This is a genomic window from Candidatus Acidiferrales bacterium (assembly GCA_035515795.1).
GTDB lineage: Bacteria > Bacteroidota > Ignavibacteria > Kryptoniales > JAKASW01 > JAKASW01.
This window is the reverse complement of the sequence record DATJAY010000002.1, coordinates 173014-230684: the sequence shown is the minus strand read 5'-3', so window position 1 is coordinate 230684 and position 57671 is coordinate 173014. Positions and strand designations below refer to the sequence as shown.

General features: G+C 48.0%; 38 protein-coding genes (2 of these 38 only partly in view). 12 read left to right on the top strand and 26 right to left on the bottom strand.

What is annotated here, in order from left to right; genetic code table 11:
* The 15 genes from VLX91_01180 to pgsA form a co-directional block, all read right to left on the bottom strand.
* A protein-coding gene (locus tag VLX91_01180; GenBank protein ID HUI28797.1) for a TIM-barrel domain-containing protein crosses the window boundary here: on the bottom strand, positions 1–2391 show its 5' portion. 219 nt of this gene lie to the left of the window's left edge; 2391 of the gene's 2610 nt are visible here — the first part of the coding sequence; the start codon lies at positions 2389–2391; the stop codon falls past the left edge of the window.
* 18 nt (positions 2392–2409) lie between these two features.
* Positions 2410–3804 carry an alpha-L-fucosidase gene (locus VLX91_01175; protein ID HUI28796.1) on the bottom strand — a complete coding sequence of 465 codons (1395 nt, stop codon included), beginning with the start codon at positions 3802–3804 and terminating at the stop codon, positions 2410–2412.
* A gap of 458 nt (positions 3805–4262) precedes the next feature.
* A complete protein-coding gene (locus tag VLX91_01170; GenBank protein HUI28795.1) occupies positions 4263–5399 on the bottom strand; it encodes a T9SS type A sorting domain-containing protein in 1137 nt (378 codons plus the stop codon).
* Positions 5400–5571: 172 nt separating this feature from the next.
* Positions 5572–7527: a T9SS type A sorting domain-containing protein gene (locus tag VLX91_01165; GenBank protein ID HUI28794.1), complete on the bottom strand. Its 1956-nt coding sequence runs from the start codon at positions 7525–7527 to the stop codon at positions 5572–5574.
* Positions 7528–7575: 48 nt separating this feature from the next.
* Positions 7576–8862 carry an IPT/TIG domain-containing protein gene (locus tag VLX91_01160; GenBank protein ID HUI28793.1) on the bottom strand — a complete coding sequence of 429 codons (1287 nt, stop codon included), beginning with the start codon at positions 8860–8862 and terminating at the stop codon, positions 7576–7578.
* A gap of 15 nt (positions 8863–8877) precedes the next feature.
* Entirely contained in the window at positions 8878–9894 is a 1017-nt protein-coding gene (locus tag VLX91_01155; protein HUI28792.1) for a PorV/PorQ family protein, read from the bottom strand.
* Between the two features lie 11 nt (positions 9895–9905).
* Positions 9906–12560, bottom strand: coding sequence for a hypothetical protein (locus VLX91_01150; protein ID HUI28791.1), 2655 nt, complete (start codon positions 12558–12560; stop codon positions 9906–9908).
* 25 nt (positions 12561–12585) lie between these two features.
* Positions 12586–15897: a TonB-dependent receptor gene (locus tag VLX91_01145; GenBank protein ID HUI28790.1), complete on the bottom strand. Its 3312-nt coding sequence runs from the start codon at positions 15895–15897 to the stop codon at positions 12586–12588.
* 484 nt (positions 15898–16381) lie between these two features.
* Complete coding sequence (locus VLX91_01140) at positions 16382–17458, bottom strand: AI-2E family transporter (protein HUI28789.1); 1077 nt, start codon at positions 17456–17458, stop codon at positions 16382–16384.
* Positions 17442–18170 carry a regulatory protein RecX gene (locus tag VLX91_01135; protein HUI28788.1) on the bottom strand — a complete coding sequence of 243 codons (729 nt, stop codon included), beginning with the start codon at positions 18168–18170 and terminating at the stop codon, positions 17442–17444. The genes VLX91_01140 and VLX91_01135 overlap by 17 nt, the downstream gene beginning before the upstream one ends.
* A gap of 18 nt (positions 18171–18188) precedes the next feature.
* Entirely contained in the window at positions 18189–19301 is a 1113-nt protein-coding gene (gene recA, locus VLX91_01130) for a recombinase RecA (protein HUI28787.1), read from the bottom strand.
* Between the two features lie 183 nt (positions 19302–19484).
* Entirely contained in the window at positions 19485–20126 is a 642-nt protein-coding gene (gene thpR / locus VLX91_01125; protein HUI28786.1) for an RNA 2',3'-cyclic phosphodiesterase, read from the bottom strand.
* On the bottom strand, positions 20126–21373 hold the full coding sequence (locus VLX91_01120; GenBank protein HUI28785.1) for a competence/damage-inducible protein A: 1248 nt from the start codon (positions 21371–21373) through the stop codon (positions 20126–20128). Before VLX91_01120 ends, thpR begins: the two co-directional genes overlap by 1 nt.
* Positions 21370–21897, bottom strand: a complete 528-nt coding sequence (locus tag VLX91_01115; protein HUI28784.1) for a phosphatidylglycerophosphatase A — start codon at positions 21895–21897, stop codon at positions 21370–21372. The genes VLX91_01120 and VLX91_01115 overlap by 4 nt, the downstream gene beginning before the upstream one ends.
* Positions 21890–22489, bottom strand: coding sequence for a CDP-diacylglycerol--glycerol-3-phosphate 3-phosphatidyltransferase (gene pgsA / locus VLX91_01110; GenBank protein HUI28783.1), 600 nt, complete (start codon positions 22487–22489; stop codon positions 21890–21892). The genes VLX91_01115 and pgsA overlap by 8 nt, the downstream gene beginning before the upstream one ends.
* Before the next feature lie 108 nt (positions 22490–22597).
* Between pgsA and VLX91_01105 the strand changes: the two genes are divergently transcribed.
* From VLX91_01105 to VLX91_01060, 10 genes are read left to right on the top strand one after another with little or no spacing between them, the layout of a single operon-like run.
* Positions 22598–23821, top strand: a complete 1224-nt coding sequence (locus tag VLX91_01105) for a M20 family metallopeptidase (protein HUI28782.1) — start codon at positions 22598–22600, stop codon at positions 23819–23821.
* Positions 23805–26666, top strand: coding sequence for a hypothetical protein (locus VLX91_01100; protein ID HUI28781.1), 2862 nt, complete (start codon positions 23805–23807; stop codon positions 26664–26666). Before VLX91_01105 ends, VLX91_01100 begins: the two co-directional genes overlap by 17 nt.
* Positions 26653–28623 (top strand): DUF2723 domain-containing protein, encoded by a 1971-nt coding sequence (locus VLX91_01095; protein ID HUI28780.1) that lies wholly within the window; start codon positions 26653–26655, stop codon positions 28621–28623. Before VLX91_01100 ends, VLX91_01095 begins: the two co-directional genes overlap by 14 nt.
* The gene (locus VLX91_01090) at positions 28620–29738 is read left to right on the top strand and encodes a glycosyltransferase (GenBank protein ID HUI28779.1); all 1119 of its coding nucleotides are present in this window, start codon (positions 28620–28622) and stop codon (positions 29736–29738) included. The genes VLX91_01095 and VLX91_01090 overlap by 4 nt, the downstream gene beginning before the upstream one ends.
* Positions 29739–29791: 53 nt before the next feature.
* Positions 29792–30826: a site-2 protease family protein gene (locus VLX91_01085; protein HUI28778.1), complete on the top strand. Its 1035-nt coding sequence runs from the start codon at positions 29792–29794 to the stop codon at positions 30824–30826.
* 11 nt (positions 30827–30837) lie between these two features.
* Positions 30838–31662 carry a hypothetical protein gene (locus VLX91_01080; GenBank protein ID HUI28777.1) on the top strand — a complete coding sequence of 275 codons (825 nt, stop codon included), beginning with the start codon at positions 30838–30840 and terminating at the stop codon, positions 31660–31662.
* An 11-nt stretch (positions 31663–31673) separates the two neighbouring features.
* Positions 31674–33242: a hypothetical protein gene (locus VLX91_01075; GenBank protein HUI28776.1), complete on the top strand. Its 1569-nt coding sequence runs from the start codon at positions 31674–31676 to the stop codon at positions 33240–33242.
* On the top strand, positions 33239–34171 hold the full coding sequence (locus VLX91_01070) for a hypothetical protein (protein ID HUI28775.1): 933 nt from the start codon (positions 33239–33241) through the stop codon (positions 34169–34171). The genes VLX91_01075 and VLX91_01070 overlap by 4 nt, the downstream gene beginning before the upstream one ends.
* Positions 34172–34174: 3 nt before the next feature.
* A complete protein-coding gene (locus VLX91_01065; GenBank protein ID HUI28774.1) occupies positions 34175–35083 on the top strand; it encodes a PorV/PorQ family protein in 909 nt (302 codons plus the stop codon).
* Position 35084: 1 nt separating this feature from the next.
* On the top strand, positions 35085–36245 hold the full coding sequence (locus VLX91_01060) for a glycosyltransferase (protein ID HUI28773.1): 1161 nt from the start codon (positions 35085–35087) through the stop codon (positions 36243–36245).
* Here VLX91_01060 and VLX91_01055 read toward each other — a convergent pair.
* The 8 genes from VLX91_01055 to VLX91_01020 form a co-directional block, all read right to left on the bottom strand.
* Positions 36237–37601, bottom strand: a complete 1365-nt coding sequence (locus VLX91_01055) for a sigma-54 dependent transcriptional regulator (GenBank protein ID HUI28772.1) — start codon at positions 37599–37601, stop codon at positions 36237–36239. The genes VLX91_01060 and VLX91_01055 overlap by 9 nt on opposite strands.
* A gap of 74 nt (positions 37602–37675) precedes the next feature.
* Positions 37676–38785 carry a histidinol-phosphate transaminase gene (gene hisC / locus VLX91_01050; GenBank protein ID HUI28771.1) on the bottom strand — a complete coding sequence of 370 codons (1110 nt, stop codon included), beginning with the start codon at positions 38783–38785 and terminating at the stop codon, positions 37676–37678.
* Positions 38769–40085: a histidinol dehydrogenase gene (gene hisD, locus VLX91_01045; protein HUI28770.1), complete on the bottom strand. Its 1317-nt coding sequence runs from the start codon at positions 40083–40085 to the stop codon at positions 38769–38771. Before hisD ends, hisC begins: the two co-directional genes overlap by 17 nt.
* 230 nt (positions 40086–40315) lie before the next feature.
* A complete protein-coding gene (locus VLX91_01040; GenBank protein HUI28769.1) occupies positions 40316–42838 on the bottom strand; it encodes a PAS domain S-box protein in 2523 nt (840 codons plus the stop codon).
* Positions 42839–43219: 381 nt separating this feature from the next.
* On the bottom strand, positions 43220–46492 hold the full coding sequence (locus tag VLX91_01035) for a CusA/CzcA family heavy metal efflux RND transporter (GenBank protein ID HUI28768.1): 3273 nt from the start codon (positions 46490–46492) through the stop codon (positions 43220–43222).
* 1 nt (position 46493) lies between these two features.
* Positions 46494–48161, bottom strand: coding sequence for an efflux RND transporter periplasmic adaptor subunit (locus VLX91_01030; GenBank protein ID HUI28767.1), 1668 nt, complete (start codon positions 48159–48161; stop codon positions 46494–46496).
* Positions 48158–49453, bottom strand: coding sequence for a TolC family protein (locus VLX91_01025; protein ID HUI28766.1), 1296 nt, complete (start codon positions 49451–49453; stop codon positions 48158–48160). The genes VLX91_01030 and VLX91_01025 overlap by 4 nt, the downstream gene beginning before the upstream one ends.
* Before the next feature lie 102 nt (positions 49454–49555).
* Positions 49556–49978 carry a hypothetical protein gene (locus tag VLX91_01020; GenBank protein ID HUI28765.1) on the bottom strand — a complete coding sequence of 141 codons (423 nt, stop codon included), beginning with the start codon at positions 49976–49978 and terminating at the stop codon, positions 49556–49558.
* Between the two features lie 232 nt (positions 49979–50210).
* Here VLX91_01020 and VLX91_01015 point away from each other — a divergent pair, with 232 nt between their 5' ends.
* Both VLX91_01015 and bshA read left to right on the top strand, forming a co-directional pair.
* Positions 50211–50954 carry a hypothetical protein gene (locus VLX91_01015; protein ID HUI28764.1) on the top strand — a complete coding sequence of 248 codons (744 nt, stop codon included), beginning with the start codon at positions 50211–50213 and terminating at the stop codon, positions 50952–50954.
* 65 nt (positions 50955–51019) lie between these two features.
* Entirely contained in the window at positions 51020–52162 is a 1143-nt protein-coding gene (bshA, locus tag VLX91_01010) for an N-acetyl-alpha-D-glucosaminyl L-malate synthase BshA (GenBank protein HUI28763.1), read from the top strand.
* A gap of 139 nt (positions 52163–52301) precedes the next feature.
* Here the strand turns inward: bshA and VLX91_01005 are convergent, their stop codons facing one another.
* The 3 genes in view from VLX91_01005 to rfaE1 are tightly spaced (at most 11 nt apart) and all read right to left on the bottom strand, a layout consistent with a single transcriptional unit that may run on beyond the window.
* Positions 52302–56678 (bottom strand): hypothetical protein, encoded by a 4377-nt coding sequence (locus VLX91_01005; GenBank protein HUI28762.1) that lies wholly within the window; start codon positions 56676–56678, stop codon positions 52302–52304.
* A gap of 11 nt (positions 56679–56689) precedes the next feature.
* Positions 56690–57166 carry a D-glycero-beta-D-manno-heptose 1-phosphate adenylyltransferase gene (rfaE2, locus tag VLX91_01000; protein ID HUI28761.1) on the bottom strand — a complete coding sequence of 159 codons (477 nt, stop codon included), beginning with the start codon at positions 57164–57166 and terminating at the stop codon, positions 56690–56692.
* Positions 57163–57671, bottom strand: partial view of a D-glycero-beta-D-manno-heptose-7-phosphate kinase gene (gene rfaE1 / locus VLX91_00995; GenBank protein ID HUI28760.1) — the 3' end only. Its footprint extends 523 nt past the window's final position; only the last 509 of its 1032 coding nucleotides appear in the window; its start codon lies beyond the right edge, outside the window — the gene reads right to left on this strand; its stop codon occupies positions 57163–57165. The genes rfaE2 and rfaE1 overlap by 4 nt, the downstream gene beginning before the upstream one ends.

The window sequence follows — 57671 nt, the reverse complement described above, 5'->3', positions numbered from 1 at the left end:
CTTGATTGTCGTCATTGGATTGAAGGGATTAGGATAGTTTTGTTCAAGAACAAGACCAACGGGGACGCCGTTTTGTCTATCGCTGACGGCGGTTATCGTCTGTGTACCATCATAGTGCACCACCGTATCGATAATGGATGTATAACCGATGCCAGTACCATGATTGCTGCTCACAAATACCACATCAAATATTCTATCCTCTGGCATGCCACTATATGATCCCTGTCTCGTACCGATGACAAGTTGTCCGGTGGCTTCACTATATGAAAATGGGATGAGAGAGTACTGTCCTTGCTCATAGTTGTAATTATCACCCTCATCTTCATATAAAATGAATTTTGCATCGGCTCCTCTATAAACTCTTATTTCAAGAGTGTCAATGGATTGAGTTGCATACTGAATATTGGGACCCATAGGAATTATTGAGCCCGATTTTACAAAAATCGGCATAGTATCTAACGGAGCAGCTGCAACTATGCTTCCTCCCCCGCTTACAATATCTCCCGTCCAGAAATCATACCAATTGCCCGTCGGCAGATATACAGTTCTAGATGTGACGCCTTGCGTACAGACGGGATTGATCATCATGAATGGACCGAACATAAATTGATCGTCGATGGAAGCGACATTGGGATCTGCTCTGTAATCCATTATCAGATGACGCATGACGGTATAATTCTCGCTCGTGACCATCCAGGCAAGTGAATAAATATAAGGCATCAACCTGTACCGCAGCATGTCATAATTCAGAAGGATCCTTCTTGTTGTGGCATCCCAAAAACTTGACAAGAGGGACTTATCGTCCACCCCGTGAATCCGGTATATAGGACAAAAGGTTCCGTACTCAAACCAGCGGGTAAATAATTCACGTTTGTCGGGTGTTCCCCAGTTAGTTTGCACCCAATTGGTTGCGTATCCACCGATATCAGTTGTCCAATATGGAATTCCGCTGAGACAAAAATTTAAGCCCGCAGATAGCTGTAGTTTAAAATCACCCCACGTACAGCTTATGTCGCCCGACCATGAAGCTGCAGCGTTTCGCTGACTTCCAGGAAATGCACATCTGCTCAGAGTAAACAGTCGTTTATCTTTAATATCCTGTCTCCAACCGTCATAAACGCTTGTGGCATGCATGAGCGGGTATGTATTATGGTACAGCACACCTTTGCCTAATGCAGTGTTGGCTGAGTCCCTGTCGTAAGTGTCCGGATATGTATCCGGTTCGTCGGCATCCGCCCACCAGGCATCCCAGCCGTACTTTTCAAACAATTGATCCCTGACCTGCTGCCAATAGATAGTTCTGGCCGTACTGTTATGAGGATCATAGTAATGGCGTGTACCATCGCTCGGATATAAAGCGTTGATCCCCGAAAACTGAGTATAATTTGAATTGCCTTCCGTAAATGTTGCCCATATAGAAATCATCGTATGTATATTGGCATTGTGCAGTGAATCTACCGTCGCCGCGGGATCAGGATAATTGGAAGGATTCATTACGTTAGATCCCCATGAATATGGATTCCAGTAATACCAATCCTGGACAATGCAATCCACCGGGATCCCGTTGTTTCTGTACTCGTTTTTAACGGCGATAAGGTCGGAGCTTGACGAATATCTATTCTTAGACTGGAAAAGACCGTAAGCCCATTTTGGAAATAGCGGTGCGGTCCCAGTTGCCGTTCTATACGCTGAGATTACCGAATCGATTTCGGGTCCGTAAATGAAATAATAGTCCACCATTTCACCACACAGCGAACTGAATCGATATTTGGTTGCCGATGCAACTGTGCCATCAAAGAGCGTCTTCGAGTAATTGTCCCACAAAATCCCGTATCCTTTACTGGAAACTATGATCGGCATTCCTATCTCTTTGTTCGCCTGGTCTAGCAATTGTGTGTGCCCCTTGTAGTCCATGATTCCTTGCTGATGTTGCCCAAGGCCATAGATCGCTTCGTCAGTAGGAGAATTGAAAGTTGAGGAGCAGCTGTCCGTATTCACGCCGTAAACCGTGTCTGGAGAGATCCGTCTGCTGTCCTCCGACAGTATTAGGCTGCCGTCAATTGAATAGAAACTCAGCAATGAGGAAGCCTTGGATACGGCCGCCTTGATTTTGCTCGTAGTAATAATCACGGAAGTATCATCCTCATCCATTGTGAATGAAGGCGCACCCCAGACTTTGTTCACCGTGAGAATGACTTTTGGAGGAAGTGCAGTGTCTGCACAATACGTGATGCGGAAAATATTATCTTGGCATACGTACACTTTCAGAATACCTGTCTGCAATCTGAACAATACCCCGTCCGACTGCCGCTGGAATGAGCCAACCTGCGAGTTCGCCTCCGAGAAAAGCAGATCTAATGACACACACATCAATAAAATTATTTTTTTCATTTCTTATCCGATTCCTGTTTAATGTTTTATTTCGTTTATGCTGCCATCTCGTCCGATTGCAATTTCGGTGATGGCGGCATAACCATCAACAGATGTTAAGGCAATAAGACGTATATAGCGCGCACCGGTCGGCTGGAATGTCACAACTTTCATCCTTACGTCACCGGCCCATTTGCCGTTGGCAATCTTTGTGAAACTGAGATTGTCGTTGCTTTTGTAGATTTCGTAAGACTCTATGCTACCCGATGTGATCGGAGTTGCCACAGTCTTGTATTGTGGCACATATTCCAGCATTGCGATGTCATTGAATTCCTTTCCAAGGTCGATGGTGATCGATTGGGGCAAGGAAGAATCGGACTTCCAAACCGAGTAATAGTATCTGTCATTTATTCCATCGATAGCATAACTCGCGTTGCCGCTTGTTGCAGCGGCCGACACGGGGATCACGGGATATTCCATGAATGGTTCTTGTTTAGGTAATGCAGGTCGGGTTGTATCCGGATTCCATGCCTTTCCAACTTCCTCCAGACGCACCACGATGCTCGAATCTAATTTCCCGTTTTCGTTGGGAGGACAATTCAATACAAATGTGCACCATCTGGGTTCAAGAAATTTGAATTCATCGACAATTTCGTTCACGTCCATCAAGGGCGCAGTCGGAACTCTCGCGTCCCAGAACCAGTCGTCGCCGCTGTTTTTGTTTATCAAGGCACTCTGCAATGCGGGAAGAACGTTGTCGTTCGGAAGCGTCTGTCCGGCTTCATAATGTACCATATCGTTTTCGTACAGACATTGAAGGTGTGTGTTGTCCAGAAGCAAACAGCCCGGTTGAAGTCTTTTCACCAGCGCGCGTATTTCGTCATAAGGCACCGCTACATGTCCCATCTTCCACGACCATCCGTCGATGAAGAGCATCTTGATGGGCCCATAATTAGTCAAAAGCTCGGCAATCTGCCCTTTTATAAACTCCATATCCCGCGCAGTGATTGGTCCATTCCCTACTCCCCTCGTATTATCCCAGATGGAATAATAAAGGCAAGGGAACAGCCCATGCGCCCTGAAGGCATTCACGAACTCTCGGACAACATCGCCGCCGCCATTTTTCCATGGACTATTTGCAACACTGTTTGACGTGTATTTACTGTTCCACAAACAAAAACCATCATGGTGTTTCGTCGTAAGAATTCCGAATTTCATTTTTGCGGCGACTGCCGCCTCTGCCCATTGGTTACAGTCGAGATCTGCCGGGTTGAACTTCGTCACATCTTGGTCCGGTGCAGCCCATTTCGCACCGGTAAATGTCATAATGCCGAAATGTATAAACATACCGAAGCGAAGCTCGGTGAATGCACGCTGGAGATCTTCAGTTGTTTGAGCATGCATTGATTCCAACGATTGGAACAGAATTATCATCGTCAAAAAAAATAATTTCGTGAATTGAGCACGATTCATAGACAAGGTCCTTTTCATTTCCGTTGATTACATAAGACGAGCGAATACCGATAAAGAATACGCCTGCAGCCTTCACGCTCTGCAGGCGTTGTGCGTTTTATCAGAAGAAGTAGCCGGATTGCACTATTTCATTAGAGACATTTTGCTTGTTTGACGTTCGCTCCGGCTAACAGAAAAGCAGATCTCTGATGCGAGCGAGCTGCCCCGGAACCTGGAATCGTACAATTGTTCAGGTTGAGTGCAGGCCCAAAATCCAGACCTTCCCGGCCCTGTCGCATTTTACATTTTCGCGACGAGCATCAACGTCATTCAAATTCCGCAAAAGTGTTACCGCTAACAATGAAATCACAAAATTTTTTGGGACACTCCTGCGGCCACGGCGGCTGCAGGATATGTCCAACCAAAAAATTTTAGACGATTTACTTCAAGAGGACCAATTTCTTAGTAATCTGATTGCTTCCAGCCTGTAACCTATAGGAGTAAACGCCGCTGGCGAATCTGCTGCCATCAAATATTGCAGAGTACGTACCAGGTGCCTTCAAGCCGGAGAACAATGTCGCTACTTCCTGTCCGAGGATGTTGTATACTTTCAGAGTAACGAGACTATTCTGTGGAACGGTGTACTCTATCCGAGTTGTCGGATTGAACGGGTTCGGATAGTTTTGAGACAAGACGAATTGAGTCGGGTGCGTATTGGGCGGAAGATTCACACCTGTCGTTAGCTTTCCTCCGTCATTGTCGGAGACGCCAGCCCAAGACGTGTCGAGGCGAACTTCGGCAAACATCGCCTGCGTCCCGACATTCGAATTGCTGAACTCGAGGTGAACGGCGTTGAAGCCGTGGTGGAGTACGGAATCGTATAACACGGTTCCATGTTTCCAAAAGCTGTAGGTTCCCCGCGCGTCCGCAGACGCTGTGTCGGGTTTTCCTCCACTGGGATCCAGATCATGCCACATATGAAGTACGGCAGAGGTATCTCCGTCCAAGTCCAGTCTCAATACCCACCAGTGTGGTCCTGTGCCCTGACACAAAAGTCCAGGGACTCCTGTGCCGGAAACATTATTTATCATCGCAGTGTCGTTACCCCAGCCATGTGGAGCTCCGAATTCTTCATACGTGCTGTCCCAGAATGAGCAGACGTTCCAGCAATTCGGCGAGCCGTATTCCAGGTCATTGACGAAACTCAACCAGTAGGTAGCCTTCGCCTCGTTGGTCACTGGATGGCTCAAATACCGGGCATATCGTATATAGGTCCAGCCGCTGGGAATTGACCCGCACACCGCGTGACCAGCACGGTTGATAGGATAGGCCAGCGCACTTTCATAATCTGCTATTCCGGTATCGGCCACCGCGAGCATTTTACTGTTGTGATTCGTCGACGAATCCGAGATGTACCAGCTGCCGGCCCAACCGTTGCCGGCAGTGCCCAAAGTATCCAGAACGGATCCCAGTTGATAATCGAAAGACTCAATGACACGCGTGCCGGTTTGGGCCATGGTCACTGAGCTTATAAGGAAAATTAACGCTATGCAGGAAAATATTTTCAGGCCGTTCATTTTTCTTCTCCTTCATGTTTTTAGTTCAGATTTTCTCATTGCACGGCATCCATCGTGAATGATGAGTAACCGACTCTTTTCACGTTGAATACCTTGCACTATCTTACAAAGACTTTTTCCGACTCACTTCTTCGTTCGCCTACCACCTCCTTTAAACAAAGTTATGCTCGTCCTATCTTATCAACATAAGTTTCTTTGTTTCGACAAAATCGCCAGCCTTCATCCGGTAAAAATAGACGCCGCTTGATAAGTTCGAGCCGTCAAAGCGGACAATATGTTCACCAGGCTGCTGTTCTCCATCGACCAACGTCGCTATCTCTCTTCCAAGCACGTCATAAATCTTTAAAGTCACGTGACTAACCGTCATAAGCTGGTAGCTAATGTCGGTCGTCGGATTGAAAGGGTTCGGATAATTTTGACCCAGCTCAAATTTGTAGGGAGTCTGCGAATCCTTGCCGTGGACCGACGAAATATTGCGGCTGCCACTGTCGACCAATACATATTCCACCGAATTCGCTGGTGAAGCAAACTCTATCGTGTCATCGACAGGATATGCCAGAGCCGGAATCTGCTGAAGGCTGTCAAGGGGTCCCCATCTTGTCGCGCTGGGGCCATGACCATTCACAACCACAGACTGCGGCCATGTGCTATTGTCGACTCCTGTGAGGGTATAGACATAAAATCTGTCTCCTACACCGATGCTTTTTGGATTCAGCATCACAGTTTGACTGGTGGAACCGTCATTCACTACAACGACACCAGTGTGTCCCGAAGAGAACCTCGTGGCATAAGCATAGATACCTTTGCCTCCCGGCACAGTCGCGCTTACGACATGGTCTCCGATGACTTGGTTCAGATAATATATGTAATAGAAATCAGGCCGCGGATTCCATTGCGGAATGCTGCCATCGTTCCCATTATAAAACATTCCGTCAGTGTTCCAGTTTGCAATGAGCCACCTTGCAGACATCCCCATGTTGTTCTTTATCATCTCACAAAAGAGCGCCACAGCTTGCATCCCGTTTGCAATTGATGTTTCTGCCGTAGCGGACCCGCTGTTGTTTGCAGAGGAACAGTTCCATTCAGTCAATGCGATCGGCATCGGAGCAGCGCCGAAATTGGAAATGTCCTGCCGAACCGAGGCAATATCGGCGTCAATTTCACTCACACCGTTATCTACCTGACCCTTTATGCTTGTAGCATTGTTGCCGTAATAATCGTGTATCACGTAAAAATCTGCGGTATCGCCGACTTCGTTGAAGAACTGTTGGTTCCAATTCCGGTCGGCGACGATCCAGTCGCTTGCATCATGGTATTGGTTTATTTGACCTCCAACATATATTGTTGCTCCAATTCCGTTCGCCGCCGCTTTCATCGAGTCGACAAATATTTTGAAATGTTTCCCGTAGAGGTCACCACTAATTACTGCGGGCTGATGGTCTTTGTTTTTCGAAGTGTCGATCAGGAAACCGGCTTCCCAGGGTCGGTTATCTTCGTTGCCGATCTCCCAAAATTCAGTGCGACCGTCATCATAGCGCACCCAATCAGCCGCATAATGTGCGGCCTGCGCTACGGGATCGTTGCTTCGCCCGTAGCGGGCGTAAGCATAGTTGATGGTTATGAGTCCCTGCGTGTAAAGCTGGTCACGCATATTATAGTAGCTTTCAGGAGTCGGAAGGAGACTGGGGCCTAACTCCGGTGAGAGCCTTTGCTTAACCGCACCAGTGCCATAATAATTGCTCGCATCGTAAATAGAATCGGGCAGATCGCCAGGATTGCCGCTCCAGAAAAAAACGTCCGACCAGCTTCCTCCCGGATAACGGATGAGAGTAGGCGACAGCAATTGGAGATAACCCAGCAGCGTCGGATTGTTTACGTCCTGTGACACCCATGTCGCTACTGCATTTCCGAAAACATAGTTCGATATCTCGCCGAGCGTGTCGGTACCGTCAATGGTAACGATAACATTAGGGGAGACATTAGTCTTTGTCGTATCTCGATAGAGTGGTATAGCTGCAGTTTTTGGGTAATAATCCTGCAGGAAACAATTTGTCCCACTCTGACCGAAAACCTGACTGACCCCGCCAAGAAGCAACACGGCTGATAGAACTGCCTTGATAGTATTCATAGCATCACATCTCTATACTGGTTAGGAAAGAATCATCCTTTCAAAAAATCATCGTGCTCCGCCATCTTGCCCCATATCAACTTGATATACCATATATTTGTTTGAGCTAGAACCGTCACCGGCAATCATGTACAAATAATTGGATGTGCTGCTCCACGCAATCCCGTTGCAAACTGTCGGGAGAATTCCTTTGTACATATTGTCCACTTTCGTACCATCTGATCCGGCGCCGGGGTCGATGAGAAGTGGATCGGTCGAATAAGTTGCGATATACAGGTCGCCGCTCGAGGAGAATGCGATGCCGGTTATATGATCGGCAGCGAATGCCGTCGTACTCATGTCAAGCACGAGCTCTCGTGTACCCACCGTGCTATCCGATGTAAGATGATTCTTCCAGACCTTTTCATTCCCCGGCGAACCTGAGGGAGCAGATACGACATAGACATCACCATTATAGACTTTCACCGCAAGTATTGTATCGGACGCATATCCTGCTACAGCGGCCGGGGCGCTAAGGGTTCCGGCGGCATAAGGAGGAATAACATAGAGATCGGTCTTGTTCCATCCGGCAAAAAGATATCCAGCCTGGTCGAAGTCCCCAAATTTAGCAAGTTTCGCCAGCTGCACCCATTTCTGCTGCACAGAATCAGTCGATGGATTCACTTTCTCAATCCATCTGGTGGTTGCCGACATCACATATAAATTGTTGTCGGGTCCCACGCAAGCTCCCCATGGCGTCCCATTGGCCGTTCCTATTACTATGTTGTCGGTGGCAGAGGTGATCTCATGTATGCCCATCGGGCTGGACCCGGTGGTCGAGTTTTCCGTAACGAACACATGACCCTGATTGTCGGCCGCGATTCCACCCAAGGGGACGTTTTGCAGAAGACCGCCGTACTGCGAAGTAACATTTGTTATTTGATATGGTCCATGCTTCGCCACGGTGCCATTATGCGGCTCCACTTCTATGGTAATCGAGTCACTCACAAGATTGGGACGACGCACCACTATCGTCGTGGAATCCATCGAAATGACATCAGCCTGAGACAGAGAAAAATTTTTGCCGCCAACACTGCCGACACTGAAATACACTATTGTGGTGTCGGAGGCAAATGTGTCTGTCGCTGCAATGACAAAATTGTGTCCGCGGATTGTAATTGTATTCACGCCTCCGGTAGCCGCTGACGGATCTATAGAAACAATCGTCGCAGCTCCCAGCGCCGCGTAAGGCTTATCCCATGTAGGCGTTGTAACATTGTACTTGCATCCTGAAACAAATGCTAAGGAGGCAAAAATAAACGCAAATGTAAATAATATATAACGATGGAATTTCATGTTTTCTTTCTCCTTTTACCTTGAGAACCGGACAGTGAATCGCTGTATGTTTCCGAAATCACCGAAAGGTGTGTAGGCGTAGTCGATGGAAAGTCCGAACTTCGAGAAACCCACTCCGTATGAAAGTCCATTCCCTTCATCGTTAACAGCGTTTCCGGAAGTGTAACCTGCGCGCAGAGATAACATGTCGAGCAGACAGTAATCTAGCCCGACGTTGACTTCCTCAGGGCGATCAGTATAATGGCTGGCATCTAGGCTCATGAGAAGCGATTGATTGAACGGAAGCGATTTTGCCAAGTCCAAAAGATTCATCGATATTCCGAGAGAGAACGCCAGCGGGGCCTGGAAACCTTCATCGACATATTTCACCTGCTGAGAAAAATTCCTCACTGACATTCCGAACACGAGGCTCTTAACACCGGTTTTGAATTGCGTGCCGAAATCAAACACAATGGGCGATAACTTATTTGAGGCAGTCTGGCTTGTGTCGTTACCGGTGCCGCCAGGCAAAGGAATTGTGCTTGGACCTAGGTCTTGATGTATCAACTTTATCTGGCCTCCAAGGCTGAACTGCTCGGTCAACTGTTTCGCATAACCTAGGCCGGCAGCGTAAGCGGTCAAATGGTAAATGCCGAGATCCTCGTAGCCCTGAGGACCTTGACCCACAATCGTTTCATAAATATCCCCATAATTGACATACTGCAAACTGAAACCGATAACCCCGTACCGGCCGTTGGCCGGATTGACTTCGAGGCTAAAAGTATTATGAGTGATACCGGCTATCCACTTATTCGTGCTGCCAGATAAGTCCACGACGCCGTTCAAGCCTGTCATCCCGGCAGGATTGAAAAATAGTGAGCTCGAACCTAATGGAAGACTCGTCATGGCATCAGCCATGGCAGCACCGTGAGCATCCGAGACCACGCTCAAGAACTGAAATCCGCTCTGCGCTAATTTCTGCTGTGCAAAACCCGGAACCGTGAATGAACTCAGAAGCAGAGCCGCCGCAAGAAAATTTATCTTCTTCTTCATCTAATGTCTCCTTACCTGATAATGACAAATTTGCGAAAGATCTTTGGCCCATTGGGTTCTTCCACTGCCAGTATGTAAATCCCGCTGGCAACGATTTGACCCGCTGAAGTTCGGCAATACCACTTCTCATCACCGGTGCCTTTGTGGTCAATCGTGTATATCAAATCTCCACGCTCCGTGAAGATTTTCAGCTTGCAAACAGCAGGCAGGCCAAAGAAACTGATTTTATCTTGCACTTCAGGCTGGGAGCCGTACTGATAGGACCGTGCGCGGCTGTCATATGGATTTGGAACAACACGGACGAGATCCAATCCCAAACCGGCAGAAATTTGAAACGGTGTAAAGTAATTTAACCCATTCTCGAGTACAGCGTCATAAGCCTTATATCCGGCTCCACTTACCCATGTTTTTCCTGTCACGTTGACTTTTCTCCAAATCGTATCGGCAGCGGCAGGATTCGTAGAGTCCGCGCTCGTCAATGAATCTCCAACACCCGATGAATTCACATGAACAAAAACATAATCTACATTGTTATATTTCACCCAGTCCGACACATCAAGGGAATCATTTCTGCCGTACTTCATTCCCGTAGTCCATGTTCCTTGGCTATTCATTGCTATCCATTTCATGGTGGAGAATGTAAAAGGCAGCGGTCCAGCTGGAATCGGCGGGCGCTGCAATGAAGCCGGCAGAACTGTTATCGTCCACTCAAGGCTGCTGTAAAGCACTCCAACCGGATTCCCATTGATATCCCTCTGTGTACCATCATCCTTCGTCTGTAAATAATAGTAGTAATCAAATCCTCTTCCCGGCGGGTTAGGATCGTTGGCTGCATCATCGTCCCAGCTACGGTTGCCTGAGACATCGCTGGGAAGATTGTTCTTGCTGCACTCAAAGACCTTGTCATACCTTGCAAGCGGGTTCATAGAAGTATTTAATGAACGATAGATAACGTAGCCGTTAAAATGCGGATCCTTTTCAGCTTCTTCAGACCACTGCAAATTGATCCGATCACCCAATCCGCTCACGATAAAATTCGATGGAGGCTGCGGCGGCTGGGGTGCCCTGTAACCCGATGCATAATTGTTCATTGCTTCCCGATAAATCTTTATAATAGAATCCTTTCCCGTGAGTACCCACGCCCTCTTGTAAGCGTTCGCACCATCGAGAGTTTTTGGCGCAGACGATCCGTCAGGCATGATCAGATCGGGCGTCCCCGTTCCGTTGTAATACTGTAACCAGTTCGCGCCAACCTCAAGATTTTTCTCACGAGATATACCGCCCCCTCCTTGAGCATAAACTATATGAATGCTGTCTCCCGGTGCCAGGCTTGCATAGGGACCAAATCCCTGCTCTTGACTCGTACCACCACCGCTGTTCCTTCGTCCGACGGGGTAATTACCCTGAAGAGGTGTTGCACCACCGACAACGGCTATCATGCTCGAATCGTGAGGTATCGGCGAATGCCCCTCAGTAATGTCTGTCCAACGGTCCGCCATTCCTACCGCATCGTATTGATTAATATAATTCTTGATGTCGGGATCGAGGTCCGAGGAAATAAACCAGGTAGTTGCAGGCTGGGAAATATCATCGGACGTATCGCCAACTGCCTTATCGGCATGAAGAGTTACATTCCCTGCAAATTTCCATGAACACATCCGCCCATCCCAGTTTTGTGCCGGGCATCCCCAGTCTTCATCATATATACTGCCTTTAAGTGAGGTCCTGTTCTTGTCTGGACCGTAATAAGAATAGAACCCCCTCATGTGATAAAGAGGAGATGAAGCATCGTTAAAAAGCTGAGACCCCACGCCGTAGTCACCGAAATCATGGTTCAAAGTGCTCTCCCCCCACGTGGACTGGAATGATGCCCAGGAACCGGTACCCTGAACTCCTCCGATGGGTTCGGACGGTGCTCCGTTACCTTCCCCTGCGAAAGCATAACGGTAAATGAAATAGACCCAAACAGTATCGAGCGTCTGGGCATTGACATCACCTGCGGCATCGTAAATACCGGTGTTCTTGAAAGTCCAGTCGTTGATAAAATATTGACCATCGGTGTTGTCACCAAAAACCATTACCTTCCTGGTTACGGTAATCCCGACTGAGGTGTTGAATTGCACTATTATCATACGGTCGGGTGCCATGGTGGGATCGTACTGGTCCACCTGGTCATACGCGGTCTGAAATGACCCATCTGCAACATTGCCGCCATTAATCACCGTCACGTTAGGATGCGGCTCCTTTCCAATGAGCTTAAACTGAACAGGGAAGATCTGATTGGTCCGATCCGCACCATCCCGCGGCCCGGATCCAACCACCTTGGGACTCAGAAGCTTACCCAGAAGGGGGTCGTTGTAATCTTTGACGCCGATCCACATTCCTTCCATTCTCAACATGTCCTGGTCATTGAATCCGTAACCGAATTGAGCAGGCCACGTAAAGGAGTTTCCAAAATTGCCCTGCGTGAGAGCGCCATACTCACCCTCGTAATTCATCCCGATATTATTTATCGGAGACAATAGATCGCTTACGCTGAGCCATTTGACTTGTTGCGCGAACGAAACTTCAAAAGTACCTAAACACAAGAAAGCTGCAATAAAAAGGAAAATCGGTTTTTTCCCGCTCATGGAACCTTCGCTGGTTCTTATTGCTCGATATTTCATTATAAAAATTCCTCTTTTCTTTTTGTTAGTCTGACAAATTGAACGAAAATGTCAGGCCAAAGTAGAAAGTCCGCGGATCAAGGAACCAGAACGTCGACTCTTTCGGCATCTGAATATACGCTTTGTCCGAAACGACCTGATTGACTTTCGACTGAGGAACCTGCCACCATCCATTTACATCCTGCCCGGGTTCCTGTGAAGCGGCGTAGCCGTGCGGGCCGTACCACCAGTACTTTCCGGTGACGGCGTTGTAATACATTGCAATGGAATTCCCATTATTCAATTGAGTGGGATCCATTATCGGCGATGAGGTCGCATCAACATTCTGCTCCACCATCGGCTGCCAGTTAACTCCCGGCTTCCTGTAGTCTCCGACTCTATCACTTCCAGGAATGTTGGCATACGCGGTACTCGGCGGCAAATGCAGGGACAACAAATAATTCTCGTCGCCGGTATCCCAGAGTCTGAGGGTATTGAACACATTATCCACATCCATGAACAACTGGAAATTCATCCGCCCAAAGGTGAGGGTCTTCTGCAGTCTGAGGTGAGTGTTGAAGTAATCGACCGCCTGAACGTTATACGAGATATTAGGATTATTGGGATTCCATGTCGTCCAGTATCCGGCCTGCCAATCGACGACGATGTTCAGCATCCAATCACCAAAAATATGATTGCCGATTATATCCGGGCCAAAATCAGCCGGACTAAGGAAATTCACATTTGCCCTTGCGAACGGTGCGGGAATCGGCCGATTCTGGTAATTGTTCTCCGTGGTGTTGTCGAAGATGGTTTGTTGTTGAGCATTGTTAGTAACCTTGGCTTCGTTGAAATGACCCGCAGTGTTCACCTGATATGTGTAGTTGACAAAGCCATTCACCCAGTCCCCGGTAGTCTTGCGAAGTGTGATCTCGAAGCCCTTATTATCTGCATAGTTATTGGCGGAGGTCGCAAAGTAACTGACCCCTGAAGTTGCTACATATTGTACGGCATCTTGCTGATCGCTGACATCGTTGTAGTATGCTGCTCCTTGAAGCAGATACTCTTCGCCAAGCGAGAAGTCAACACCTAACTCGTACGAGACAGTTTTTGCGAGAATGAGGTTGGGGTTTCCGTACGCTGCCATCTTATCATTCTCGTCGCGGCTCACACGGAAAATGGTCTCGTACTGAGGCAGCTCTCTGAACCAGCCGTAGTTGAAAAACAGCTTTGCATTTTCGGAAATCGGATGCGATATCCCGAGCCTAGGACTCAAATCCAATTGCATCTTCGACGGAGTTGACCCGAATTTGGCATTGGCAAGCGTTGCACTGTCGGGCGGCTGGAAAAATATTGAACCGGCGGTGCTGAATGGATTGATGTCCCACCAGTGATAATTTGCGTCGCTTAGATCCAGACGCAAGCCCGCATTCATCGTGAACTCTTTCGTCTCTAATTTATCTTGAGCATAAGCCGCCCCGCGATAAGGGAAGACATCCAGGAGTGTCCGAGAGGAATAAACATTTTGACCCTGCTGAGAATTTATTATACCGTAATCGAAGTGCAGATCGTTATAGTCGAATTCTATTCCGGCTTTAACCAAGTTCTCAAAATTAACCTGACTCGTCAGATCTGCCTTCAAACTTGTCGTGCTTACGAAGCTATGATCGCGCGTCATTGCGTAAAACGAACCGCCGTTGATGATAACATTTGCAAAGTTGTTATCCGGCCAGTATCCAAACGGGTTGGAATCCTCGTAGAAACCCGGAACGACTTCAACCTTTGCCGATGTATCTCTCAATGCAGCGGGACGAGTGTTGTAATGCACGGTATAGTTCTGCAACAAAACTTCATAATATGTGTTCGCGTTCAAAGTGTGAGTAAACTTCGCAGAAAGATTACGATGCCAGATATCGGTAAGACAAAAAGCATAGTTAGAATAAAGAAGAAATGGATTAAAACTCCCGTCATTGGAGCCGACAATCCCTGCAACATCGGAGGCCGACTGAGGATAGAAATAGGCTCCCAGGTTGGTATCCCAGTTGTTTCTCTCGGTGAACGTCTCGCCGTATAGGCCGTTGAGCTGCAATTTCATCGTCGGGGAAATGTCTGAATTAAGCTGGAACGTGCCGTCATAGTCTTTATAATCGGGCCTCGATAGCGGCCACACAAGCATTGATCTATTGCTGCGATAAGAGGCAAAGAATCTCAGCCCGCCCAGTGCGTCGCTGACCACAGGAACCGGGCCGCCAAATCCAGCGTCGATATTGTAATCAGGTTGGTTGTTGATCTGCTGCTTTCTGATTTCGTATTCGAAAGCTCTCTGGCATTCTGCGGGAGTCAAATTGTAGCCCTCCGCATTCATTGTCTGCGCAACTTTATCCCACCCGCTGAAGCTCGGATACTCCTGCTGAGTATACGCATCCCAGTTTCCGTTTGTCGTCCCGGTCCAAGCGACGGCCGGGTCAAAATACGGACGCAAGGCGGCGGACATCGGATTGTTTATATCGTAAACTCCCGGGGCAAGCCAGTATTTCGGTTGTGGAGGAGCGAGCCGTACCTCAAATCTGCCGGAGTAGTCGGATTTGCTTCCCTCGCGCGTGACGACATTTACGATTCCAGATCGTACCTGCCCATATTCGGCATTAAAGCCGCCGCGTTCCACGGAGACTTCTTTCACATCGCTCATCGCGATCCTTGTCTCGGGTTCGTTGTTCCTCGGGTCTCTCAAAGTGGCGCCATCCACGTTGAAAAGAATTTGGTCACCGCCGCCACCGCGGATGCTTATTCCGCCGCCCACGGAAACGCTCCCCGTGGTATAGTTTTGAGTGTAGTATGACGGCGCAGAAGCCCCGCCCAGAGGTCCTTCCCATCCGCCCTGGACGCCCGCCTGCAGACCGAGAATACTGACGATATTTACCGCCGGCAGTTGCTGGGCCTGGTTCCCTGTATAAGAAGAAACGCTTGTAGCCACGTCAGGCTTTATGAGCCGCTGTTGCGCTGTGACAATAACTTCCCCGGCCTGAACCGCCTCAGGCTCCAAAGCTACGTCCACATGTGCGGTTTGATCGATATGGACGACGACGTCTTCTACAACGACCTTTTTATACCCAACCATAGAAATCTGTAACTTGTATGTCCCGGGCAAGACTTCCAAAACTGTGTATTGACCATTCAAGTCTGTTGAAGCTCCCAAGGATGTTCCCATCACGAGGACGTTGACGCCGGGTAAAGCCTCGCTGGTTGTTTTATCCGTTATCGTCCCCGCAATCTTTCCGGTTGTTCCGGCAAATGTCGTTGCCGGAAGTAAGACGGTTAAAAACAACCAAGGAACTACCAACCTGTGTAATTGTTTCATGTCTAGCTTCTCCTTTAAAATTAGATAGACCTATAACATTTAAAACCAGTGATTATCTTTTGCCCCGTTATCTGACAACTAAAGAAACTTAGAATTCGATTCCGCTCGCGGCCGCTTCTCCCACGCAGCCCCGCAAAAATCAGTAGCATTTTTCTACCTTTGCTTACTCCTTAGATTTTTTGTACTGCGGTTACTTCTCGCATGCAACACTTGCTAATATCTAATCTCGGATATTTACAGCAAAAAAACTTTACGAAGAAACTACCAAGCTCGCTAAACCTGCACCGTTACGAAGTAACCTACTCTACTACTTTTTATACTTCTTCGGCAATTGTTTTAAGAATCTTTGTCACTCTGAATTGTTACCGCTAACATTGACCCTAATTTAATCGGGATGTCTGCCAATGTCAATAGCCGCTCTGAGCTTTTTCCGCGCGCGCAAATCACAACTGTAAACTAAATAAGATTAATCGGAAGCTGCAACTTACTTCGATAACTTCAAGACCGTCTCAGCGTTCGTCCCGGATTTTGTAATTCTGTATGAAGTAAGTCCCCAATACGTTTCCTTTGCTATAACTTTGAACACTGTATAAAGCGGCATAGCCAATACCATCCCTGCAATTCCTTCCAGCTCGGCCGCTATCAGAACCAATAAAACAATCGTCAGAGGATGCATCTCGGCGCCGTGCGAATACACGGTTGGCACGATGATTATGTCGTCGATAATTCTTATCCCTGCAAAAAGTCCGACGATCGGCAATACCATATTGAGATTCCCCATCTGTACGAAGGAGACCACAATAGCCGGAACTGCACCGACAATCGGCCCGAGGTACGGAATCAAATTCGCGATCCCTGCCGCTACACCGATGATAACGGCGTACTTAACGCCCATGACCAGCAAACCAACTATGGACAATATCCCGACGATCGCAGCTTCGGTGAACCATGCGCGAATATATTTGCCAAGCTGGATGCCGATTTTGTGAACAACGTTCAGGCTCATCTCGAAATACCTATTCGGGACAAGGGCGATAAATTTCTGAATGATAAATTCACCGTCCTTAAGGAGAAAAAAAGAAACAAATGGAACAATTATCAGCAACATCAAAAACGAACCGACGCTTGTCAATATTGTAAACCACTTGCTCGTCAACTGTACCACTGCACCATTTATCTTCTCTGAGATGTTCCCGAAATCAATGAAAGAAATTTTACTCTGAATTTCCGACTGAATTGCACTTAACTTCCGCGTGAAGTCGGGAGACCCTATCGCCTCTTTCAGGCTGACAATCTGATTGAACAGCGGCGGCAGAAATGTATATAGCAATCCGGCCACCACGACACCAATTACAGAATAAATCATGAGAATCCCGTAGATACGCCGGATCCCTTTCGTCTCCAGGAGTTCGACAATCGGCGAAAGAAGAAAAGTCATCAATATCGACAAAAGAAGAAGGGCAAATACGCCCCCGAGAAATGAAAGCGCCCACAATGCCGACAAAAGAATTATAATTACAAGAAAAACCTTGAAGCTGTTCTTTCTAAATATCGTCTGCACCTAAGTCTCCGTTCTCAGAATGATCGAAAGACCCCACGCGAGAAACCCTTTCCGGAAAAGTCTCGCGAACCACATTTTTGATTATGCTCCAGTCGAACCCTCGCCTTGCAAGGAATGAGATCAGTTTCTCACGTCGCTTTTTCTTATCGAATCTTTTGAGTGCGCGGATTTTTGTCCGTGCGGCCCGAAGAGCAAGCTCGTTTTGAATTTCTTCGCCGCCGACGGTCGAGAGCGCCGCAGCTGCAGCTTCCTTGGTAATTCCCTTTTCGAGCAGCCTGCGCTCCAACTCCCGCCTGCCGACTGGCTTTCGTGTCACCTTTCCGGCAACGAACATTTCCGCAAACTTTTCATCGTCTATCAAACCAACATCTCTTAACTTTCCTATCACGAGTTCGATCATCTCGATGGGGAACTTTTTCTCCCTGAGCCGCTTAACTAATTCCGACTTCGTTCTCATCCGGTAATTGATGAGCCGCATCGCCGCGAGATATGTATCATGGTACATCTGCGATTTACGAATCTTGAGAAGAAGCCCGTCTGAAATATCGTCGTTCTTTCTAAGACCGTAATCTATAAGGACTTCTTTGCTTAAAATAAGCACTTCCCTTTCATCGAACGACACTTTGATTTTGCCAGAACGAGGAGACTTTTCAATCGAAACAATTTTCATCTGGCTTATTGTTGATAGTCCACGACTAATGCCAATTGCCAACGGTGCTCCATGAACTACTTACTTCTTGCTCTTTGTGTCCTGTCCCGCCGGAGAATCTGCATGGCGGGATCCCGCTTCGCGGGATTTTTTTTCGTCTTGCTTTTCGGATACCTTCCCGTTGTTCCCGTTCTTAGAAATCAAACCAAGCTTTGTTCTCACTTCCGCTTCCAGCTCGTTCAACATCCCGGGATTGTCCTGGAAATATTTTTTTGCGGCGTCCCTTCCCTGCCCGAGCCTGTCATTTTTGTACGAGAACCATGTACCGCTTTTCTGGATGATATTGTGTTCAACGGCAACGTCCAATAAATCGCCTACTCTCGAGATCCCCTCGTTATATTGAATGTCAAATTCAACTTCTTTGAACGGGGGCGCAACTTTGTTCTTCACAACTTTCACTCGTACCCTGTTACCTACTATGTCTGCACCTTCCTTGATATGGTCACGCTTCCTGATATCCAGCCGGAGCGCGGCGTAAAACTTCAGAGCGTTGCCGCCGGTCGTCGTCTCAGGGTTTCCATAAACGATCCCGATCTTGCTCCGGAGCTGGTTCGTGAAGATGACGCATGTGTTGCTCTTATTTATTGCCGCAGTAAGCTTCCGAAGCGCTTGAGACATTAAACGGGCTTGCGCACCCATCTGTGCGTCTCCCATTTCACCTTCGATCTCCGCACGGGGCGTCAACGCAGCCACCGAATCAATAACGACCACGTCGATAGCACCGCTGCGGACAAGCGTCTCAACGATGTCGAGTGCCTGCTCGCCAAATTCCGGCTGCGACAAAAGCAAGTTGTTAGTATCGACGCCTATTCGCTTCGCATAATTTAGGTCAAGCGCGTGTTCGGCATCAATAAAAGCGGCTATGCCTCCTTGCCTTTGAGCCTCCGCAATTACACCCAGACACAACGTGGTTTTGCCCGAGGATTCCGGACCAAAAATCTCCGTAATCCTTCCGCGCGGGACGCCGCCGATGCCCAACGCCCAGTCCAGGGAAATAGAACCTGTGGAAATCGAATCGATTCTTGCAATCGGCCCTTCTCCCATTTTCATCACGGCGCCTTTTCCGTAATCCCTCTCGATCTGGTTCAATGCAATATCGAGAGCTTTCAGCTTTGCTTCTTTTTCCTCTGCCATTTTATAACTCCTTCCTGTTTAATAAATACTCATGATCCGATGGAATTGAGAGCGATTTATCATGGCACAATGCATGTTGTCCCACACCAAGCAAATTTCCGCAAGCCGTTTCTCCACACGTTAACATTCCGAAGCGGCTACTACCGGAAACTTTACGGAAAGTATCCTCTCAACCTACTCATGCTACGCGTTACTCGCCGAAATCTCCGACAAAATTTTATACTCTGAACCGGACTTGTCTCTATTCAGCCTGCTTTCAAACAACGCAATACTCACCGGGGAAAATTTCTCGAAGCGTAATTTACCTTCACTTTCAAATTTCTTCAAGTCTTCTACCCTGTCACGTCCGAAATTATCCGAGTGACGGAATGACACGGATCGTTCGTCCGTATGTGTTCGAGAAAGGCGAACATTTCGATCTTTCAATCTGGCGATAGTGATATGCGGCTTAAAGGGACGATCTTCCGGTACAATGCCGAACTTCGCAGTTACAGATTTTATCGTTTCGGACACTCTGCTCAATGTACCGTCATCCTGACAATCGAGCCAGATGCCTCTTCTAATTTTCTCGCTCGGGAAAAAATTCATTCCGACTACCTCGACTGCCGACCATTTAGGGGATAACTCCTTAAGTGCAGACTCGACAGATGAAAAAAGCTCGGGTAATTTTTCAAATTTAAAATCGCCTATAAACTGAAGCGTGATGTGGAGTTTATCCTTACCTTCGAATTTTGCGTCATGGACGCTCGGACGAAGCTCTTCTTGAATTCTTATGATCTGCATCTTCACACTGTCGGGCAACGTCGCCCCAAAGAATATTCGCACTATTCAAGCCCTAGAATTCGCCTTCGAACAAGTTCTAGCGCCGCCTGCGAGGTCCGTTCCTTAAATCTCAAACGTTCATCAGCAAGCATATATTTTTTTACTACGGTACCAGCACGATCGGCAAGTCCGATATAAACCAAACCGACAGGCTTCCCGGTGGTGCCGCCGGTCGGGCCCGCTATTCCCGTGACCGAAATTCCTATGTCCGTCTTTGAAGTGCTCCTGATCCCTTCTGCCATGGCACGCGCAACTTCTTCGCTCACCGCTCCGAACTTATCAATAAGTTCTACAGGAACATGGAGCAACTCCACTTTGGCCTCATTGCTATATGTGATGACACTTCGATCGAAATATGCTGAACTTCCCGGAATATTCGTGATACGATGCGAGATATACCCTCCCGTGCAGCTTTCGGCAACCGAAATCGTAAGCTTTCTTCCACTTAGAAGTTCTCCGACAACCTTTTCAAGTTCTATTTCTCCTTCAGAATAGATGTATTTCTCCGCTTTGGTCCTGATTCTCTTTTCGACATCGGCTATAATCGAATCCGCTTCCCCGTCTGTCGCCGCCTTCACCGTAATGCGCAGGCAGACTCCAAACTGGCTCGGAAGAAAAGCAAGTTTCGCCCTGCCCCCTAAAATTTCTTCGACATTCCCGATTAGCTCATATAAGCTCGACTCGGCAATCCCGGTCGTCTTGAGGACTTTGTGTTTGATAACCTGGCCGATCGCCCTGGATTTCAACCGCGGTACGATGTACTCCGTCATCAAATTCTGCATCTCGTGCGGCACACCCGGCATTACGGCGAAAAATTTATTTCCATTCTCAAACAGCATTCCCGGGGCAGTCCCCCAATGGTTCATCAAGACTTCACATCCTTCAGGAACCAGTGCCTGCTCTTCATTTACTCTCCGAAGCGGAATGTTCCTCTTGGCAAGCCTGTCGCGGACATTTTCCAGCACGCTGCTGTCCATGATTAGCTTCCTCTTGAAAAAATCTGCAACTACTTTCTTTGTGATATCGTCATGTGTCGGGCCGAGGCCGCCGGTCACCAGAACGACATCGACCTCATCATGGTGTTCCTTGAACACCTTCATAATTTCTTCGTAGTCATCGCCGACCACAACCATTTGTGTAACTTCGACGCCTGCCTCAGATAATTTCTGTCCAATGAAAGCTGCGTTTGTATTTGTGACCTGGCCGATGAGAAGCTCGTCGCCTATGGTGATTACTGCTGCGGTTTTCACTTCAGAGAATAAAGATAAATCTGCAAAATTATGTTTGTGTAAACTCCGCACACAAGATCATCGAGCATGATCCATATGCCGCCGCTCTTCTTGTCGAAATAGTTTGCCGGAAATGGTTTGAAAATATCCAGCATCCTGAAAATCAAGAACGCAGCAGCCATTAGGAAAAGGCGCTTTGGGATGAACGCCATCGCCACCCAGAATGCCACAATTTCGTCAATCACGACGCGAGGTGGATCATGCCCGTATTCTTTCTCCATTCTTCCGGCAGCAAATGTTCCCCATACGAAAAAAACAACGAAGGCAGGCACAATGACATAAACCCTCTCAAATCCCGGAATAAAATAGACCAGCAGACCGACGAATGAGCCAACCGTTCCAGGTGCGAATGGCGATAGGCCGGCTCCGAATCCGGTCGTGATGAGTTTATCGAGAAGGGTCGGCCTTCCACCCGGACCTTGAGAAACTTCGCGCAAATTGTGTCCATCTCCGCGCGCAGCGGTCCGATCCGTATCGTTATCCATCCGCCCTGTGTGCTTCCGGCGCAAACGAAGAATGAATCAGCTTAAAATTCTCTATAACATATTGAAGCCCGGTGCCGAGAGTCAGAACAGTCACAAACAGCATCGAATAGTAGAGAACATTCTTGTTGAGAACCTCTTTGACCACGGGCGATAATCCCACAGAGGTTTTGAAAATGACCGCAAGGAGAATCGTATAAATGAAAACCATCTGGAAGACTGTTTTTGCCTTCGCAGAGAAATTCGTGTGCAAAGTCTGCCCGCGAAATTCCGCAAACGACCGCAGTAGGGTAATAGAAATATCGCGTACTACGATAGCCCACACCATCCACCATTCTATGAGACCGAGCCACGCGAAAGCTACAAACGCTGCCGAGGTTAAAACTTTGTCCGCAAGCGGATCCAAAAAGATTCCCCACCGTGAAACCGTGCCGAGTTTTCTGGCGATCCACCCGTCATACCAATCCGTTAAGGCGGCGACGACAAACACGAGCACCGACATTTGCTTCAAAACGATCCTCTCGCTTATGAAGAGCAAAACAAACAGCGGCGTGAGCGCTATTCTGAGAATTGTAAGCTGGTTTGGCAGAGTCATCCTGACACAATTTAAGTGCGAAGTCTCTGGAGGTCAAGTAATCAAAGCGGCTCGCTAAAAATTTAAACTTCAATTGAATTTGATCCGCTGACTAAATATTTTAAATAAATGATCGAAAAAATCCTTTCCATCTCAAGAAAATCTTTTTCTGAAATTGTGAAACTTAGGAGAGAGTTCCATCAATATCCTGAGCTTGCATTCCAGGAACTAAACACAGGGAAAATAGTCGCAAACGAGCTTGAAAAGTTGGGCATTCGTGTGAAAAATGGCGTTGGCAAAACCGGCCTCGTCGGAATCCTCGATGGAGATCCTCCGGCGGTTTCCAAAATGCGCATTCGCGACCGCAGAGTTGTAGCCCTTCGAGCAGACATGGACGCGCTCCCGATAAACGAGGAAAGCGATGTTCCATTCGCAAGTAAGAATCCGGGAAAAATGCACGCTTGCGGTCATGACGCACACATGGCGATGTTGATCGGCGCGGCCAGGATTCTTTCAGAGCTTAAGACCGGACTGAACGGAACGGTAAAATTTATATTCCAGCCCAGCGAGGAAAAAAACCCGGGCGGCGCACCATCCATGATAAAGGATGGCGCTCTCAGCAATCCTGATGTCGACGTCATTTTCGGACAGCACATGACGACAGAGCTGACTGTCGGCAAGTTCGGATTCAAAGCCGGGCCACTCATGGCTTCCGCGGATGAAATCTACATCACCGTGATCGGGAAAGGAGGCCATGGTGCATCGCCCCACAAGACAATCGACCCGGTCATAATTGCGGCGCAGGTCATAAGCTCCCTTCAGAACGTAATCAGCAGGATGAGAAATCCTCTCGAGCCGTCAGTGCTGACAATCGGCTCGATACACGGAGGCTCAGCAACTAACGTCATCCCGGATGAGGTGAAGTTGTCCGGAACTTTTCGTGCTATGAATGGGAACTGGCGTAAGAAGGGATTGAGCCTGATAAGACAAACTGCGGAGGAAGTCGCGAAAGGCTTCGGCGGAAAATGCAAGGTAGAGATTAGCAACGGATATCCCGTCCTCGTTAATTCTGAAAACGAAACCTCACTTGCGAGAGAATCTGCAAAGAAATTGTTCGGCGAAAAATCGACCGTGGAAATGAATCCGGTGATGAGTGCAGAAGACTTCGCATACTTTCTGCAAGAGACGCCGGGTACATTCTGGTGGATAGGAGCGGGCAACAAAAAGACAGGGGCAACCGCGTCAATCCACAGCTCAAAATTCAAAATTGACGAAAATGCATTGATGCACGGTTCCGCACTCCTTGCTTTCTTAACAATGCAATACCTGGATTCTCGTGACCGAAAAGATTAAGAACGATACCTCAAATCTTCTCCGGAAAATTTTTGAACTGACAGTTACATCCGGCTCGTCCGTCAGCTCCGCCGAATTCATCGGAGAGCTCGAAGAAATCACATCGCAGCTTCCCGACCAATTCATGGCGATAAATAACCTCGAGCGGTTCCTCGCCGTCACCCCCAATGCCGCTTCCGTCATAACCGATTTTTCGAAAAATAAAAGGCTGAGAGACGATTTTCTGAAGATCATTTCGACAAGCCAGTATCTTGCGGACATCCTTGTCAAGCATCCGTCTTACTTCAGATATCTTTTTTCTCCCCAGGGAATAGAGTTGCCTCTCGACCCCGATACACTCCTTCAAGAATTATCGCGTCAAGCTTCGATATACGCTGATGCGACGAAGAAAAACGATTCGGTTAGAAGAATTTACAAACGTGAAATTCTAAGGATCGGCGCACGCGATATCTGCGGGCGGGACAAAATCGAAGACACCACTCTGCAGATTTCCCAGTTAGCGGAAGCCATTCTTAAAATTTTTTTTGAAATCATTTCGGAAGGATTCAAAGAGAAGGAATCCATCCCGCCGATAAGTTGCATCGCACTCGGGAAATTTGGGGGCAATGAACTCAATTACAGTTCCGACATCGACCTCCTGTTCCTCTTTTCAGAGAAGGAAAATGACGATCCCGCAGTCGCAGCCGAGCTTGCAAATCATTTTGTCAGCCAGGTCATGAAACAGCTGACTGCGGACTCGGCAGAAGGCCGCCTCTACAGAGTTGATCTCCGACTGCGGCCGGACGGTTCGGCTGGCGCCGCTGCCCAGAGCCTCAGCGGAGCGCTTGCATATTACGAGTCCCGCGGCGAGTTATGGGAGAGACAAATGCTTATCAAAGCACGCCATGTTGCCGGCGACGAATCGGTGAGCCAAGCATTTATCAGTAATGTTCGTCCCTTTGTATACCCTAGAACATGGCTTGAAAATCCTATAGATGAAATTCCGCGGATGAAAATCCGCATCGAAGCTACCAACCCCAGCGAGCTTAATGTCAAACTGCGCCGCGGAGGAATACGAGATATAGAATTTATCGTCCAGGCACTTCAGCTTTTGAACGGCGGATCGTGTCCGGAAATCCAAACCGGCAACACTCTTCAAGCCATCAATGCATTGGAGAAGAGTAAATTCGTGGACAAGCATGAGGCGTCACTCTTGTCGGATGCTTATAAGTTCTTCCGGCTCGTCGAGCACAGGCTTCAGCTTTTGAATAATCTGCAAACTCACACTCTCCCTTCCGACGGCGCGGAGTTTCGAAATCTTGCCAAACGATGCGGCTATAAAAACGAACGCAAGTTTAGAAATGAACTGTTCAGCCGGTTTGATGCCGTGACTGGCATGTTTGACAATGTCTTCCGCATCGACCAGCCTATAGAGAGAACAGAAACTGAACAGCTCCTCGACGGATCGATCAACGATGAGAGAACCCGGCATGTCCTTGAGAACTACGGCCTGACGAAAATAGAGGATGCCTACAGGAACACTCGATTGCTTTCCCGCGGCGTCGCGCGAGCGGGAGACATAGAATTCCCCGCAACTATCACAAGAGCCTTCAGAGAAATTGCACCCGATCTTTTTGAGGACATCAAGCAGACTGTGGATCAGGATCTTGCATTGAAAAATCTTGCACGCCTTATTCCTGCAATCAAGAGTCTCGAAGTGTTTTACAGATCGATGCAGGATGAAAGTTTCAGAAAATTAATTCTGACGCTTTGCTGTAAATCGACCAGGTTCGTGGATTACCTGACCGCGGAGCCTTTGCTTCTCGATATGGCATTAACACCGGACAGACTTTTTGATGACGAAGTCTACACGTCGGATTTTCTCCCCGCTCATATCCAAAAGGAATTCAACGAGGTAAAACTCGGCTTGCTTTTTCTTTTGGATGCTATTTCAATATCCGAAATGCAGGCAAGGTGGACGAAGGTAACAGAACAATTCTTTTCAGATGCTTTCAAGAAGGTTTTCGGAAAGAATGAACCCGCCGTGATCGCCGGCGGAAAATTCGGATCCGGCGAAATGTCCTTCATGTCCGATCTTGATGTAGTCTTCATTCTTCCGGATAAGCTGAAATCTATGCACCCCGCGATCGAGAAAAAGATCCCTGAGATTCAGAAGAACCTTCTCGATTCGAACGGCAGTCAATTCTTAACGATAGATACGAAGTTGCGTCCCGAGGGAAAGAGCGCACCCCTCCTGATGACGGAGACGGAATACGAAAGTTATCTTCAGAAACGATTGTCCGTCTGGGAAGTGATGGCGATGACTCGGTTCAGAGTCATCTTCCCATCACCGAAAATTCAGAAATTGCTGACCCAGACCCTGAGCGGTTTTAAGTTAAATGCCTCTTTGGTAAAAGAGATCGCTTCCATTTATAATAAGCTGATTCAGAGCAAAAATTATTTCGACGAGGTCGACATAAAATCGGGCGACGGCGGCATGGTTGCAATAGAGTTTCTGGTGCAGACGCTGACTCTCAGCAGGCTCGAGCTGTTGACGGATACACTTCCCTGCCCAATTCTCGAGCTGATAGAAAAGCTAAAAGGCATCGGCGCCTTGGCCGAAGAAGAGGCGAATGAGATTTCCGAGACCTACAATTTCTACCGTACAATCGAGTTCATGAACTATACTTCGCTCTCCAAAACGAATCATAAGATCCCGCACGAAGAACACGAGCTTGCGTCCCTCGCGTTGCATCTCGATTTCAAGAACCCCAATGAGTTTCTCGACAGCCTTAAAGCCAGGATGAGGAGAATGAGCTCCAGTCTAAGAAAGGTCCTATCAACAATTGAGCGTGACCAAGACTAGGCCCCGCGAGGGCTGGGAACCTCCGCAAGGTTGGCGGCTCATCGATCTCACAATCGCCGGCAGTTTGACTATTTTATCCTTCACCGTCTATCTCTTCACGATGTCGCGGAGCATACCGTACATCGACGGCGGAGAACTTACGACTGTATTGTGGACCCTGGGAATTGCCCATCCGACAGGTTACCCGCTGTTCACTTTGTTAGGCTTCGCATTTGTCCATATCCCCATTTTTTCCGAGGTGGCCCTCCGCGCAAATTTCTTCGCAGTTGCTTGTACTGCGACCGCCGGCGGCACATTTTATTTCGTCTTTTCAAAAGCGTTGTGCGTGCTTTGCACTTTAGATGCAACAACTTTAGGAAAAAACAAGAAACAAAAGCAATCACGTTACGGCAATTCAACTCCCCTTCAGGCTACAGGACTCAACACAAGACTGGCTGCGATACTCGGCACCCTAATGCTGATTTTCTCCAGAACTTTCTGGGAACAGAGTACATCAATCGAAGTCTACCCGCTTCAACTCCTGTTGTTCGCAACAATCTTGATCCTTTGGCTGAATCTTTACGAGAATCCTTCCAGGTCTCGGTCTCTATTCTCAGGATTAGTCCTCGGCTTAGGATTTACAAACCACATGACCACGATCCTGATAATGCCCGGGCTTATCTTCCTTTTCATTTCCAGCTACCGCCGGAAAAGTTTTGATCTCAAGTACATTTATTGGATCATTGTCGGCGGAGCGTTAGCCGGGTTGCTTTATCTTTACCTTCCAATAAGAGCTTCTCAAAATCCGTTGCTCGATTGGGGAAACCCGGACAATTTGCGGAGATTTATCCGTCATGTATCCGGCAAGCAATTCAGGACATGGATGTTCAGCTCGTCTGACGTATTCCAAAAACAGCTAGGCGTATTTTTCTCAAGTTTATACCGGGAATTCAGAATCACAATCATTCTTGTGATCATCGGAATTGCATCCTCCCTTTTATCGACAAACACCTTCGGATCGTACAGGAAATACTTTTGGTTCTGTCTAATACTCCTCGTCTCGGATCTGCTGTACGCAGCCAATTACGACATCCATGACATAGCCAGTTACTTTCTGCTCGCGTACATCGCGCTGAGCTTCTTCTCTGCGATTGGCTTCCGTTGGCTGATTGAAACCATCTCCCACCGTACCAGGATGGTCATTCCAGCTGCTGCAATCTTCCTGGCATTCCCGGTTATTTCGGCTTTCGCAAACTATGACGAAGTCGACGCGAGCAAAGATTATTCGGTCGAACATTATACAAAAGACATTCTATCAGCCCTTCCTCCGAATTCCATCGTGCTTTCATACCAGTGGGACAACTTCGTCTCAGCATCGCTCTATTACCAAAATGTCGACAAGATCAGAAAAGATATCATCGTGATTGACAAAGAATTGCTGCGTCGATCATGGTACGCTGCCCAGGTACACAACCGGTTCTCTTTCTTGTTTCTAAATTACGACCGTGTTTACAATTTGTACCAGGATAACCTAAAGGTTTTTGAAAACGATTTACCCTATGATCCAAACAGCATCGAGCTGAGCTATCACAATTTCATTCGTGAGATAATAACCGGGGCAATGCAGAACGGCAGACAGGTTTTTGCCGGACCGGAAATAGAAGATCAATATTTGTCGGGATTCAATAAGGTCCCTTACGGCTTGTTGTTTGCGATCAGGACCGACACCGGTTATGTGCCGTTCAACGTTGCCGGATTGAACGGGTTTCAGGCCGCGAAAAATGTCGGCACCGATTATTCACGACAGATAATCGGCTTTTATGAAAGAATGTTCCTGGCTCGAGCAGCGTATGAGTACCGACATGAAAAACTCAGCTTGACCATGATATGTTTGAATAAGGCTCTCGAAGTTGACCCTGCTTCTCAAGCTGCCCGGATGGCAGAGCTTCAGGTTTCGCAGGAGCTTGGCCGAAAATGACTTTCATAAGTATTCTGGAGCTGTCGGTGTTGCTATACTTTGCGGAACTGATGCTCTACGCCTATGCGGCATATCGCTCGCGGAGAACCGGCCGTCAACCATCGGTTGCCGGTCATCAGCCGCCACGTTCGCCTAAGGTATCAGTGGTCGTTGCGGCAAAAGACGAAGAGAAGAATCTGCCGGCATGTTTGAATTCGCTGGTCGGTCTCCAATATCCGCGTGATAAACTCGAGATAATCATCGTAAATGACCAGTCAACGGACGCGACCCCGTCACTCATCGACAAAATGTCCCGGGATTTCGGTTATGTTCGACGTGTCGATGCAAAGGGAAGCAGTGCGCTTCGCGGCAAGCCAAATGCGCTTTCGCAGGGTATCGAAAACGCAACGGGAGAATTTATTTTCCTGACGGATGCGGATTGCGTAGTTCCGCCGACATGGATCACGGAAACACTGAAGTATTTCGACGGCGATACAGGGATCGTCGGAGGCGTCACCCTTATTTCGAAAACAAGTAAACCCATTTATGGAATCCAGGCGCTCGACTGGGATTTCCTGCTGACGGTCGGCGCAGGCGCGGCGACAATCGGAAAACCAATAGCATGTCTCGGGAACAACCTTGTGGTAAGGAAAAAAGCTTACGACGAGATCGGAGGATACAAAAACATAAAATTTAGCGTGACGGAGGACTTTGCGCTCCTGAAAGCCATTGCGAGGTCCGGCAAATGGAGCTACTGCTACCCGATGGAAAAATCCACGCTCGTAGAGACTCTCCCTGTTGAGTCGTTCAGGGAAGTTTTCTCACAGCGAAAGAGATGGGCAACCGGAGGTAAAGAGACAGGATTTTTCGGATACATTACTCTCGCGCCAGGCTTCATCCTGCATTGGCTGATAATTCTCTCGCTCTTCCGCTCACTGCCGGTATTTGTCTCCTTCTTCTTTCTGAAATCAGTGATCGACTCGTTGTTCGTTTATCCGACACTGAAGCATTATGGCAAGATTGCTCACTTGAAATTTATACTTTATTTTGAGATTTATTATTTAATATATGTTGCCGTACTTCCGTTCGCAGTCTATTTCGGAAAAGGAGTAATATGGAAGGGGCGAAAATACTGAAAGATCCGCGGGCGACAGAACGCCGCCAAAAGGAAGGTAGAATAATTAATTAGATGTCCGAATCGTGGATAAGAGATCCAGTCGACGGAAAACGGATCGAGTACGAAGTGCCATTTTCAATTTCATGGCGGGAGATGCGCGTGCCGCTGCATGTCGGACTTCTTCTGGTCACTCTGTTTACAACTACTCTCGCGGGCGTTGAATGGATCGGCAAAGATCCGTTCGATCTTTTAAATTTCAAATCGGGACTGGCCTACAGCATTTCGTTGCTGCTTATCCTCGGAACCCACGAGTTCGGGCATTTCTTTTACGCGCTCAAGCATCGGGTCAAAGCCACCCTTCCGTACTTCATCCCCTTCCCGATTATTCCGGGACTCTTGAATTTCGGAACATTCGGCGCCGTGATAAGAACAAAAACCCCCGTACCATCGCGCAAAGCAATGTTCGATATCGGGGTGTCGGGCCCGATCGCCGGATTCATAGTCAGCGTCGCAGTGCTGGTGTTCGGGTTTACGCATTTGCCATCTAAAGATTACTTGCTTCACATTCATCCCAATTACGACTTCGCGACAAACACCGTTCCGGGATCCGAGGGGATCCCGCTCGCTTTCGGCAACACGATTCTTTTCAAACTGCTTGAAATAATTTTCACGAATCCGCACAGAGAATTTGTGCCGCCGATGGGCGAGATTTATCATTATCCTTTCTTGTGCGTGGGGTGGTTCGGTTTGTTCGTTACCGCGATGAACCTGTTGCCTGTCGGCCAGCTCGATGGCGGGCATATGATTTACGCAATGTTCGCCTCGGCCCATAAACGAATCGCAAGAGCATTCTTCTTCGTAATCCTTTTCCTTGGGTTGCTTGGCATTCTGCCGTTGATACCGAGCAACGTGCTGAAAGGAGCAAGCAGTATTAACATAGGGTGGACAGGCTGGCTTTTCTGGTGTGCCATCTTGTTCTTTCTCATAAAACTCGATCACCCTCCGGTAGCGGACACAAGTCCACTCGATACCAAGCGCAAAATCATCGGGTGGTTGACAATTTTGATTTTCATCGTCTCCTTCTCACCAAATCCTTTTACAACATAATTGAGGCTGTTTTGAAGAAAGTTTTTCGATCACAAGAGATTCTGCCGGGGGCGGGCCTTCTAGTAATCATCCTCGGCATCATGGTCGGCTCGTGTCAGAAGGCGAGCAATGTCGTCATAAACAACTCGCCGCAGCCGATAAACACGCAGTTGATTTACTTTGATAACGACAGCGTCGACATAGCTTCGTATCTCGCCGTTCAACCTGCTCAAGCGACAATCAGCGATAGCTTTCGAGCGGCGATAAGTTCGACGCAAAACTTCAAGTATCTTGAAGTAAGAGTCGACAATGATTCCGGAAGCACTTTGAACGATATCTTCTTCACAAGTACAAACGGAGATACGATTGCCGGAACGGTCCAGACATATTTTGAAAATGTGTACGTCGGCAATATCAACTATACGTTTGTAACCTACGATAGCAATGGATCATCCGGGAACTACGCCGTCAAAACTCTAAGACTGTTCAACTCCAAGGCCGAAGAGCCGGTAATCGACAGCGTGTCCGTTCCCGACTCGGTCAAAATCGATTCCAACAACGCAACTTTATTGAATATATATGCGTACGTCCATGATCCTTTCGGCATAAGCGACATTGAGACCGTGTACTTCAACTCAACAAAACCGGATGGGAATCCCGCCGAGGGCAATCCGTTTCAGCTGAGACCACCGAGCAACACGGCGACAAACGAGGGCACTTATTCGCTTACAATTCAACTTCCGCCGCTCATTAACCCCAACCCGCCGGAGCTCGGCACATACACGTTTACCTTTCACGCAGTTAGCCGCAGTGGTCTCCAGAGTGATTCTCTATCACACAAGATCAAGGTCTATTAATGAAATTAAAAATGAATTTTCTTTTCATCGTCTGTGCCATTATGTATTTATGTCTTTACGTCCCAAACGCAAACGCACAATTCCTTAAGCGGACTTACAAGCTTGCCGACACGACTTCTACTCAACCTTCAAGCAACACCGTCAGCCAGATACTGATTTCAAACGGCCGGGTTTTCCTCGCGACCAATAAAGGGTTGAACGTGGCTACCACCGGCGGGATGTCATTCCAAACCAACTTAGAAAATGGCCCAACGGGAATAAGTGCTGATGCAGTTGCAATCCAGGGAGACACGATTGCCGTTGCGGTTTCGACCACGATGGACCAAGGTGGCACTACTTATCTGGTCGGGCAAGGTCTATTTGCATCGACGGATAACGGTACAACATGGACCAAGGAACCGCAAAGCGTAGATTCACAAGCAGACACGACTGTAGTGTTCGGCAACGACACGCTGAGGGCCCTTCCGGTAACGACAAACGTCCAGAATATCACCTTCTCACTTGTTTTTCACAAGGGCTACCTCTACACCGCCAATTGGGCCGGTGGGTTGAGGAGGAGCAATGACCTCGGAAAAACTTGGCAGAGAGTCGTGCTGCCTCCTGATAATCTGAGCTACATCAATCAGGACAGCACGTACAATTTTCAGCTTTCAGTTCTGGCGGGGAAAATCACGGACGAGACAAACTACAACCAGTATGGATTCTCGCTGTACTCGGATGGAGACAGTGTCCTTTATGTCGGAACCGCAGGCGGGATAGATAAGACTGCCGACAACGGCTACTCCTGGCAAAAGTTCAGCCATCAAAATGAGTCCAGCTCAATCTCAGGCGATTTTGTTGTCTCACTGGCAGGACAAAATTCCCGTTCGATTCATCGCATTTGGGGCGCGACAGTTGTCGCTAACGATCCTACTGAAACCTCGGCGCTCAGCTATACAGACGATGGCGGCGCAACATGGCACAGCATCTGGAACGGTCACTTTTTTCATGGCATGGCATCTAAAGACAGCACAGTCGTATACGGCGTGTCAGACGATGGATTGTTTCGCACTTCAGATCTCGGAAGTTCGAGCCAGGTAATCACAAATATTTATGATCAAACCACCAAACAATCCATTTCTCACCCTTCCTCCGACTTATCTCAGGCATTTTACGCTGTCGCTACAAGCGGAGACACGGTTTGGGTCGGATCCGGTGACGGCTCCGCCGTAGGCATCGATAATGGCGCGGGCTTCGACGCGAGCGAGTGGCATGTTCTCAGGGCATATGCGACCGTGGCCGCTAACTCGACCTACTTTTATCCGAATCCGTTCTCCCCGCACCTCGATGTCGGAAGGATCCATTATTACATTGGAAACGGAGGTAGGGTGACAATCAGAATTCTTGATTTCTCGATGCACATCGTCCGAACGCTGCTTCAAAATGCTACGCGCACTCCAATCGATTCCAAAGGCAACGCAGATGAACTATGGAATGGCGCAAGCGATCGCGGTGGCTTCGTAGACAACGGAGTATATTTCTACAGCGTCGTCGTGAACGGCGGAACTCCTTCATGGGGAAAAATATTGGTGTTGAGATGAAAACATTTTTTCTTGTCCTGATCATCAGTTCCGTTTCACTTGCGCAAAGCGACCCCGGCAGCTTCTCCCGAATTGGACTAAATGCAAAAGGAATGTCGCTTGGGAATTCAATCTCTGCCCTGGCATCGGGAAATGTTTACACTTACTACAATCCGGCACTCGCATCGTTTCAAAGTGGCGGAAGCATTGCAGCTTCAGTTGCGCTTCTGTCCCTGGACAGACAATTGAACGTGCTCACTTACACTCAAGGGCTCAAGCCGAACGCCGGCCTTTCGGTCGGAGTGATCAATGCCACTGTATCGAACATCGATGAAAGAGACGGCGACGGCGTTCACACGGGGAATCTGTCAACGAGTGAGAATTTGTTTTACTTCAGTTTCGCGAACCAGTTTACGCAGGGATTGTCTCTCGGGCTCAGTTTAAAATTATATTATTACAGTCTTTACTCCGGCATATCTTCCACCGCACTCGGATTCGATTTCGGCGGATTGTATGAGGTGACTAATTTCCTATCGCTCGCACTTGTCGTCACGGATCTCGGAGAAGAGTATCACTGGAATTCAACGAGTGTATACGGCACCGACGGCTCGGATTTCCGCACACCATTTCCTCATGTTATTAAAATCGGGGCGGCGTATCATCTGCCGGTCCTGAATTCCTCCGTCTCCGCCGAGTATGATATCTCGAGCTCCTCGTCGCTGAATGGCATCAAAGCAGGTCTGGAAATTTATCCCGTCGATATTATCGCCATCCGGGGAGGTTTCTCCTCCGGGAATCAAGAAAATGTGGGAACAAAGGTGTGGCCTACTTTCGGCTTCGGCGCGAGAGTTTCTTTCCTTGACTTTACACCTGAAATCAATTATGCCTATGTGGCGGAACCGTTTTCTCCCTACGGTATTCAGACAATCTCATTAATATTTGGGTTCTGATTTATGAAATATTTGGCATTTGTCATGGCGGCTGTATTCCTTTTTTCCGCAACTGCTTTCTCCCAAGGCGGTGCGGCGGGCCTCCAGATACTGGAGGTAGGCTACTCAGCTCGAGATCTTTCTCTTGCAAACTCGAACGACGTAATCACCGGCGAGCCAACCGCGATCTACACGAATCCAGCCGGGCTGGCTTCCATTGAAAATGAGAATGGAATCGGACTTGACTTTATGCTGACACATCGCACTTATTTTGCAGGGACGACAATAGACATGTTTGGAACGCGATTCCAGGGCGGCGGCTTCTCATTCGGAACAAGCCTCCTTCTCTCAAGTGTGCCGGACATTGAAGTGAGGACTTCACCGAGCGACGATCCCCAGTCGTCTTTCTCCGCAAAAGATTTCGCCCTTGCGGTGGGTGTGGCTCACAATTTCGATAATGTCAGCGTCGGTATCTCCGCTTTGTATTTGTATGAAAAACTTTTCGTCTACGAATCGAGCGGGTACGCACTGAATTTTGGCATGCAGTATTCTCCGATGGAAGATATCAGGATTGGTTTATCGGGAGGAAATTTCGGTTCGTCTTCCGCGATGATCTCAGAGAAGATTGCACTTCCTGCCTTCATACGCATCGGCGGAAGCTACACAAAACCGCTCGACGATAATTTTTCAATCACAGGCTACCTCGAAGGAGCCGCTTTCAAATCCGCAGGAATCTCACCGGGCATCGGTGCGGAACTCTCCTTCCAAAACTATATTAAGTTCCGGGCCGGATATTCGTCGGGGATAGAAATCGCCGGGTACTCTTTCGGCGCGGGTGTGAGCTATAGTCTCCTGAAGTTCGATTACTCATACATACCTTTGAAACAAGACTTCGGGAACAGCCAAACCTTCACGGTGTCGTTCGTCTTCTAACATGTCGAGCGCAGAGCGAGATCCTGCCCATGCGGGACTCGACGTACTAATCCTCGTCAGCTCCGATCCGCGGTATGATTCACGCAGCTCGAAGTATTTGCACTCCCTCCTCGACGCCGGTTTCGATGCAAGACTGGTTGGAATATCCTCTGACGGCGAAGAAGAAATCGGCGAGACTCTGGTCCGCCTACCCATGGCACACGTGTCAGGAAAAAAATTTTTCCTCCAGTTCTACCAGCGTGCCATCCCGGAAATGAGGAGGTCCCGCGCAAAAATCATAATCGCCGGCGATTTGTTTTCTCTCCTTCCGGCTGTAGCCAATAAACGACGCTATTCCTCGAAGAGTACCCTTCCGACAAAGAACGGCTCATCCGTAAAACTAATTTACGATTCAAAAGAATTGTATGAACATTTGCCGAGCTTGAAGACTAAACGAAGCAGCTTCATGTTCTGGAACCTTGTTGAGAAAATCTCGATAAAATATGTCGACCATGTCCTGACCGTAAACAAATCTATTGCAGATATTCTCGAAACAAAGTGGCGAAAGCCGACGACGGTGATCATGAACGTTCCCGACGTCAAACGCGCGCCGGCATTTGGCGAACGGTCACTCAACAAAGTCACCCTGGCATTTTCCGGAGGCTTTCAGGGAGGGAGAGGTTTGTGCAATCTGATAAGATTGTTGACACTTCTGCCGGAAAGGTACGAATTGAAGTTAATCGGCGACGGTAAGCTTCGTGGGGAACTCGAGGAATTTACAGCTGCATTGAATCTATCCGGTAGGGTCCACTTTATTGGAAAATTAAGAAACTCGGAAGTAATTGATGAGCTTTCTAAAGCAACGCTCGGAATTTACCTGATGGAAAATTCGGGGCTTTGTCATTACCTCGCCCTTCCGAACAAGCTCTTCCAATTCATTTCGGCGGGACTTCCGGTAATTGTGCCGAATTTCCCTGAGATGGCGGGTATTGTGAGCAAATTTCAGATCGGTGAGATAGTCGATCCGGAAAATTTATCCGATACGGCAGAGAAAATCTTAGAAATGACGAGCCACGAGGAACATTACCAAGATCTCGTTGGAAATTGCAACAGAGCGGCGGGTGTTTTGAATTGGCAGGTAGAGAAAGAAAAATTCTTGGCTTTGATTAACAGCTTAATTTAACAGCCCGTATTTCTTGCGCTTCTCCCACAAAGTTTTTCTTGTAACACCGAGCTGGTTTGCCGTCGCCTCCAGGTTGAAGTTGTTCCACTCCAGGACCTTCTTTAAATATTCTCCTTCGACCTGATCAAGCGTCAGCCCTTTCTGCAGGTGAAGACCGTCGGACTGACCGGCAACTTGCGCACCGATGCTTGTCAAGGCGATCTCATCCCCGTCGATGTATTCCTTCTCGGCAAATATCATGGCGCGCTCTACGACGTTCCGCAGTTCACGGACGTTTCCGGGCCAGTCATGCGAGAGGAGTTTGCGTTCTGCAGAAGTCGTAAATCCCTTCACATGCTTCTTGAATTTTATGTTGAAGTCGTCGATGAATCTTCTGCCGATTAAAATTACGTCCTTGTCTCGTTCGCGAAGCGGCGGGACCGCCAGGGACACAACATTTATTCGATAAAACAGATCACTCCTGAACTTGCCGCTTGCAACGTCCGCCTCCAGATTTGAGTTCGTTGCCGAAATCACGCGGAGGTCTACGGGAATTTCCTCAAGTCCTCCTACTCTCCTGATTCTCCTGTTCTCGATAAACGATAAGAACTTCGCTTGAAGTCCAAGATCCATGCTTGTGATTTCATCGAGCAGGACCGTTCCGCCGCTCGCCACCTCGAGCAGGCCTTTTTTTGAGGTCTTTGCATCTGTGAATGCGCCCTTTTCATAACCGAATAATTCAGCTTCGAGCAAATTTGACGGCAGCGACGCACAGTTTATTTCAAGATACCTTTTTTCAGCGATGGGACTGGTATAATGGATCACGCGCGCCACAAGATTCTTCCCCACACCACTTTCGCCCCGCATCAGGATAACCGCCTCGGTCACATTCGCGACTCGTTTGATGAACTCGCGCATGGCCGTCATCGGCTCGCTCTCCCCGATGAGGTTGTCGAAAGAGTAGCGAGACTTGAATCCCGACTTCATCTCCGCCACCTCGGTTCGCAGGTGGCCGACTTCGACCGCACGACCGATAGCAAGCTTCAACTCGTCAAAGTTGATCGGTTTCGTAAGATACTCGAAAGCTCCCGCCTTCATGGCACGCACGGCAGTGTCCACGGCGGCTCTCGCGGTGACCAGAATTACCGGCATCAATCGCGCAAGTCCGCGCATCTTATCAATAAGTTCGATTCCGTCGATCTCCGGCATCATGACATCGCTGATCACGACGTCCGGATATTCCATCTTTATTGCATCGACAAGAGCATTGGGGTGATTAAAGTACTTGACATTGAACTGCTCGTTGCGCAGCCCGTACTTGACCAGCTTAATTATGTTATCATCATCGTCTAAGAAATATACTAGAGGAGCAACCATGACAATTAAATATAGTCTACGTTATACAAATGAACAAATACCGGAAATTTTAGAAACAAGTTCGGAATTGCATCCTATTGAATTTTGACTCTCAGATTTTGCTTTTTGATCTTTCGTCCTAAACATCTGTGCAGCGACTCAACAAAATATTCGCTCTCTTCTCTTGAGCCTACGTTGACACGAAGATATTTTTCGAGAAGCGGATAGGAAGAGACATCCCGAATCAGCACGCTCTGCCGCTCTAACAAATCCTCGAACATATCCTTTGCAGAGAGTCTGGTCGCAAACAAGAAGAAGTTGGAGTCCGAATCGACCACCTCGACCTCGTCGATCTTCCTCAACGCATCCATCATCGAGACTTTCTGTTTCTTCAAAAAAGTTACGCGCTCCTCAAAAAGGGATCGGTGTTCGAGGAGCTTAAGCGCAGTGAATTCGGAAAGTGGATTTACCGTAAAGGGTATCTTCACCTTCAATATCTGGGATGCGGTTTCCGGATCCGCTGTCAAATAGCCGATTCGAAGCCCGGCAAGACTGAAAGCTTTGGAAAATGTCCTCAGCACAACAAGATTTTTAAAAGATTTCGTCAGAGCTATACTGCTCTGATGTTCGGAAAATTCTATATAGGCTTCATCTATCAACACCATGGCGCCCGTGGACTTAAGAAGTTCTATTATGAATTCGCGCGATGCCGATTTTCCCGTCGGATTATTAGGGGAGCTTATTATCACGAGTCCATTCTGCATTCGACGAGCATGTTCCAATATTCCGTTCTCATCAAACGTCAAATCGGAATTCGAATAGACTCTGATTATGTTTCCTTCGAGGATCTTCGCGACTTTTTCAAACAAATAAAACGTCGGCTGCGGTATTAATACATCGACTCCTTCTTTTACGATCGACATCCCCACCGTGTAAATTAATTCGTTCGACCCGTTTGCAGCGATAAACGATTGCTCTGGGAGATCGTAGAGATCTGAGAATTTTTTCGGCAGCGACGTCGAGAAAACTTCCGGATATCTATTCCATCCTATCCTGAGAAATTCCTCGATGATTTCTTTTTTCAGCTCGGAAGGAATATCGTAAGGGCTTTCGTTCTGGTTCAGCTTGATTTTTGCGGGATGGCCGGAAACATTATATGGCGATAATTCGAGAACGCTTCTTTTGAAATTAGATTTTGCGCCCAATTTTTTCCCTTGTCTTTATTGAAAGAGCGTGAGCTGTGAGTCCTTCGTTCTCGGCAAAGATTCTTATCTTAGTTGAATCACGCTCGAATGAATTTTTTGAATAACGGATAACACTTGATCGTTTCAAGAAAGAATCCACACTCAAGACCGATGAAAACCTGGCTGTTCCGCCGGTCGGAAGGACGTGGCTCGGTCCTGCAAAATAGTCGCCGACGGGTTCGGGTGAATATGTTCCGAGAAACACTGCTCCAGCATTCTTAATCTTCCCTAATATTTCCCATTCGTTATCCGCAACAATCTCGAGATGTTCCGGCGCTATCTCATTGATCAACGACACCGCTTCGGAGACATCTTTTACGACAAAAGCGGCTCCGTTTCGTTTGATTGACTCCTCCGTGATTTCTTTTCTGGCCAAATCAGGAACAAAGTCGCAAATTTTCTTTTGAGTCTTTTTCGCCAAACCTTTATCGGTGGTAACTAAAACCGCAGCCGCATTTTTGTCATGCTCTGCCTGGGCAAGCAAATCCGCGGCAATGTGATTCGCATTTGCCGATGAGTCCGCAAACACTACAACTTCGCTCGGTCCGGCGATCATGTCGATGCCGACATCGCCGAATACTATTTTCTTTGCTGCGGCCACATAAATATTTCCCGGTCCGACAATTTTGTCTGCCTTTTTGATGGTCTGTGTCCCATAAGCCGCCGCGGCTATCGCCTGGGCTCCGCCGACTGAATACACGTTTTCTATCCCGAGCAAGCTGCAAGCCGCGAGGACAAGCCGATTAACAGAACCGTCTTTATTCGGCGGCGTCATCACATAAATTTCTCGTACGCCTGCAACCTGTGCGGGAACCGCATTCATGATGACGGTAGACGGATAGGCGGCAGTCCCGCCCGGGACATACATCGCCACTCTGTCAAGCGGCACAATCCGCTGGCCGAGTATACTCCCGTCGCTTCTTTGCTCAATCCACGAATTTTGTTTTTGCTTTTCGTGGAACGATCTGACGTTATTTGCAGCCTCGCGCATAATCTCCAGCATCATTTCGCTGACGTTGGATTTCGCCTTGTCGATTTCCGCTTTCGGCACTTTTATACCTTTCAACTCAACGCCGTCGAATTCTTTGGTGAATTTTATCAGCGCTGAATCACCGTCCGCGCGAACAGTGGAGATAATCTCACTTACCGTGGAAATCAGTTCTTCGTCCAGAGTAAAATTTCTGCTTTTTATTTTTTTTAGTCTTTCCGAAAATTCCTTGGTCCCGGATTGTAAAACAGGGAATAGATTTATTCTTTTCATTTATTACAATTTATGCTAGCGAACTCTTCTTTCCAATTTCCCGTTGGATAAAGTGCTACCCTGTGGTCTAAGATATTCTTGAATCACATCGTTCACCTTGCGGCGATGCAGAGTCGAAGACAATCTGTAGCTGACGGCACTTGATTGAGCAACAATGATCTCTGTGGACATGAAATGGACAAATGCAGATGCCATACCTGCCGAAATGTCCCGGCCCCGCAACCAACTGCTCAGGAGTTCAGCACCTCATGCACTTTTTTTGCCAGCGCATAAGGCGTGAACGGCTTCTGTATGAACTCGACGTCCTCTTCGAGAACTCCCCGATGCGCAATTATCTCAGCGGTATAACCAGACATGAATAAAGTCTTGATGTCCGGCTTGATCATCCGTACCCGGTCTCGAAGCTCCTTCCCATTCATCGCAGGCATGACCACATCCGTCAAAAGCAAATGTATTCTGTCCTGACAAGTCTCGCAAAGCGAAATACCCCTTTCCGGACTCAACGAAGTCAGCACCTTATAACCGTACTCTTCCAGGCTGTTCTTCGCCAATTCGAGAAGCTCTCCTTCGTCTTCAACTATGAGGATGGTCTCGCTGCCGGCCACACCTGAAGCATCTCCCTCCGGCTCAGGCCCCTCCAACTTTCCGTGATAGCGCGGGAGGTAAATCTTGAACGTCGTGCCTTCACCGGGTTCGCTGAAAACGTCTATGTTTCCTCCGTTCTGACCGACGATTCCGTACAAAGTTGACAGCCCGAGTCCCGTTCCACGACCTCTCTCCTTCGTGGTGAAGAACGGCTCGAATATCTTATTCACGGTCTCCCTATCCATCCCTTTACCATTATCGGAGAAAATAAGCATCATATATTCGCCCGGAGCGAAGCCCATCTTGTTCTTAGTGTATGCCTCATCGACAACAATGTTTGAAGTCTCAACGACGATTTCGCCTACTCCATCTATCGCGTCTCTCGCATTGGTGGCAAGATTGATAAGGATCTGATCGAACTGAGTCGGATCTATTTTTACATTCCATATATTTTTTCCCGGGAAGAATTTCAGCATTATATCTTCACCTATCAGTTTCCCGAGCATCTTTTGGAGTGAATCGATCGCCTTGTTCGGGTCAATCGGCTTCGGCGAAACCATTTCACGTCTTGCGAATGCAAGAAGCTGTCTTGTCAGGTCTGCTCCCCGCTTAGACGCGGAGGCGATCAATTCTACATAGCGGCGTATCGGATCGTCTTTTTTCACATTCATGGCGATAAGATCGGTATATCCTATGATCACTCCTAACATGTTATTGTAATCATGGGCAACTCCTCCGGCAAGCCTGCCAATAGCTTCCATCTTTTGTGCCTGGACAAGCTGTTCTTCAAGTCTCTTTCTATCGGTGATGTCGTATGCCGAAGCTATTATCGCCTGCTTTCCTTGATAATCTATCACGGCGTCGCTGAAGTCGATCCATACTTCCTCTCCATTTTTTCTCACTATTTGATATTCATACTGCTTTGGAATTTCGCCTCCCTTAATTCGTTTTTCCACCTGCTCCATAACAAATTTGCGAAAATCGGGATGTACGATCCCTTCTACGTTTAGATGGGAGAGCTCGTCGAAACTGTAGCCAGTGATTTGCAGGGCAGCAGGGTTAGCGTAAAGAAAATTCTTGCCGTCGTGGATCCAGATGGCCGATGTCGAACCTTCAACGAGGCCGCGGAATCTCTCCTCGCTTTGAAGAAGCGCTGTCTCTGCCTGATATAGCTCGCGATAGATTGTGACCTGGCTGCGCCGATAAGCATAACCTGTCGCCACCATAGAAAGGACTATGAACAAAATTACCAGCAGGATTACTACACCGCCGCGATAAGTCGCCTCGGCAAGGATTTCACTTGCGTCGACTTTCGCGACCATCAGCCATGGCGTGTCAGGAATTGCGGAAAGGTCTGCGAGGACATCCTTTCCTCGGTAGTCTTTTCCTTCAAACATACCGACTTTTCCCGAGGCCGCCTGGACAGCGAGGGGCATATTGGAGCTGAGAGGGACACGCATTTCAAGGGCACTCCCGGGACGGAAGAGCAGATTATTCAGGAAAATGATTTCATCCCCTTGTTTTTCCAGTAATATGGTTTCAGCGCTACGACTCGGAACCGGCCATAAATCTATGAGCGGATATAAAAAGTTGTCAGCATCGCTTCGCAGGACAATCACTGCGGCCGGGCGTCCTGATTCGTCGAGGACGACGTCCATGGCATCGATGAGTATTCTTCCGTCAGCACTGCGGAACAGGTCTGTCACCACCGTCTTCCGCTCAGTGACTGCCTCATGTAGAGCCACTTCTTCAGCAGTATCGACAGTGGATGATGACGCGCCAATCGAGATTCGCGTCCGCCCGATCGTATCGACGACGAAAGCATCGACGTACAATCCAAGCCGCTGTTCCAGTGCCAATCGTTTCTCTACCGTTGCCCGGAGCTGCATGTTGGATCGTGCTCTGATCAAGTCAAGGATAGCCTGTCTTGTCAACGGGCTTTTTGAAAGCACACGTGCATCGGCGAGACGCTCAAGTCTCCACCGGTCAATCTCCCTGACTTTCAGGTTTGTTATGGCAGCGATTTCCTCGTACCGCTGGCTCCTGATCTGGCTTCTTTCTGCCAGGTAATACAAAATTCCGCAAATGATGAGGCCGATGCTGATGAGTGCCAGCAATATCCCCCGCACCCAGGGAGATAATACCGTTTTCCGATTTCTTCCGTCCATGAATGCAGCCTCCGCTTTACTTGTCACTTTCCTGATTAGTCCAAAGTCTCGAGTTTAGCGAACTGTTCCTTATCGAAATAAAATTTTGCTCTATTAAGAAAAGATGACGCAAGTATCGACCCAAGAAAAACTATCGTCTCTTAAAGTGGACGCTTTCCCTGACTAAGTTAATGCAATCTGCGCCATTCTGCAACTATGTTTCGGGGTAATGGCTCAGTTTCGATCCCGGGTGATCCGGCAAAAACAGGAATCCAGCTTCGGTTCTGGATACCAGCTTACGCTGCCATGACAATTATTATCTCGTCCGGAACATTCGAACCGGGCCAGTACCCATTCCTGAATTGCATTGACTTTCTGGCTTTCATCTTCATGACGGAAATTTCATAAGGAAGGCGACTTCCCTCCACTATTCCGTTCCAGTTCCCTTCTTCTCCACAAATAGTAAATAACAGGATATACTGCAAGCTCGAGAAGAACGCTGGTGACAACTCCGCCGACCATCGGTGCTGCAATCCGCTTCATTACATCTGCACCGGAACCTGTGCTCCACATTATCGGGATTAGACCGGCCAGAATTGCGGACGCCGTCATCATCTTGGGCCGCACTCTCCTGACCGCACCTTCATAGATTGCTTCTTTGAGATTCTCCAATGTCAGCGACTTCCCTGCAGCCTTGAGTTTGTCGAATGCAATATCGAGATAAAGAAGCATGACGACGCCCGTTTCGGCATCGAGTCCGGCGAGCGCAATCATCCCGACGGCAACCGCGACACTTATGTTGTAGCCAAGCAGATAAAGAAACCAGATCGCTCCCACCAGCGAGAATGGCACAGCAAGCATGACGATCAACGTCTTCGTCATTGACCTGGTGTTCAAATAAATTATGAGGAAAATAAGCACGAGCGTGGCAGGAATAATATACATCATGGTTCTTGCGGCTTCCTGCATGAATTCGAACTGGCCGCTCCATGTCACGAAGTAGCCGTCTGGAAGGTTGAGGTTCTCGGAAAGATATTGCTTCGCCTCGCTTACATATCCGCCGATGTCCGAAGTATTGGCATCAATGAAGACATAAATTGTCGGCACGACTCCCTCGGTCCTGACAAACATCGGCCCCTGGTGGATGGATAGGTCAGCGACTTCTCCAAGAGGAATCTGCCCGCCGGACGAGGTCGGTATCAAAACACGCTTCAGCTCTTCCGGATTATCACGCATCTCGAGCGCATACCTCACCGTAATCGGATATCGCTCAACGCCGGAAACGATTTGTCCGATTGGCATTCCACCGACCGCGCCCTGCAGCACATCCTCAATATCCTGCACTGTGACTCCGTACCGCGCAGCCTCATCGCGGTTGACGGCGAAGTCGATATAGTTGCCGTTCCCGACCCGCTCTGCGAACGCGCTTAAAGTCTCAGGCAGTTGTTTGAGCAAGGCTTCTATTTTTCCTCCGATGAACTGGAGAGAATCCAGGTTGGGGCCCGAAACCTTGATGCCAATCTGGCTCTTGATGCCGGTGCTGGTCATATCAACCCGGTTCTTTATCGGCATCGTCCAGACATTTGAAAGGCCCGGTACCTGAAGGGCATCGTCGAGAACAGTCTTGAGTTTTTCGGGCGTCATCCCTTTTGGCCATTCAGATTCGGGTTTAAGATTCACCGTCGTCTCAAACATGTCGAAGCCCGCAGGATCGAGCGCAGTGTTGGCTCTGCCGGCCTTGCCGAATACGTTCTCGACCTCCGGGAATTGTTTGATGATCTTATCAGTCATCTCAAGAGTCTGTCTTGCCTGAGTGACGGAAACCCCCGGAAATGCAGACGGCATGTAAAGAAGAGTTCCTTCCCAAAGCGGCGGCATGAATTCCGATCCCAATCTCATGTAAGGATAGACAGTGATCGCGAGGATCAGGACCACCGCGATAAGGACATACTTGCGGTATTTCAACACGAAATCGAGTAAAGGAGAATAAAGTTTTATCAGGATCCGGTTGATTGGATTCTTCTCCTCGCGTGGAATTTTTCCTCGAATGAAGTATCCCATGAGGATCGGGACAGCAGTAACACCGAGCAAAGCAGCAGCAGCGATGGAGTAAGTTTTCGTGAATGCGAGCGGCTTGAACAATCTTCCCGATTGATCTGTCAGAGCAAAGACCGGGACGAACGAGACGGTGATCACGAGAAGCGAATAGAAAAGTGAAGGCCCTACTTCCTTCGATGATTCGGCAATCAGCTTCCATCGGTCGCTCGTTCCGTCATCCGCTTCAATGTGCTTATGAGCGTTTTCAATCATGATTATCGCCGAATCAACCATGGCACCAATCGCGACCGCAATCCCTGCCAGCGACATAATGTTAGCGTTTATCCCTTGCCATCTCATGACGATAAATGCCATGAGTATCGCGGTGGGAAGTGTCAGGATTGCCACAAACCCGCTTCTTAAATGGAACAGGAAAAGGAGGCAAACAAGTGCGACGATAATTGATTCCTCAATGAGCTTGCTCTGCAAATTATTGATCGCGCGGGTAATCAATACGGAGCGATCATAAACAGTAACTATCTGCACGTCGGGCGGCAAACCTTGCTTGAGCTCATTAAGTTTTTCTTTCACACCGTTTATCACCCGCAGCGCATTCTGCCCGTATCTCATTTCGACGATTCCGCCGACGACATCTCCTTCACCATTCAGATCGGCAACTCCTCGACGGGCGGCAGCGACAATGTTCACGTCGGCGACGTCGCCGAGAAGGATGGGAGTACCGGTGGAGAAACCGGAGACGGGAGGCTCGGGACCGGGGGTCGGACTCTGCGATGAAGACTCCCCGCTGGACATTCCGGAGCCCATCGGCTCGTCGGACGTTTGAAGCCGACTCGATGTTTTAGTGCCGACCGAAAAAGACTTATCTCCAGATGACATACCAAGCGGAATCTTCTTCATATCGTCGACAGACTTTATGTATCCAAGTCCTCTTATCATCAGCTCGTAACCAGCCTGATCGACGATCTCGCCGCCAACATCGTTGTTGCTCTGCTTGATCGCGCTCATCACCTGCATAGGTGAAATATGGTACGCAAGAAGCTTTCTCGGATCCAGCGTCGCCCTCCATTCCTTCACAAAACCACCAACGCTCGCGACTTCCGAAACGCCCGGAACAGTTGACAAACCGTACTTCAAATAGAAATCCTGAATCGACCTCAGATCTGCAAGACTTCTCTTATCCGATCTCAGAGCGTACTCATAAACCCAGCCGACGGGAGTTGCATCCGGACCGAGAGTTGGCGTAACGCCTTGTGGCAGACGGTTCGCAGCGTAATTCAAATATTCGAGAACGCGGCTTCGCGCCCAATAAAGGTCGGTGCCATCGTCGAAAACTATATAGACAAGTGAAAAACCGAAATAAGAATATCCTCTTACCGCCTTGGCGTGCGGAAGCGAAATCAACGAAGACGTAAGCGGGTATGTCACTTGATCCTGGACTACTGTAGGAGACTGACCGGGATACTCCGTGTAAACGATCACTTGAACATCGCTCAAGTCCGGAATCGCATCTACAGGGCTTGAGGTGAGAGAATAGAATCCGGCCGCGATTACAAAGAGAAAAAGGATAATGACTATGAAGCGATTCTTTATCGACCATTCAATTATACTCGCAAGCATTTCAGTTCTCCTGTCCCGTTGTGTCGATTTTTCCCCGGAGAGATGTGGTCGGAGTTTTAATTGGATCTTTCTTTCCGCCCATGTTCATCCCAGGTACATTCATATCCATTCCATCCAGAGAATTCTTTTTCGGAGTCACTATCTTTTTCTTCGGCACCGCTTTCTTTTGCGGAACATTCATCTTCATGCCGGGTATATTCTCAATCCCCTGACTCTGCGTGTGCCACGTTCCTTGTTCCGTTCCACCATTTCCCGCATTCATTCCGGACGTGCTAGCCATCAACGACGCACCAGCATTTTTGAGATTGGCGTCGGAATCGATGAGGAATTGTCCGGATGTTACGATTGTCTCTCCCGTTTCAAGCCCACCGGTAATCTCATAGTATCCATCAGCATAGACTCCCAACTTCACATCCCGTATTTCGAATCTGCCTTTGCCGAGTGCGACCGCGACGACTTGTCTGAGCCCGGTGTTAATAACCGCTTGAGCCGGTACCGCAAGTCCGTTATAGCTGATCGGCGAATGAATTGCAACGTTTACATATTGTCCAACCTTCATCATCATTCGGGGATTGCTGAGAGAAATTCTCGCTGTGACACTTCTGGCGGTCGGATCTACCTCAGGATAAATAAAATCAACTCTACCTTCATAAGATTGGGAATTATCGTACTCAATTGCAGCTGGAGATCCCGATTTCAAGAAAGGCATGTCGATCTTGAAAACATCTGCCAGTATCCATACACGATGCAGGTTCGCGACTCTGAACAGAGTTTGCCCCGCGGAGATTTTCTGTCCTTCAAAAACATCTTTCTCGAGAATTACTCCGTCGCTTGGTGAGTGGATTACCACCTTCTCGATTACCCTTCCGGTTGATTGAAGTTCATCAATCTGTTTGTCGCTCATGCCGAAGAAAGCAAGACGTTCGCGTGCGCTTATGACAAGATTGTTTGACTGTGCAACACTGTTTCCGCCAGCTGTGCCGCCGGTCGAGCTTGCTTCAGCAAAATTAACGGACTGGAGAAACTCCTGTTCGGCGGCTATGAGGTCGGGGCTGTAGATTACTGCCATCGGCTGCCCCTTGTCTACGTTCATCCCGGTGTAGTCAAAATATAATTGTTCGATCCAGCCGCTCACGCGCGTGTTGATGTCGCTCATTTCTTTCTCGTCCGGTGCCACGACACCGTACGCGTTGATTGTACGCGTCAACTTGCGATACTCCGCTGGTGCCGTCACGACGCCGATGTTCTGTACCATGGCAGGGTCGACTTTGATAATGTTGGGATTGCCCCGAGGAGATCCATTCAAAGACTCATCTTCATCCGCGTATTTCGGCACGAGATCCATGTCCATCATCGGCGATTTGCCCGCGTGATCAAAATGCGTAGTTGGGCTCATCGGGTCGTACCAGTACAGAACTTTCCTTTCGCCTTTGCCCGATGTAATCACCGTTGAATCGCCTTTCGCATTTTTGTTTTTCGATGTGCTGCCGCACCCCGCCGCGATTAATCCTATCAACGGAACCAGGATAAATAATAAAGTCGTATTTCTCATTTGTCTCTTTCCGGGTTTCAAAATTTCATCTGTCTGATTTCTGCGAATTGTGCCGTCCCGATTAGAACCCGGCATGCTGTTCATGGCTCTGACTTCCCGCATTTTGTCCCTCTTCATTTTCCTCCCCCGTATTTTTCAATATCTTCTCCGATGAGCTTCGATATATCAGCCGAAGCCGAAAAATAAGCTGCTTCTATTTTCACCAGCTCAATTTTTGTATTTATCAAAGCTGTCAGATTATCGACCACCATCGCAAATGTTGTCCTCCCGACTGAATATGCCGACAACGATGAATTGTATGTCGCTTCGTATTGTGGAATCAACTCTCTGGCGTAAAGTGGCATCAATTGTAGTTGAGCCTGTGCATCTGCATATGCCGAACGAAGTTGAGCCGATAATTCAACTTCCACCGAGCTGTATTCTGACTCCGCAGCCTGTTTCATGAAATCCGCTTCGTCGATCATTTTCTCCTGCCTTGCGCCGTAAAAGATCGGGATTCTAAACCCTACTTCGAAGTTCATCATGTTCAGCGCCTTCGTTCCATCGGGCATCGATGCACCACGATAGCCATAAGAAAAGCCGACATCAAAGTCAGGCACAGCATCCTTTCTTGCAAATGCTGCGCCTGCGTTGGCGGCAGATTCCGAGTTGCGCATCTGACTCAGCTCAGGATTTTTCGCATCAAGCCGCACTTTGAGACTGGCGGGCGGTTGAAGAGACGGAAGTATTAGAGTGTCCACCTGTATCTCATACGGGGTACTTTGACCAAGAAGTGCTCCAAGCTGTGCATAAGAATCACTCAACATCGAATTCATATTTATGATATCCGATCGGGCCATCGTCACCTCGGCGGTCGCACGGAACACATCCTGCTGGGGAACTTGTCCGGTGGCGAAAAGCTGCTCAGCAACTCTGACTACACTTCCGAGAAGAGTCCGCTTATACTCCACGTATCGAATCGATGCTTGGAGGCGATATATATCGCCATACACCTTCCTGAGACTCGACATGACTTCGAGAGTCGTGCTCGCAGACCTGTTTAACGAAGCTTCATAGCCGTATTTTTGAGCATCACCCGCAGCACTCAATTTCCCGAACCACGGGAACATTTGCATTAACGTGAACTGCGGAAACATCGTCATCTCATCCGAGTTCAGCTTAAAATTTGACGGTACGTTTTCCGCCATAATCGTCAGTTGAGGATCCTGGAGTGTTCCGGCTGGACTTACACGCGCCTCGGCGGCGCTAGACTCGTAACGCGCCATCCGGATCCTGAAATTATTCCTCAAGGCAATTGTCACCAGGCTATCCAACTGCGTTTGTCCGACAGCAGTTGCCCCAGCGATTGAAACAATCGCGGCGACAAATTGAAAATTTAGAAATGAGAACTTGAAGTTTGGCAAAGACATACTTCACCTTTTAGTTAAAAGTTAGTGAATTACTAAAGGCGAGCCGATCTCTATCACGCCTGTGATGATCGGCTTCCCGAACGTCATGTTCGGGAAAATGTCTTAGATGCGGAGATTACCGCTTGAGGTGGGTATATCTAAAGGAGGAGGATCGGTTGAAGTGAAAGGCTTATGATTAAAGGGAAAAAGTTGATTACCGAACGACTCCGAAACATGGCCGAGCATTATAGATTGAGCAAAATGCTGGACCAGCTTCTGCGAACTCGTAAAACTATCCACGACCGATTTCTCTTGCAGACGAGCTTGCATACAATTCGACTTCAGACTCTGTTCGGCTGAAACCTGTTGCACGCCGCACTCAGCGCAAGAATTCTCATTTGAGTTATCCATCATCATTACATTAGAAGTGGAACTCACTGGTGCGCGATTCATCGTGCAGAAGTACCATGCATAAGCGTACTGAACCTGACCCACAAGGAAAGTCAGCAACACAATGATATTCAGATATTTGAGTCTTTCTGGCATTCGATATCAAATCATTTAACGAAACTCATGCCAAATAGTTCCACAAATATGATGCCGCACGACTTTGTGAAGATTAGGACGGAATTTCCGAAACATAATCATTGATTTAAAGACTCGTCCTCAATTTCGACTGAGAAATCGCGCCGATCTGTGCGGCACAATGCCTCGGCCTTCTGCAGCTCAAGGTGGAACAATAGGATTGATGATATCGTTCTTAGAGTAAATCACTACTATGGTAAAAAAAATCCACTTAGCACTTTTAGCGGCGTTCCTATTATCAGCAGGGAAGATTTTTGCCGGTCCGCCTTTCCGCACAGACGACCCGGTGCCTGTTCCATATCTGCACGGTGAACTGTACCTTTTTTCAACGGGGACTCTTGACGCAAGAGGAACGTCAGGGATTGGGCCGGCAGTTGAATTCAACTATGGCGTTTTCCCCAATATTCAATTTCATCTGGTGCTCCCTCTTTCATTCAATGCACCGAAAGGGACTGCAGCACAATTGGGATACGGCGATACTGAGCTTGGGGTAAAATTTAGATTCGTCGATCAAGGTGAAATCATACCGGATGTCGCGACCTTTCCAATTCTGGAACTCCCAACGGGAAGCGCATCAAGAGGCCTCGGCAACGGCAAAGCCCAGCTTTACCTTCCGCTGTGGCTGCAAAAGGACATCGGCAATTGGACAATATATGGCGGCGCAGGATACTGGATTAACCCGGGAAATGGAAACAGGAATTGGGATTTCTCAGGCATTCTTGTTCAGTACAACTTTTCCGATGACTTCTTTCTCGGCGCAGAACTGTTTCATCAAACGCCGTCGTCGGTTTACGTTTCGGATAATACAGGACTCCATATTGGAGGAGGAATTCCGTTAGTTAGGAATACTCAGGTCCTCTGGTCCTGCGATGCGGGCAACGGCATCGCTGCCTACAAACATTTCTCATATTACATCGGCCTATACCATACATTCTAGAATTATACGATCCCGCATTGTTTATAAGAGCCGGCAAGACTAATTTTTCCTAAGGAGAAAATTTCGTGAAAATAGGAATTACCTGTTACCCGACTTACGGCGGAAGCGGGGTAGTAGCCACCGAGCTCGGGAAAGCGCTCGCTTTGAGAGGACATCAAATCCATTTCATTAGCTATTCGCTGCCCGCACGGCTCGACAATTTCGTCGGGGACGTGTTTTATCATGAAGTCGAAATGTCCCAGTATCCATTGTTCGACTTCCCGCTTTATACCGACTCCCTCGCGAGCAAGATGGTCGATGTTGCGAAGTATCACGACCTCGATATTCTGCACGTTCACTATGCAATCCCGCACGCCACAAGCGCGTTCATCGCAAAACAAATTCTGGCACCTACAAAAGACATAAAGGTAATCACCACGCTTCATGGTACAGATGTTACTCTCGTCGGACTCGAGCCGAGTTTTCTCCCGCTCGTAAAGTTTTCGATAGAACAAAGTGATTACGTCACCTCGGTCTCGAGATTCCTCCAGATGAAAACAAATACGATGTACAACATCGAAAAAGAAATCCAAGTCATTCCTAACTTTGTCGATACGGAAAAATTTCAGCGAAAAAAAGATTGCCAATTCAAACCGCGGATCGCCCAGGGCGGGGAAAAAATAATCGTCCACGTCTCAAATTTCAGGGCCGTGAAACGAGTTCCGGATGTGATCAGAATTTTCGACATCATAAGGAAAACGATACCGAGCAAGCTTGTTCTTGTCGGCGACGGGCCCGATAGATCGGAATCCGAGCACCTTGCGCGGGAATTAGGTATCTTCGAAGACGTCAAGTTTCTCGGAAAGCAAATACTCCTCTCCGAAATTCTTTCATCATCGGACTTGATGCTGATGCCAAGTCAATCTGAAAGCTTCGGCCTTTCTGCCCTTGAGGCGATGTCGTGCAGCGTACCGGTCGTGTCGTCCAGCACCGGGGGTTTGCCGGAATTGATTACTCACGGCGAGACGGGATATATCGCCGAGCTTGGTGACGTTCAGAGGATGGCAAAGTATGCGATCGAGCTGTTGAGTGACGACAGGAAATGGGAATTATTCAGTCAGAACTCAAGGAAACGGGCTGTGGAAAAGTTCAATGTCAATTCAATTGTACCACTGTACGAAAAGCTATACGAAGAAGCTCTCAGTCAGACCGGTGTCAGCGTAAAATAAATCCATTCCGGAGTTGTCCCATCGTAAAAAAGCCACAACTCTAAGCACAATTTCCCGGACATAGATAAAGTTCCGACGTCGACTCGCCATGATCTTCCCTGCTTCGGATACTTGAATTTCGGATTTGGAATTTGGGATTTCAGAAGCTTATCTGGTAAAACAATCGGAGCATGTCCGTCGTCTCACGTTGTCCCAAAACGCGGTTGTTGACAGCGACATTTCTCGAAGCTTCAAGATATATCATGTTGCTGAACAGAAGAGTGAGCGGATAATTAAAACTGAATCCAGTGCTGGCAATATCCGTCGTGATTACAGGTGTTTGAACTTTGAGAGTCGCCGGACCTATTTTTGAAGTAATCTGCACATTCGGATCCGTGAAACTGGAATTGGGATTATATTGCAGCGCGACACTTTGTATGAAGTCGAATTGCTTGCCAAGAAAGTTCGTTAATAGCCCCGACAGATAAGACGATCCAAAACTTCCTATTGCCCCGGCCCCATATTGCGACCATAAGATGTTAGCCTCACCTTGTTTCTGTGGATCGGTTAACTCGTTCTCGAAATGATCGGTGAGTATAAAAGACACTGCATTTGTCTGTTGGTCATATGGATAAGGAACATTGTCGACAGTCATAGATATGTTGACGTTAGGCTGATTAAACGTCCCGGTAATTTTTAACTGCACAACTACATTCTGAGGTTTTCCAGTCCCCGTTTCGGAAGTATCAATCCCCTGATAAATTCCGGTTACGTCGAGGATGGGATTCAGTGGATCTCCCGTAAACCTGAGTTTCCCGCTCGCAGAAAATTGCTTGTTGTAAAAGTTATAACTGGATCCCGGCAAGATATTGACGTCACCGGTAAGGTCCATACCACCGGAAAGATTTGATAGGTGCAGCTTGCCGCCCAAGATTGCGTCCAATTCTTCGTTTGTTGCCGGATTAAAAATCATTCTAAAATTTACGTTGTCCTTGGTCTCAACATTCAAATCGTATCTCAAGCTGTCGATGAAACTTCCCGACGCGACTTCTTTTTCATATGATTCCGGCTTTTGAGAAATCATCAACGTGTTTTCTGAATCTGAAGGAAACCGGTAGATAACATTCTCAACCTGGGTACTTTGCTTGTTTTGCAGCGGAAGAAGCGTCAGTGATGTATTCTGCACGATTCCGGAACCTTCAAGAAACGGTCTCGATAAACTCCCTTTCAGCTTGAGCCCCTGTTCTTCCGATCCGGCGATTGCCGTACCGTATATCCCCTGATCGCTCTTTCTGGAGGTCGAGTTCAGAACTAACAGCGATCCATTCAGATCGATATCAAATTCTGCAATGGTGTTATTTCTTATCTCGAGTGATCCGCCGGCGATCATCTTGGTGCTGGATTGTCGGGTCGAATTCTCAATCACAACAGGATTAAGTACAAGTTTGTTTCCTTGCCCGTCAATCGTTCCGTCAAAATGATTGGTAATCTGATTTACAGCAAGTCTGACCTTTCCGTCTGAGATTTTCAACGCGCCCTTGAACTCAGGCAAGGAATATTTCCCGGAAACGGTCATTTCGCCAGATGCCATTCCTTCCAGATCATCGACTCCAGACAAGAGTGGACCGAGGAACGAGACATTCAATGAATCGGCATCGACCTTCAACTGCATCCCTCGCGATGAACTATCGGAAAATGGAACAGTTCCGTCCACACGTAATGCGTACCACGATGAGTCGTCCGGCTTAGACAATTTCGCCGACATTTCAAGATAGTCACCGAATATTTTGAGAGTCCCATTCACAAGTTTCGATTTCGATCCGTTGTAATCGATATTTTCTCCGTTGAAACCGATAGATACCGTCGTTCCTGACGGAGACCCGGAAAGATTGGCGTCCCCGTTGACTTCACCTTTAAGTTTTAGCGAGTTCGTATCCAGGTGTCCAATTTTCTGTAGTGCCGCTAGTGCAATATTATCAAAATCAAACCTGAGATCCGGGCCATTCAAGAGCGAATATTTTCCTTCCACTGATATTCTCGAATCTGGTTCGGATGAGTTCCCGTCAACCTCCGCAAGAAAAGTCGCAGGAGAAATCACAAATAGCTCGGGAAAATATGTAATATGGACCGGTGCGCGGCTCGTAAGCGAAGCACCGTAGAGTTTGCCCATGAGCGTATTTGCAGCTAAATCAATCGAGTCACCGCGCATATTCCCCGAAGCGTCCACATAGAATTCTCCGAGGGAATCCACTTCACCAAATGCCAAGATAGAAAGCGAATCTTTTTCTGGATCGGGCGACGAGATATAACCGACCTTCAAGATCTTCGCCGAGATGTGAGTCCGGTTGATATCCAACGCACGGAAGTTCGTGTTCAGGGACCAGCTGCCCGAATTCCACACAGACAAATTGTTGTCGCCGTTCAAATTGAATTCGGCATTCAATCGAGAGGTACGGATTTGGAGGGAATCTTTCGAATAGCCGAAAGTGTCCGCATCGACCGATGCGTTGAAAGAGATTCCTTTTTCACTCGATGAAATATTAATCTGACCTTCAGGGTTTCCGAAAATCTTTGAAATGCCTAGCAGCTTTCCGATGAAACGTGCATTCTTCACTCTAATGTCAATCGACGCGCTCAGACCCGCGATATCGATCGAGTCCTTTTGCGATGCGCTCTCCTTGCCGGTTACTTTGCAGTCAAAGCTATCCGCCAGCATGGAGAACAACTTCGACATTTGTGACGGGAGTTTGTCCAGCATGAAACTTCCGTTGACGCTCACGTCTGCAAAAGGCGACTTCAAACTCAGGTTTTTATCTGCCTCCCTGGTATCAGCGATAAGGGTGAAAGTCGAGCTGTCGATCGGTTCCCCTCCCAGGGTAGAACGATCCAGCACAATTGAAAGCCTGCTGTCCAGTGAATCGACATTAAATCCGCTTCCTGATAACGTAAGATGTCCTGTCGATACTCCGTTCAGGGAAGGGACATGAATAAATGAGGATATATCCAATCCGCTGAAGAGAATATCGGATTGGTATGCCTTTGAACGGATGGCAACCGATGCTCTTCCATCGATATTGCCTTCCGATGTCAAAAATTTCAGGCCAAAATGCAGACTGTCTGAAACAGACGCAATATTGACCGTGCCGTGCCGTATCGATGCTTGGTCTATCGTCGATGAATCTATTTGAACTACAATTCCACCTTCAGGAAATGAGCCTCTGGAATTCTTCAAAGTGAAACTCGCTTCCCCATTGAATGTCGAATTCAAACCATTACTGTTGAGTATCTCGCCGAGGTGCACGTTGCTAAATTTAAATTCACCGTTGTATAATCCGCCGTGAGAATCAGCACCACCGATAAACTCGGTTTCGCCGCTTCTCAACTGGACGTTAACTCTGAGATTGTTCGGCATCCCTTCGGCAACGGCATTTATCAGCAATGGCTTGAGCCGGCTAATACCCGGTATCCCCGCAGGATTTAACAAAGCAGACAATTCTGCTGAGTTAACCGACGCTCCATGGGACTCGACACGCATCGCAATAGAAGAATCGGTCAGATTGTAAAAAGTTGCAGATAACGGAACGAACGAACTATCGGTTCTGATATCGAGGTGTTTGATATATAGAGTATCCAAATCCCCGCTCGCATAACAATTCACACCCACTTTTGAAACTGGATAAATGGGAAGATCAAAAAATTTCTCGACCTGCTTTATATCGATGCCTTTAGCTTCCAGACTTGCCGTGAGGTGTTTTTGCCGAAAGGTTGTTATATCAATTGCGTCTAGGATGTTCTGACCAGTCAGAGTAAAATCACCTTCGACATTTGCTGCATCGGATTTTAGCTTGAGGCTGGAAACTTCCGTTCCGACGCTTGAGGCAAAGAAGTCAAATTTCAAGGAACCGATTTTCAAACCTGCAGGCTCTACATAGAATGAAACATCTTTAATGCTCGCCGTCAAATTGCCGTTCGATATGTTCCCCGATCCGATGACGTCGATATTCTTCAACTCAAAATCATACGGAACAAAACGGTGGGTCGACTCGGTTGGACGAACAGAACTGATTTTGGTGGAATCAAAATAAGTAAATTCCCCTCCATGAATATCAAGGTTCCTCAAAACAATAAGCCAATCGAATTTCCCACCGGGTTTGGTTGAGGCCTTCGAAATATGATCAACATTGAACGTTCCATCCTTGTATCGAGTGAGATAAAACCGCGGATTGAAGAGATCACATTGAAGAACGTCGAATGTCTTGGCAATGATAGACAGTGGAAGGTGAGAGATCTTGATCGTGTCAATCAGGGCGATCGGCTTGTCGTCGTACATCAATGCGGCGCCGTCTATCTGAAAGGAACCGAGTATGCTGCCGTGAATTTTCCCTAAATAGAGCCGCGCATTGGTCTGATTGTCCACGATGGTCGTGAGCAGGTCCCCGACCTCATCATTGAAGAAACGAGTGTATGATAAAATAAGAATTACGAACGGAAAGAAGATCAGGGCGGTAAAAATTGGGATAAGAAATCTTTTGCGCATGGCTGACGCCACTATTGCATGACTTCGAGAATCTTTTTTATGATGTTGGTCGTCGATCTGCCGTCGACAAATTCAATAGTGATGACTTTTCCCCCCCGGCCCTCTACTACATCACGTCCGACCACGTCGCCAATTTTCCAATCGGCTCCCTTTACGAGAAAATCCGGCTGGACCAATTTTATAGTTTCATAAGGCGTGTCTTCATCGAAAATGCAGACATAGTCAACGCTCTTCAAGTTAGAAACCACATAAGCGCGGTCCGATTCAGGAACGATCGGTCGCTTGTCTCCCTTGATTCTTCTAACACTCGCGTCGGAGTTTATCCCGACGACCAGGATGTCGCCTAGCTTCCTCGCCTTGTTCAAATATTCCACGTGTCCTCGATGAACAATATCAAAGACGCCATTCGTAAAAACGATCTTCTTCCCGTCGTTTTGAAGATTTCTAATCATTCCCGATAGTTCTTCGCGTGAGAAGATACCTGTCATCCGACTTCTCCTGAGGCGACGCTTTCGGCTATGGATCTTGAGTCTCCTGCAACTTCGGCAAACAATTTTTCCTTGTCAACCGGAACGATACCGACCTCACTGCACACAATTCCGCCGGCATGATTGGCTATTGCGACGGCTTCAGAGATCGTCGCACCCGAAATGAGAGCCACGGTAAAAGTGGAGATCACGGTGTCACCGGCTCCCGAAACATCGGCCACTTCTCTCGCCTTCGTCGGAAAATGGGCATAACTTCCGTCTTTAGAAAATAACGTCATCCCTTTTTCTCCGCGAGTCAGGAGAATGCTCTTACAATCGAGACGATTCATCAGTTCCTTGGACGCCGTTACCGCCTGCTCGTCCGATGCGATAGTCACCCTAAGTGCATTTTCCGCTTCCTTCCTGTTGGGCTTGAAGACGGTAACGTGTTTATATTCAAAAAAATTATTCTGCTTTGGATCGACGCTCACTATTTTGTCATTCTCTTTAGCAAACCTGATGACTT

What these genes read in the sequence shown, in the direction of transcription:
- VLX91_01085 (HUI28778.1), top strand. Translation starts at nt 29,792, where the DNA reads ATGTCCGAATCGTGGATAAGAGATCCAGTCGACGGAAAACGGATCGAG.
- VLX91_01145 (HUI28790.1), bottom strand. Translation starts at nt 15,897, where the DNA reads ATGAAACAATTACACAGGTTGGTAGTTCCTTGGTTGTTTTTAACCGTC.
- VLX91_01150 (HUI28791.1), bottom strand. Translation starts at nt 12,560, where the DNA reads ATGAAATATCGAGCAATAAGAACCAGCGAAGGTTCCATGAGCGGGAAA.
- VLX91_01090 (HUI28779.1), top strand. Translation starts at nt 28,620, where the DNA reads ATGACTTTCATAAGTATTCTGGAGCTGTCGGTGTTGCTATACTTTGCG.
- VLX91_01070 (HUI28775.1), top strand. Translation starts at nt 33,239, where the DNA reads ATGAAAACATTTTTTCTTGTCCTGATCATCAGTTCCGTTTCACTTGCG.
- VLX91_01020 (HUI28765.1), bottom strand. Translation starts at nt 49,978, where the DNA reads ATGCCAGAAAGACTCAAATATCTGAATATCATTGTGTTGCTGACTTTC.
- pgsA (HUI28783.1), bottom strand. Translation starts at nt 22,489, where the DNA reads ATGACTCTGCCAAACCAGCTTACAATTCTCAGAATAGCGCTCACGCCG.
- rfaE2 (HUI28761.1), bottom strand. Translation starts at nt 57,166, where the DNA reads ATGACAGGTATCTTCTCACGCGAAGAACTATCGGGAATGATTAGAAAT.
- VLX91_01040 (HUI28769.1), bottom strand. Translation starts at nt 42,838, where the DNA reads ATGGACGGAAGAAATCGGAAAACGGTATTATCTCCCTGGGTGCGGGGG.
- VLX91_01160 (HUI28793.1), bottom strand. Translation starts at nt 8,862, where the DNA reads ATGAAATTCCATCGTTATATATTATTTACATTTGCGTTTATTTTTGCC.
- VLX91_01025 (HUI28766.1), bottom strand. Translation starts at nt 49,453, where the DNA reads ATGTCTTTGCCAAACTTCAAGTTCTCATTTCTAAATTTTCAATTTGTC.
- VLX91_01030 (HUI28767.1), bottom strand. Translation starts at nt 48,161, where the DNA reads ATGAAGAGGGACAAAATGCGGGAAGTCAGAGCCATGAACAGCATGCCG.
- recA (HUI28787.1), bottom strand. Translation starts at nt 19,301, where the DNA reads ATGGCAGAGGAAAAAGAAGCAAAGCTGAAAGCTCTCGATATTGCATTG.
- VLX91_01060 (HUI28773.1), top strand. Translation starts at nt 35,085, where the DNA reads ATGTCGAGCGCAGAGCGAGATCCTGCCCATGCGGGACTCGACGTACTA.
- VLX91_01175 (HUI28796.1), bottom strand. Translation starts at nt 3,804, where the DNA reads ATGATAATTCTGTTCCAATCGTTGGAATCAATGCATGCTCAAACAACT.
- VLX91_01035 (HUI28768.1), bottom strand. Translation starts at nt 46,492, where the DNA reads ATGCTTGCGAGTATAATTGAATGGTCGATAAAGAATCGCTTCATAGTC.
- VLX91_01155 (HUI28792.1), bottom strand. Translation starts at nt 9,894, where the DNA reads ATGAAGAAGAAGATAAATTTTCTTGCGGCGGCTCTGCTTCTGAGTTCA.
- VLX91_01055 (HUI28772.1), bottom strand. Translation starts at nt 37,601, where the DNA reads ATGGTTGCTCCTCTAGTATATTTCTTAGACGATGATGATAACATAATT.
- VLX91_01115 (HUI28784.1), bottom strand. Translation starts at nt 21,897, where the DNA reads ATGGATAACGATACGGATCGGACCGCTGCGCGCGGAGATGGACACAAT.
- VLX91_01005 (HUI28762.1), bottom strand. Translation starts at nt 56,678, where the DNA reads ATGCGCAAAAGATTTCTTATCCCAATTTTTACCGCCCTGATCTTCTTT.
- VLX91_01075 (HUI28776.1), top strand. Translation starts at nt 31,674, where the DNA reads ATGAATTTTCTTTTCATCGTCTGTGCCATTATGTATTTATGTCTTTAC.
- VLX91_01170 (HUI28795.1), bottom strand. Translation starts at nt 5,399, where the DNA reads ATGAACGGCCTGAAAATATTTTCCTGCATAGCGTTAATTTTCCTTATA.
- VLX91_01105 (HUI28782.1), top strand. Translation starts at nt 22,598, where the DNA reads ATGATCGAAAAAATCCTTTCCATCTCAAGAAAATCTTTTTCTGAAATT.
- VLX91_01065 (HUI28774.1), top strand. Translation starts at nt 34,175, where the DNA reads ATGAAATATTTGGCATTTGTCATGGCGGCTGTATTCCTTTTTTCCGCA.
- hisD (HUI28770.1), bottom strand. Translation starts at nt 40,085, where the DNA reads ATGAAAAGAATAAATCTATTCCCTGTTTTACAATCCGGGACCAAGGAA.
- VLX91_01165 (HUI28794.1), bottom strand. Translation starts at nt 7,527, where the DNA reads ATGAATACTATCAAGGCAGTTCTATCAGCCGTGTTGCTTCTTGGCGGG.
- VLX91_01015 (HUI28764.1), top strand. Translation starts at nt 50,211, where the DNA reads ATGGTAAAAAAAATCCACTTAGCACTTTTAGCGGCGTTCCTATTATCA.